The sequence below is a fragment of the Paraburkholderia domus genome, from assembly GCF_905220705.1.
GTDB classification, from domain to species: domain Bacteria; phylum Pseudomonadota; class Gammaproteobacteria; order Burkholderiales; family Burkholderiaceae; genus Paraburkholderia; species Paraburkholderia domus.
The window spans coordinates 1-57,671 of record NZ_CAJNAT010000012.1 but is presented as its reverse complement, the minus strand read 5'-3'; the positions used below and the strand labels follow the sequence as shown (position 1 = coordinate 57,671).

Sequence of the window (57,671 nt, the reverse complement as noted above, 5' to 3'; positions counted from 1 at the left end):
ACCAGACCTGTTCTACTGGAGGACCACCGTATGCGTCGTGCATGTTCGAGGCATGTGCCTGTTCGTTTGCGTCTAGTCGAAGCCCTTTCGTCCGCGCTCGGAATAGCGCTCCTTCTGCCATGCGAGTCTGCGTTCGCCGCCTGTGACAACACTGCGCCGATCAGCGGCCAGACGGTCACGTGCAGCAACAGTGCCCCCAACCCGTCCACTACGCCGGTCATCGCAGTGACCGGCAGCACCAACGTCGCGGCGAACGTGCAGGCAGGCGCGGAACTCGACGTGGGCGGCAACAATGGCATTCTCGTGTACGACCGCAGCACGGTCACCAACCTCGGGACAATCCGCGTCACGGGCGACAGCTTCTACGGCATCTCGGCCCAAGGAACGGGCGCCGGCCAAAACGGGCTGACCAACCGCGGTTTGATCGTAACGACCGGCGCAGGGTCGGACGGCATGTTCAACAGCGCGGCCGCGGTCACGATGCTCAACGACACGACCGGCGTTATCCAGACGAGCGGCACCAATGCCGCCGCGATGCACGACGTCTCCGGCGCCGGCGGCGGCACGCTCACCAACAACGGCCAGCTTTCGACTACCGGGGACAGCTCTGCCGGCATATCCGCGCAGACAGCTACCGACACGGTCGTCAACAACGGCACGATCACAACAACGGGTGCCAGCGCGCCTGGCATCTATACGTACAGCACCTCCATCACGAACACAGGCACGATCAGCACCTCGGGCTCAGGCTCGCACGGCATCATTTCAGAGGCTGCGTCACCGAGCGTCATTACCAACACCGGAAAGATCACCACCAACGGTCTCGGCGCCTACATTACGGGCAGCGTCACGTTCAACAACGAAGCCGGCGCAAGCATCGTCACCAAGGGGAGCAACGGCATCGATGCGAATGACGGTGGCACGTTCAACAATGCCGGCGTCATCTCCGCGACCAACGTCACGCTCTCGATTTCCAATGCCGATGCCACTATCAACAATACCGGCACGCTCGAATCCGCCACCACGGAGGTCGTTGCATCATTCGGCTCGTTCGACATCACCATCAACAACACGGGCAACATGCTGGGCAGCAACGGCCGCGGGATCTATACCGATACCGGCAACGACACGCTCAACTGGAGTGCCGGCACGATCACCGGTTTTATCCGGCTCGGCACGGGTCACGATACCGCCACGCTGACCGGCCTGACCGACACCAATCTCGCCGGTGTGCCGCTGTTTGCAGGCGGCAACGTCTCGAGTGTTCTCAACTTCAACAACACTCAGGCGAGCGGTCTGAGCCGCTTCACGAACTGGTCGACCATCAACGCGACGAACGGCAGCCAGCTCACGCTCGACAACAACGGTTTAAGCCTCGGTAATAGCGGCACGCTGACGGGCACGCTGAATGTCGATTCGAGCAGTACAGTGTTTGCGGGCGGCTTTGGCGGCACGGCGACGATCGCACCAGCGCTCGCCGGTCAGCTCGTGAACGTCAACAATGCGGGCACCATCGATCTGACCAACGGGGCGACGGCTACGGGCAATACGCTGGCGATCAACGGCAACTACACGGGGCTCAACGGCCGCTTGCTGTTGCAGACGGTGCTGGGCGGAGACGGCTCGCCGAGCGACAAGCTGGCGATCGCGCAAGGTGTCGGCTCGGGCAATACTTCGCTCGGCGTCACCAACGTCGGCGGCTCAGGCGGCGCCACGCTCACGGACGGAATCCTCGTGGTGCAGGCGAGCAACGGCGCGACGACGACATCGAGCGCATTCACGCTGCCGAAACCGCTGACCGCGGGCGCCTATACGTACTACCTGTTCAAGGGCGGTGTGAGTGCGGGAACGGCGGACAACTGGTATTTGCGCTCGAGTCTGGCTGCGGCGCCTGCACCTGCACCTGCACCTGCACCTGCACCGACACCTGCACCTGCACCCGCACCGACACCGACACCTGCACCCGCACCGACACCGACACCTACGCCTACGCCTACGCCAACACCTACGCCCGCACAAACGGGGCCCATTGCCGCCGCCGGCACCCCTTCCTTACCCGCCCCACCACCAGCAGGCTCGGCGCCGACGCCGCTCTACCGGATAGAGGTGCCCGTCTACGCCGAGGTCCCGGTTCTCACGCGCGAACTCGGTATCGCGCAGATCGGAACCTTCCATGACCGCCAGGGCGAGCAGGCATTGCTGGACGAAAGCGGCCCGCTAGCCGCCGCGTGGTCGCGGGTCTGGGGCGAGCACACCTCGCAGAGCAACAGCGGCGCCGCCAATCCCGAATTCAGCGGCACGATGGCCGGCGTGCAAGTGGGTCACGATATCTACGCGGATCGCAGCCCAAGCGGCCAGCGCAATCACTACGGATTCTTCATCGGCTTTGCCCGCGCCCAAGGCGACGTGAACGGTTTCGCGCTCGGTTTCCCCGATCTGTCGGCCGGGCGGCTGTCGATCAATGCCTACAGCGCAGGCGTCTACTGGACGCACATCGGCCCGGGAGGCTGGTACACCGATGCAGTCGCGATGGGCAGCTCGCTGACGCTCGATCCGTCGTCGAATCAGGGCATTGGTGCGAGCACGCATGGACATGCCGTGACGACCTCGCTGGAAGCCGGCTTGCCGATTCCGCTGCGCGCCAATCTCAGTCTCGAACCGCAAGCACAACTGATCTGGCAGCATGCATCGATCAACGATCTCAACGACGGCATTTCGAACGTATCGTTTCACGCGGCAAACGGTCTGGTGGGCCGGCTCGGCCTGCGCCTTGAAGGCAGCTTCGAAGGCGCGGGCGCTCAGTGGCAGCCGTATTTGCGCGCGAATCTGTGGCGCTATTTCAATGGCACCGATAGCACGACCTTCGCCGGCACGACCGTGATTCCCAGCGATGTCGCCGCCACGGCCGCCCAGTTCGGCATCGGCATGGTCGCGCATCTGAGCGCTCGCGGCAGCGTGTTCGCTACCGCGAGTTACACCACGAACGTGAACGGCGAGCACCGCAGCACCGTGGAAGGCAATCTGGGCGCGCGCTGGAGTTGGTAAGCGCTCAGAACTGATGCCGCACGCCGGCCATCAGGCCGATCTGGCTCCCCTTCTGCGCGAGCCCGACGCCGTTGACGCCCTGCAACTGCGCGCCGATCAGGTCGCCCCGGTACAGCGAGTAATCGCCTTCCAGGTAGACGTCGGTGCGCCTCGACAGGTTGTAGTCGGCGACCAGTTGATATTGCCATGCCGAACCGTCCTGCGCGGCGGTCTTGCCGTCCTGCAGCGTGCGCCAGACATTCGCGGCGAAATGCCACGTGGTGCCGACCTGCTGCGTGATGCCGCCCATGATCATGCGACGCCGCGAAAAATCCGTGTACTTGAGCGCGGCCAACGCAGGCGCGGTGAACGGCCCGTTGGCGAAATTCGAGAAGCCGGCGTCATTCTGATCGACGATATAGCCGACGGAGAACCGGGTCATGTTCCACGTGTACGACCCGCCGAAAGTCCACGCTTTCGCGGCTGCGCCGTTGAGTGAATCTTTCGACTCCTGATACGCGCCGCCGAAGGTGAACGGGCCGCCCGGTGCGTAAGCGAGCGCCGCGCCGATCTGGCTGCCGTACGAATTGCCCGCATTGCCGCCAAACGCGTAGCCGGCAGCAAGATGGAAACCGTTATATTTCGCCTGATACTGCACCTGGTTGCTGGTCCAGATACCGCCGGTCATCGTCACTTCCGGCTGAAAACTGAAGTCGTACGGAATCCAGATATTGCTGCCGTAGCCGCCGATGGTAATGCCCTCGATCATCACGTTGTACTGACGGCCGAGGATCACCTGCCCATAGGAATCCGAGCGCACACCCACTTGCGCTTCATTGAAGAACGGCAAGGTGGGATCGCTTTGGCCGCTATTCATGTAGAAGCGATTTTCGAGCTTGAAGAACGTCGACCAGCCGCCGCCCAGATCCTCGACACCCCTTATCCCCCAGCGGCTTTCCGTCATGCCGCCGTTGCCGAGCCCGATTGACGAATCGCCGGCCTGGTTTGCGTGGGTCAGATACCGCACGCTTTCGTCGATCACACCGTAGAGCGTCACGCTCGATTGCGCGTGCGCCATTTGACACGCCAGCGCTGCGGGCACAACTGCCATCGCCCACTTGCTTACGTTCTTCATATCGTCTCCTCGTACGGATTCCCGCTTTTCGCGGATATTTCGATACGGCCACGCCTGACCCAAGTACCGGCACGCCGCTCATCTGGGAGCGCGCAAATCGGCAGATGCAATGCAGGGCTCGCATCGGAACCTTGCATGGCGGCCAATTCAGGCTGTTTGAATGAGCTGACGAAATGCTTGTGGGTGAACCTTAGCGCGAAACCAGGGCAGCAAGAAAATAGACTGAAGTAAGTGTTGTTATGTCATCGAAGGGCTTGCAGCTTGTAAGAGGCACGCGTAGGCGGTGGGGTCATCGCATGGCGGAGTGGACGGTTTTGATATCGTATGACCCATTTTCGCCACTCCGCACGCCATGAGCGCTACCGCACTGCCCGCGCGCCGCGCCCTAGGTAGCTTCGCCCCTTCGGCGTGTTGTTACTCGGCGAGTCGTTCAGCCTGCGCTTCCTGATGGCTGCGGCGCTGGTATTGACCGGCATTGCGCTGGTCAATGCGCCGACGAAGCGGCTTGCTGCCTAAGGAGTGGGGCGTTTCACGCGCGCTGCAGGGCGCAGCGCGCTTCGTTCAAGACCGCGCAACGCAACTCAGGCGTCGTCAGTCTCCGTTTCCGCGGCCGCGGCGCCGCGTGACGGCGAAGCCGCTACGATCTGCGCCACACGCACGTATTCGGCCACCGGCACATCTTCGGCGCGGCGTTGCAAATCGAAGCCCAGTGCGTCGAAATCCACCGAGTCACGAAACGCAGCCAGGGTGTTGCGCAGCATCTTGCGCCGCTGCGAGAAGGCCGCCGTCACCACTTCGCCGAGTACGCGCTCGTCCACGGCCGGCAGTTCATGCAGCTCGTACGGGATCATCCGCACGATCGCCGAATCGACCTTCGGCGGCGGCTGGAACGCTTCAGGCGGCACATCGAGTTGCTTGTCGATCACGTAGCGGTATTGCAGCATCACCGAGAGGCGGCTGAACGCCTTGGTGCCCGGCTCCGCCACCATGCGGTCGACTACTTCGTTTTGCAGCATGAAATGCTGATCGATCACGCGATCCGCGAACGCGGTCAGATGAAACAGCAACGGGCTCGAAATGTTGTACGGCAGATTGCCGACAATGCGCAGCGACGCCTTCTCACCCAGCGCTGCCAAAGTGCCGAAATCGAACGCGAGGGCATCGCCCGCATGGAGCTCGAGCAGGTCGCCGAATTTTTTCTTGAGGCGGCCGATCAGATCGCGATCCAGCTCGACGGCGTGCAACGGCGCTTCGGGCGTCGCCAGACGCTCGATCAGCGGCGCAGTGAGCGCGCCGAGCCCCGGCCCGATCTCGACCATGCGCTCGCCGCGCTGCGGCCGGATCACATCGACGATCGAATCGATCACGCCCATATCGACCAGAAAATTCTGCCCGAAACGCTTGCGCGCGATATGGCCTTGGTGCCGGCCCGGTTGCTGTTTGCTGGTGGACATCGAAGAAACGCTTTGAAAGAGAACTGCTTAAGAATAGGAACAACCCGGGACCAACCCAGGAACACGCGCGACGACCGCGACAACGGCAAGCGGCAGGAAACGCGTACGGCCCTTCTCTGCGCGACTGCTGGATCAGCCCGCGCGGCGGTGCTGCGCCATCGAAACCGCCGTGTCGATCGCGGCAATCAGACTGCCGGCATCAGCACGGCCAGTGCCCGCAAGATCGAGCGCAGTGCCGTGGTCAACCGAGGTACGGATGATCGGTAAGCCGAGCGTGATATTGATGCCTTCGCCGAACGTTGCGTACTTCAACACCGGCAGACCCTGATCGTGGAACATCGCCAGCACGCAGTCGGCCTGTTCCAGATAACGTGGCTGGAACAAGGTGTCCGCCGGATAGGGGCCAGGTGCGTCGATACCTTGCTCGTTCGCGAGCTTCAGTGCTGGGGAAATCACCTCGATTTCCTCGCGGCCCAGATAACCGTTTTCGCCCGCATGCGGGTTCAAACCCGTCACGAGGATACGCGGCGCAGGCAAACCAAAGTGGTGGCGAAGATCGTGATCGATGATGCGCAGCGTCTCCACGATGCCTTCGATCGTCAACGCGGCGGAGACGTCTTTGAGCGGCAGATGCGTGGTAGCGAGTGCGACGCGCAACGGGCGCTTGCCGGTACCGGCCAGCATCATCACCACACGCGGCGTGTGCGTGCGCTCGGCAAGATATTCGGTGTGGCCGGTGAACGGCACACCGGCATCGTTGATGGTGCTTTTCTGCAGCGGCGCGGTAACGATCGCGTCGAACGTGCCGGCCACGGCGCCGTCAATCGCGGTGTCGAGCAGATCGAGCACGTAGCGGCCGTTCGCGGCGTCCAGCTTGCCGGCCAGCGAGGGCGCGCCGAGCGGCCGGTGCTGCACCCGCACGCGCTTGCCGCCCGCCACCAGTAGAGCCCAATCGACGCCTACCGCCCGCGCGCGGTCAGCCAGCAAATCCGCATCGCCCAGCACGGTGAACTGTGCGCCCGGCCAATGCGCCGCCGCGCCCGCCAGCGCCTGCGCGGTCAACTCGGGGCCGACGCCGGCAGGCTCGCCGGTCGTGATCGCGATCTGCAACGGAAGGCTGGTGGACTGCGCGGCGGTAGTCATGATGATTATTGCAGGCTTGCCTGGACGGGTTTCACTTCGACGTAGGCCGTATCGCGCAATTCGCGCAGCCAGTCGGCGTAAGCCTGTTCCGCCTTGCGCTGACCGATTGCCTGACGCGCCAGATCCATCTGCTGCGAAACGGAGCCTTCCGATTCGCGGCGGCCCAGCACCTGAATCAGGTGATAGCCATATTCGCTGCGCACCGGGTCGCTGATCTGACCGTCCTGCAGGCTGTTCATGGCGCGCTCGAATTCCGGCACCGTCTCGCCCGGGCTGATCCAGCCCAGGTCACCGCCTTGCGACGACGAACCGTCTTGCGAGTAGGTGTGGGCAAACTTCGCGAAGTCACCGCCTGCGGCGATCTGGTTCTTGATTTCGAGCAGCTTCTGACGCGCTTGCGGCTCGGACATGCCGTCGCCGACGCGCAGCAGAATGTGGCGAACGTGCGTCTGCACGAGCTTCGGCGCATCGGAGCTGGTGCCCTGGCCCGCGCGACGATCGACGAGGCGCACGATTTCAAAGCCGTCGTTGGTACGGATCAGATCCGGATTGATCTCGCCCGGACGCAGCGCCGAGGCGGCCTTGACGAACTCAGGCGGCAGCTTGGACGGCGGCAGGAAACCCGTATCGCCACCTTTCGACGCATCCGGCGCTTGCGAATTCGACTTCGCCAGCTTTTCGAAGTTGGCGCCGCCCTTGGCTTCGGTCAGCAGGGCCTGGGCCTTTTTCTGCGCGGCTTCGATGTCGGTTTCCGATGCGTTCAACGGGGCCTTCACGAAGATGTGCTGAAGGTGCAAATCGCTCGTCAGGCCGGAGTTCGGGCCGCGCTGGCTGGCGATGTAGTTCGCGACCTCGGCGTCCGACACCGTGACCTTGCTGTCCACTTCCTTCTCACGCAGACGCGAGAGCGTGAGCTCGGTGCGTGCGTCGCTCGTGAAGGTGGTCCAGGGCACGCCTTGCGCCTCGATACGCGAGCGATACATGTCGAGCGACATGTTGTTCGCCTGCGCGAGCCGCTCGAGCGTTTTTTGAACAGCGGCGTCGTCAATGTTGATGCCGTCTTCTTTCGCCTTTTGCAGCTGGATGCGTTCCAGCACCATCTGGTTGAGCACCTGCTGGCGCAACTGGTCCATCGGCGGGACCGGCGCGTTCTGCTGGTTCAGCCGGTGGGTGATCAGGCCGATGCGCTCGTCGAGCTCGCGCCGCGTGATGACACCGTTGTTGACCACGGCGGCAATGGTATCGACTGTCTGGCCGTTATTGCCGGACGACAGCGCCTGCGCCTGAACCGGCGCAACCGACAGGAAAGACGCTACGGCGGCAAGACCGGCCGCAAGCGTTGCCAAGCGAAGCTTTTTCATGATTGCCACAGATACTCCAATGATGTCGGGCGCGCCTGGCCCGTCTTTTCGCATTCTATAAATGACCGTTACCGGCAAGCGTCATTCGTAATTGGTGAAACGCGCTTCCGGCGGCGGCGGCGGCGGCAACGGCGTATAGCCCGCCACGCTGGTGCGGAATGCGGAAATCAGCCCGTTGTCGACGCTCGACAACCCCTTGAAAGTCAACTGCGCGAGGAACCGCGTGCTCGATTGCTGCTGCGACGATGTGTTAAGACCGTTCGCATAGCGCTGGATCCCTGCGCCAAGCGTCCAGCAGTCGGCGTCGTATTGCAGGCCGATCAGACCGTCGACGATCTTATGCCCGTCCAGGTCGTAATTGAAACGGCCCACCCCGTACACACGGTGTGTCAACGGCCACTGGCCCGAGATCAGCACCTGATTGATCGGTTGGTTATCCAGCGTGGAGTTCGCGCGGGTGTAGCGATACGCGACGTTGATCACCTTGCCGGAGGCCGGGCTGAACCCAAAGCCGACGCTCGTCTTCGTCAACTGGTTGTTGTCGGCATTATATTGGAACGCCGTTTCCGAAGCGAAACCGGCGCCGAGCTTGAGCGACGCACCCGCGATCAGATCCGAATGCGTGGCCTGCGTACTCGTCTGAGTAGGCTGCAGCGTGACGCGCTGATCCTGGAAGTAATACTGCTGCGCGATCACAAAGCGCGCGCGTTCATCACCCGTGGCCGGGTTAATGAAGCGCGTGGTAATGGCCGCGGTCAGACGGTTCGCGTCGGCGATCCGGTCGTTACCGACGAACGTGTTCGGCGTGAAGATTTCCGCCAGCCCGAAGTCGGACTCGGCCGTATCGAACAGCGGCGCGGAATTCTGGTTGCGGTACGGCGTGTAGACGTAGTAAAGCCGCGGCTCCAGCGTCTGGATGTAATCCTCGCCGAAGATCCGCACCGAACGGTCGAAAATCAGCCCGGTGTCGAAACTTAGCGTCGGGATCGATTCGGTGAAATTTTTCGGTGTGCCGATCGGCACGTCGTCGCCGATATTGCCCAGGTTGTACGACGCAAAGTGCCATTGCACCTTCGGCGTCACGAAGTAACCCGGCCCGACCACCGAATACGACAGGTACGGGTTGAACATCACCCGCTGACCTTGGGTCAAGTCCCCGGTAGTGATGCGGAAATTCGAGTAGTCAGCTTCTGCACCGTAGTCGAAGCCGCCGACGTTGTACTTCGCGTACTTCACGTTCAACTGCGGCTCGCGGCCGTACGGCGCCACTGACGGCTGCAGCGTCTGCCAGTGCTGCTCGCGCGCAAGCACCGACCACGGGCCGTTGTTATAGGTCAACCCTGCTTCCTGTTGATACAGGAGCTGGGTGCCGTTCATGAACTGATTGACCGACGACGACAGGTCTTCCGGATACGTGTTGTCCGAAACCTTGTTGTAGTAGACGTAACCGCCAAACCCGTTGCCGAAGTTCTGGTTGTGCTGGATGTACAGCGCGTAGCGGTTCGTATGGGTCAGGTGGTCGTCCGGCAGGAATTCACCGGTGATCGAGCCCGAATAGGTGGGCGACAGATAACGGAAGCTCGACTGCAACTGAACGCCGCGCTTCGAGATCAGACGCGGCGTGACCGTCAGGTCGCGATTCGGTGCGATGTTGAAGTAGTACGGCACCGACAGTTCGAAGCCGTTCGACGAACTCAGCGAAAACGTGGGCGGCAGAATACCGCTGCGCCGGTCGCCCGACAGCGGGAACGACAGCCACGGCGAAGCGAATACCGGCACGCCCTGAAAGAACAGCACGCTGTTGTACGCGACGCCTTCATCCGCGCCGGTGTCGAAATCGAACTCGCTGCCTTTGATGTACCAGGCCGGGTTGTCCGTGCACGAACAGGCTGTGTACGTACCCTTCGTGAACACCGAGCGCTCGTTGTCGAGCAGGTCGACGCGCTCCGCGCTGCCCGAGCCGCCGGTCACGGTGAAGTGGTACTTCGGCGCCGACATGTAGCCTTCGCTCGAGTCCACCCGCATATGCGCTTCCGGGCCAGCAAACGTGGCGCCGTTATTGTTCAGGTGAACCCGGCCATATGCGTCGGCCATGTCCGTGTCCTGATCGTAGTGCAGCGCGTCGGCCTTGATCACGAAGGTATTGCGGCGCACCTCGGCCGAGCCTTTGGCGGCCATGTCCTGGTCGGTGGTTCCGCTGGTCGTGTCGCCGAGTACGAAGGTGGCCGGTTTCTGGCCTGCCTGCAACGGATGCTCTTCGAGCTGTGGGGCGAGTTGCATGCCCCAAGGCGCGTCAATAGGTTGCGGCTGCGCGGCCTCCCCCACCAACTGGGCGTGCGCAAGCGCGGGCATCAGGCCCGGAGCGGCGATCAACGCCGCGACGAGCCGCCTTTTGCGCGGCACTACAGCACAAGAGGGAGTCGTTTGGGAAAGCTGTCTAGGCGGCATGTATCGTTTGGCGAATCGGCCCGTCCATCAGCTTCTGCAGTCACGATCCACCGCCTGCACACCCCGACCGTGACAGTCGGCTGCACATCAATATTTACAATCTGTCGAACGATGAGGCGGGCGGTAAAGCGGAACACGCGAAAGCTGGCGTGAGTCGCGTCAAAAAAGTCGTGGGGTATTATATGGCAAGACGTTGCCCCTCAGAATTTGCCGCCGGTTTTCATGACCCTGCCCCCTTCCAAAGACGCCATCCAAGATTCCTCCGACAGCCGCCTCGAACTGCTCAAGGCCTGGCTGAACGCCCACGCAGTGGGCTATGCGCTCGAACTCGACACGCTTGCCCCGGCTTCGTCCGACGCCAGTTTTCGCCGCTATTTCCGACTCGCCGGTAAGGCGGCGGAAGGTGAAAGCACCGGCACACTGATTGCCGTCGATGCCCCGCCGCCCGAAAAGTGCCGCGAATTTGTGCAGGTGGCGCAGTTGCTCGGCGCTGCCGACGTGCATGTGCCGCGCGTGCTCGAGGTCGATTTCGACGCCGGCTTCATGCTCGTCACCGATCTGGGCACCGACTCGTACCTCGGCGCGTTGACCGAGGCGCAAAGCGGGGATGACCCACGCCGCGCACGCACGCTGATGCGCGACGCGCTCGATGCGCTGATCCGCTGGCAGCTCACATCGCGCGAAGACGTGCTGCCGCCGTTCGACGAAGCCTTCCTGCGCCGCGAGATGGAGTTGCTGCCGGAGTGGTTCATCGGCCGCCATCTGGGCCGCGAGGTCGACGACAAGACCCGCGGGCTGCTCGATCGCACCTTCTCGCTGCTCATCGCAAGCGCCCGGGCGCAGCCGCAAGTGTTCATGCTGCGCGATTTCATGCCGCGCAATCTGATGATCGCCACCGCGCCCAACCCCGTGAATCCCGGCGTGCTGGACTTCCAGGACGCGGTGTATGGCCCAATCACCTACGACGTCGCTTCGTTGCTGCGCGATGCATTCATCAGCTGGGACGAAGAGTTCGAGCTGGATTGCTTCGTGTACTACTGGGAACGCGCGAAAAAGGCCGGCCTGCCCGTCGATCCGGATTTCGGCGAGTTCTACCGCCAGCTCGAATGGATGGGGCTGCAACGGCACATCAAGGTGCTGGGCCTGTTCTGCCGGATCAACTACCGCGACAGCAAACCGCATTACATGAAAGATCTGCCGCGTTTCATCGGCTATGCCCGCAAGGTCGCGGAACGCTATGCGCCGCTGCGTCCGTTCGCGAAGCTGCTCGACGATCTCGAAGGCCGCGCGAATGAAGTCGGCTACACGTTCTGACCCATGACGATGTCCCTGAAGAAAGCGATGATTTTCGCCGCGGGCCGCGGCGAACGCATGCGTCCGTTGACCGACACGTGCCCGAAGCCTTTGCTCGAAGTGGGCGGCAAGCCGTTGATCGTCTGGCAGATCGAACGCCTCGCGCGCGCCGGCTTTCAAACCATTGTGATCAACCATGCCTGGCTCGGTCAGCGGATCGAAGCCGCGCTCGGCGACGGTTCGCGCTGGGGCGTGCAACTGCGCTACTCGGCCGAGCAGGAAGCGTTGGAGACGGCGGGCGGGATCGTGCAGGCGTTGCCGTTGCTGGAAGATGAGGGCACGAGCGAAGTGTTCGTCGCGGTCAGCGGTGACGTCTATGCGGATTTCGATTATGCGACGCTGAATACGTGCGCCGAAGCGCTGAAGGCGTCAACTGAGCCCGCCATGCACCTGGTGATGGTGCCGAACCCGGCGTTTCATCCGAACGGCGACTTCGGGTTGGTCGACGGAACGCTGTCGCTCGATGCGCAACCACGCTTCACGTTCGGCAATATCGGTCTGTACGACACGCGCATGTTTCGCGATCTGCCGCGCGGCACGCGGCGCGCGCTCACGCCTTACTATCGCGAGACGATTGCGAGCGGTCTCGCGAGCGGCGAGTTGTATGAAGGCTTGTGGGAAAACGTCGGCACACCGGCGCAACTGCAGGCTTTGGATCGGCGTTTGAACGAACGCTGATTGCGGCAAGGCGTTGAGCGGCACCGTGCGATAACGCGCCGCTCAACGTGCAACGACCAAGGCCAAGGGGTCTGCGCCGGATGCCAGGCGCTCAGCAGCGAGCACGCTCCACCCGGACAAGCAAACGCGGCGCATCCCACCACCGCGTACTCACCGTCCGCCATCCCCCGCGCCCACGGTTTCGGCCGACTCCGGCGCCTCTGCAGCACGCTGCTGCTGCAACGCCCACATCTGGGCAAAGAGACCGTTGGCGCTCAGCAACTCGGCGTGCGTCCCACGCTCGACGATGCGCCCCTTGTCCATCACGATGATCTGGTGCGCGTGCACCACTGTCGAAAGCCGGTGGGCAATGATCAGCGTCGTACGCTCGCGGGCAATGTGATCGAGTTCATGCTGGATAGCGCGCTCGGAGCGCGAATCGAGTGCCGACGTAGCCTCATCGAACAGCAGGATCGGCGGGTTCTTGAGGATGGTCCGCGCAATCGCGACGCGCTGCTTTTCTCCGCCGGACAACTTCAGGCCACGCTCGCCGACCGGCGTCTCATACCCCTTCGGCAGCCCTTCGATGAAGTCGTGGATGTGCGCCGCGCGCGCCGCCGCGATCACTTCCTCACGCGTGGCCGACGGACGGCCGTAAGCGATGTTGTAGTAGATCGAATCGTTGAACAGCACGGTATCCTGCGGCACGATGCCGATCGAAGCACGCAACGAATCCTGCGTGACGTCGCGAATATCCTGACCGTCAATGGTGATCGCACCGCCCGTCGCGCGGTCCAGATCATAGAAGCGGAACATCAGCCGCGCGAGCGTCGATTTGCCCGAGCCGCTATGGCCGACCACCGCCGTGGTACTGCCCGCCGGAATCGTGAAGCTCACACCGTGCAAAATCTGCCGCGCCGGCTCATAGGAGAAGTTCACGTGCTCGAAGCGCACCTGCGCACCGCTCACCTGCAACTCGGGCGCGTCCGGCACATCGGGCACTTCCTGAGCCGCGCCGAGCAACGTGAACATGCGGTCCATATCGGTGAGGCTTTGCTTCAGTTCCCGATACACGACGCCGAGAAAATTCAGCGGAATATAAAGCTGCAACATGAAGGTGTTGATCAGCACCAGGTCGCCGAGCGTGAGGCGCCCGGCCATCACGCCTTGTGTCGCACGCCACAGAATGAACACCAGCCCCGTACCGATGATCGCCTGTTGCCCGAAGTTCAGCGCCGACAAAGAACGCTGCGATTTGATCGCGGCAGTGCGATAGCGTTTGAGGTTTTCGTCGTAACGGTGCGCTTCCCACTCTTCATTGCCGAAGTACTTCACTGTCTCGTAGTTGAGCAGCGAATCGATCGCGCGCGAGTTCGCCTTTGAATCGAGATCGTTCATCGTACGGCGAAAATGCGTACGCCATTCCGTGACTTTCACGGTGAACGTGATGTACACCGCGAGCGCAATGAACGTGACGATCGCGTAATACGCCTCGTATTTGACGACGAAAAAACCCAGCACGAGACCGACTTCGACCAGCGTCGGCAGGATGCTGTACAGCGAATACGAAATCAGTTGCGTAATGCCACGTGTGCCGCGTTCGATATCGCGCGACATGCCGCCCGTCTGCCGATCGAGATGAAACCTCAACGACAGCGCATGCAAATGGCGGAACACTTTCAACGCGAGCTGGCGCACCGCGCTTTCGGTCACCTTCGAAAACAGGATTTCGCGCAGCTCGGTAAAGAGCGAGGTGGACAGCCGTACCACCGCATAGGCGACCACCAGCAAGCCGACACCGCCCAGCAGCACGATGGCAGGCGAATCGTGCGCGCGGCCAAGCGCGGTGAGATGTTGAACCGACGCGAGGCTGTCGACGATCCGTTTCATCACGATCGGCACGCCCAGATTGGCGACCTTCGCGCCGATCAGGCAGCTCAGCGCAAAGCCTACGCGCCATTTATAGGTGGCGAGGTAAGGCAGCAGCGACAGGATCGTTTGCCAGTCGTTGCGCGGCTGGGTCGAGATCGGGGAAGGTTCGGACGAGGGCGTACGGCGCATGGGATCGGCTGGGGAGAGTATGGAAGCGACGGAACCGCCATATACAGGTCCGACGCGCTCCAGCGAAGTCCGCGGCGCCCGCCTTCACTGCGGATGGCTTAAGCGCCTTGTGATTCCGAATCAGTCTACCGTATTCCCAGACCGTCTGGCTTTTGCCGATCGAGGTCTTGTCGTATCAGTTGCGGAATAACGTCCGGAAGGCCCTCGGCCCGGCCACCGGCAGCATGACTTCGTCCCCAAAACCGTTTTCTCGCCCCGTCAGCTACCTTGCGGAACAAACTTGTACTTTGCCGTCTCCATAGCTTTATAGTCGTACGTGAGGGGACCGCCCCTGCTCCCCTTGGACGTTGCGCTTTTCAATGCGCCTTTCTCATAAAGCACACTGACAGAAACGTGTCCCCGCGCATCTTTTCGAATCAACGCAACGCCTGTTCCTATCGACGGTATTTTTTGATCGGACTCAAAATAGTTCTGAACATGCGTTCCTTCCGACCACCCCCATTCCGGCCGGTTAATACGCGTATCGTCCTGCGGCCGCGCCTTATTGTATTTTCCATTATAGACGATCACGGAAAATGGATAATCATTCCCCATGTCGATAAAATCGTTATTGCCGGGTTGCTCGAGTGTCTTTTTTTGGACATCTGGTTTTAAATGTTCGTGCGCCTCGCGCAGGCTACTCACGCCTTCCCGAGCGGTTTTCCATTTAGCCGCCGGAGTCGACGTCCCGGTATGATAAGCATAAAAACTCTGGTTATCCGCTGCGAACATCGCAGTACACCCGCTAAGCGCCCCTGTTGTCACCAGAACAGATCCCTTGGGCGGTATATCTGCAAAGGATACTCGGACAGCACCCACGCCTTCGTTACCGTTTTGGAGTTCGATCACATCGATCTTCTCACTCAGACTGAGATTATCCCGCCCCCACCGACCGAAATAACTCCCCGAGGTTCGGGAAAGAGAAGTGACGTCCTGCCCATTTCCCATTCGCAAAACTCCTTGCTCCGCGGCGGGCGTGATAGTCGACGAATTAGCGGGCTCGGACATTTTCACGTCCTTATCGGAACGATAAAAACTGAACCCCGTTTGGGTCTTACCGGTCGTCTTGAGGTAAATAGCGCCTTTCCCTTCAAGAGGCGCAATATCGCCTTTCCTGACCCGGTTGGCAGCGCTATAAAACGCCCCCGGGAATTTTGATCTGATGGATGAGGAAGGTCGCCCTTCGTGACTGGTGCCGGGCCGCGGCTCGGCTGCGCCGGCTCTCGGCGCATCAGGCCGCGGAGTACTTTTTGGCCGCGCCCCCTGGCTATGGTCGGAAGGCGCCTCGGCCGTACCACGTTCCGGCGCATCAGGCCGCGGAGTACTTTTGGGCCGCGCCCCTTGGCTATCGCCGGAAGGCGCCTCGGCCGCACCACGTTCCGGCGCACCGGGCCGGGGAGGACTTCCTGACCGTGCCCCGGGGCCACTTCCGTTTGGCCCCGGGGTCTCACCAGGTAATTTGGGGGGCTTGGTCGGACTTAGCGTATAGCCTGTACGGCCGTCCGGTAGTCGCTTGGGAGGATTGAAACCCGGACGGTTCAATGGCGGATTCGCTGCCGCGCTTTCCTCTCGCCTGACGGGTATTGCGACGCTATCTCCGGAAGGCAAATCGTTAATACTGAAGACCAGATCGTGCACCTGGTCCAGCGTCAATGGCTTGTCTTTCGACATGGCGTTTAGCACGTCGGCGGAAACAGTGATGACATTCATCGCGCCGCCGGCAGGCGTCATCCCACGAATAGCCACCAGAACGGAATCGATCTGAGCGGTATCTTCCGCAATCTCTTTCCTTTCCTGTGCTGTGATATTCCTGCCATGCGTTATGACGTGGTGCATGTCGCTAACACTCGCGGCAAAAGCGCCAATAGGGTGTTTAAGCGCATCTTTAACTGTGCCCAGCACCTCTTCCAACGTGTAATCGCTTCTGACGCGAATGCCCCCCACATATCGGACCTCATCCGGGCCGTTGCTGCGCGGCTCGTTCTTTGGCGGCGCAGGTATCGGGTCGTCTTGAGGTATAGCGCGCTTCACGCGTGAGCCACCGGAGTCGGCGCTTTGTTCGTCGCGGGCGAGGGCCATACTATTCGGCTCGGGCTCCTGCCAATGGGAAGTTGCAAGACTGCTGTTGATTCTCATGGATTATCTCGCGCCATCGAATTTCGAGACGAGCGCACCCCTCGTTTTGTCTGGCTCGAAACCGCAATCCGCGGCAGCGCCTTGGATTTCCGGAACAAGGCAGTCCGCCCAGGAGTCGCCATCGTGCGCCGATGTTTTTACGGAGGGCGTTACCCCGGTACTTCGTAACGACATTTCGTGTCGGGATTCTCGAAACAGAACCGCGCGCCGCCAATTCCAGGCGGATCAGGTGTTATCGGCGGTACGCGCACCCGCAGCGAACCAACCGCGCCCACTGCTTTCCGGTACGCGCCCTGGCTGGGCCCTTTCCCGTACAATTCCTGATCTTTTACTGTCACAGAAGCCGGCTGGCGCCGTTTTTCACGAGATGGTCGGCCGTAGTTTCATCTGGGCCGTGCGGCTGTGCTGCGCAGTCGTGCAGTCTTCGTGAAATCCCCCGCCTGCTGGTCGAGCTGACCGAGCCATTACGAATCTCAAGGGTGCCCCGATGACCGATCTCCTTCAACTTCCACAAAAATCGTGCGCGCTGCGCGTCGTGCCGCAACCGTCTGATGCGAATGTCCACGGGGACGTGTTCGGCGGCTGGATCATGGCGCAAGTGGATATCGCCGGTTCGATTCCGGCAAGCCGCCGTGCCAATGGGCGGGTGGCGACCATCGCGGTCAATTCGTTCGTCTTCAAGCAGCCGGTGTTCGTCGGCGATCTGCTGAGCTTTTACGCGGATATTGTCAAGACGGGCAACACGTCGGTAACGGTGGAGGTCGAGGTCTACGCACAGCGCATGAGCCTGACCGAAGACCTCGTGAAGGTAACCGAAGCGACCCTGACCTATGTCGCGACTGATGGCGACCGGCGACCGCGCGCGCTGCCGGTGCTGGATTGAGCGGCGGATGTTGAATGAAAACGAGGCGCCTGAGCGCCTCGTTTAGCTTCATACCTTGTACTTGCCGGGTTGGACTTACCACACTGCACTTGCCAGGATCGCCCGGCGTAAGCACATCAGCGCCGGGCACCTTCCGTCCGGCTCGCAGCCGCTTACTGGCTCGCCGCCGCGCCCGCCGCTGCCTTCTTCTGCGCGTTCTGGAGATCCGTCGGATAGTTCGGATCGTTGCGCGACGGGTTATACCCGTTACTCTCCAGTTGCTTCAACTCGGCGTTCTTCTTTGCCCGCGCCTGCTTGCGGGCAGCCTTGTGTTGCGCCTTGGCGGCTGCCTTGGATGCGGCCTCCGGATTGGCGGCAGTGGCGGCATTGGCTTGATCGCCCGCGGGAGCACTACCGCCGCTTTGCGCGAACGCCGGTGCAACCGAAGCCACACTCAGTACAACCGATGCGAACAGCACAGCCCATTTCTTTGCAGGTGAAGACGTCATTTTTCTCTCCAGTCGGATTGGCAATTATTCGACGGCGAAACGCCCATGACAGAGTGCGAGCAGCGAAAGGCGGGCGCAACGCCACGTGAATCGATGCTTCGTGGTTCCCGGTGAAGTCTGAGATGGGAATCCCGAATATATACGACTGACCCTCGCGCGCAAACGGGTATCCCCCGCGAGCGGCAGCCTGCGCGCGCCAATCGACACGGAATCTCACATGCCACTACGCAAATAGGCGTCGACCTGCGCGTCGATCCACTGCGCGAAATGCACCTGTTTCGCGTTCAGGATCTCGCGTTGCTGCCACACCAGCCAGTATGGATAGCGATACGGCACGCGGATGTCCGTGATCTGCACCAGTTCGCCCCGCGCCAGCGCATGCGCGACGAGGCTGCGCCGTTCGAGCGCGACGCCCTGCCCGAGCAGCACGGCACCGATCACGATGTTCGAATCGTTCGCCGACAACACTAGGGCTTCAGCGGCCGGCTCGGCCACCCGCGCCGCCTGGCACCAGTCGCTCCAAGGTGCGTCGGGGCTCGAAATCAGCGGACACGCGATGACCTCCTCGGCCGTGCGCGGAAAACGGCCGTGCGGCCCGAGCGCGAAATGCGGCGCCGCGACCACGAGCATGTCGTCGTCGAACAGTTTCTGTTGCGCGACGTCGGGCCAGTGTCCCTGCCCCATGCGAATACCCATGTCGCTCGTGCTCTGGCGAAAATCCTCGATCTGCAGATTCGTCAGGAGGCGCACGCGATAGTACGGATGCGCCTCGCGAAAGCTCGCGAGGCGCGGCACGAGCCAGTGCTGCGCGAACGACGGCAACGTCGCGATCACCAGTTCGCTTTCGTGCGGGCGCGCCTGTGCGCGGCGCGTCGCCTGCGTGATGTCGCGCAACGCCGAGCGTATTTCGAGCGCGTAGAGCCGGCCGTCGTCGGTAAGCCGCAGGCCACGCGCTTCGCGCACGAACAGCGCCACGCCCATCGACTCTTCCAGCACCTTGATCTGCTGACTGACCGCCGAATGCGTGACGTGCAACTCCCGCGCTGCCGGCGTGACGCCGCCAAGCCGGGCGACGGCTTCGAAGCAGCGCAGAGCGGTAAGCGGTGGAATGGGCTTCATGTAAGAAATTCTGACGTAAACCGTCGAATAATGTCGCTTTTTTTGCCGTGGCAAGACGGTTAATGTATTGTTTTAATGCTTCGTAAGCACCGCCTGACGGTCAAGCAACCATATCCTCGCCCGCACGGGCCAGCCATATAGATCTTCTAACGGAAACGAGATGAAACTGATTGGAATGCTGGATTCGCCCTACGTGCGTCGCGTCGCTATCTGCCTGAAATTGCTGAAACTCAACTTCGAGCATCAGTCGATTTCCGTGTTCAGCACGTATGACGCGTTCGCGAAGATCAACCCGGTCGTGAAAGCGCCGACGCTGATCCTCGACAACGGCCAGAGCGTGATGGACTCGACCGTGATCCTGCAGTACGTCGCCACGCTCGCCGCGCCGGATAACCGGATCTTCCCGTCGCAACCGGAGCAGTGTCTGCGCGCCGCGCGCCTCACGGGTCTTGCGCTGGCCGCTTGTGAAAAGAGCGTGCAGATCGTCTACGAACGCAATCTGCGCCCGGCGGACAAACAGCATGAGCCGTGGGTCGATCGCGTGACCGAGCAATTGCGGGCCGCTTACCGCGAACTCGAAGCAGAACTCGTGTCGGCGGCGCTGCCGGTCGAGCCGAACCATTTCGGCGCGGTGGACGTAACGGTGGCCGTCGCATGGAATTTCACGCAGATGTTCTTGCCGGAGATCGTCACCAAGGCGGCACACCCACGTTTGCAGGCATTTTCGGAGGTAACCGAACAACTACCTGTTTTCCTCGACACGCCTGCCGTCTGAGAAACCCGCAGCCGGGAGCGGGGAGCCGAACTACACCGGCACCGCTTCCCGCGCCAACCCGCCCTGAAACAATGCTGAAATCGCGTCTGTCGACATCGGCTTCGCGAAGTAGAAGCCCTGCATCTCGTCGCATGCACGCTCTTTCAGAAAGTCGAGTTGCGCCGACGTCTCCACACCTTCCGCGATCACCTGCAATTTCAGCGAATGCGCGAGCGCGATGATCGCCGAGGTGATCGTTTCGTCGTCGCCCGACACGCCGATATCCGACACGAACGAGCGGTCGATCTTCAGGCGGTCCACCGGGAAGCGTTTCAGATAGCTAAGGCTCGAATAGCCGGTGCCGAAATCGTCAATGGCAAGGCCAATGCCGAGCGCGTGCAGCTCGTTGAGCATCGACACGGCCTCTTCTGCATTGCGCATGATGGTGCTTTCGGTCAGTTCGAGTTCGAGATACTGCGGCTCGAGACCCGTCTCCGCCAGCACCTGCATGACGAGCTTTGCGATATCGCGCTGCTGGAACACCCGCGCTGACAGATTCACCGACACCCGCGCCGGCGGCAAACCTTCGTCCTGCCACGCCTTGTTCTGGCGGCACGCCTCGCGCAATACCCATTCCGACAGCGGCCCGATCAAACCGCTCTCTTCGGCTACCGGGATGAACAGCGACGGCAACACCAACCCGACTTCCGGATCACGCCAACGCACCAGCGCCTCGGTGCCGACGATCTGCCCGCTGCCAATATCCACCTGCGGCTGGTAGTGCAACAGGAACTCGTTGTCGCGCAAGGCGCGGCGCAAACGACGTTCGAGATTCAGGCGCGCGCCCGCGCTCGCATTCATCTCCGGCTGGTAGAACTGGAACGTATTGCGGCCCATGTCCTTCGCGCGATACATCGCCAGGTCGGCTTTTTTCATCAGCGTTTCCGCATCTTCGCCGTCCTGCGGGAAGAGGCTCGCGCCCATGCTGCAGCCGACATACAACTCGGTGCCGTCGAGCCACACCGGCTCGGAAATCGACGCGCGCACCCGCTCCATCCACGCGATCAGCGACTGCTCGTCGACGGTATCGGTCATCACGATCACGAACTCGTCGCCGCCGTGCCGCGCGACCGTGTCGCTGGTTCGCGTGCAACGGGCGAGCCGCTCGGCCACCACGCTCAGCAAGCGATCGCCAACGCTATGGCCGAGGCTGTCGTTGACGTTCTTGAAACCATCCAGATCGATGAACACGACCGCGACGCCCTTGTGATGCCGCTGCGCGACAATCAGGGCATGCTGCAGGCGATCGCGCAGCAGGTTGCGATTGGGCAGCCGCGTGAGACTGTCATAGTTGGCCTGATACTCGAGCTGTTCCTGATAGCGGATCAGATCCGTCACATCGTTGATCACGCCGATGTGATGCGTGATCACGCCCTCCGCGTCCGGTACCGGCGCGATGAACAGCTGATTCCAGAACAACGCACCGTCCTTGCGATAGTTGCGCACCACGGCGCTGACCTCGCGGTTCGCGGCAAGCGCCTGGCGGATCAACGCGACGCCTTCCTGGTCGCGGTCGTCGCGCTGCAGCACACGGCAATCGTGACCGATCACTTCGGCAGGGTCGTACCCGGTGATACGCATGAACGCGGGGTTCACGTATTCGATCAGATTGCCCGTCGGTGATGGCGCGGTAATCAGAATCGCGTTGACGCTGGCGTCGAGCGCGCGGCTTTGCAGACGCAAAGCCAGATCGGAGCGCTTGCGCTCGGTGATGTCCGTGTAGGAACCGAGCACGCCGATTACACGGCCGTCGCTGTCGGTGAACGGCAGCTTGCTCGTGACCGTGGTGCGATGCACGCCGTCGATCACCATATCCACCTCGAAGTTCATCTTCGGCACGCCGGTGGTCACCACCTCGCTATCGTGATCGTTCAGCAGTTCGGCGAAGGCACGCCACGGCATGTCGCTGTCGCTCTTGCCCACCACCTGCTCGGGGTAGGCGAGCCCGGCATCGCGTGCGAACGCCATGTTGCAGCCGAGGTAGCGCGACTCCTGATCCTTCCAGAAAATGCGCTGAGGGATGTTGTCCATCACCGTTTCGAGCATCTGGTTCGAACGCTGCGCCTCGGCTTCGGCGTTGATCTGTTCGGTGACGTCGTCGGCCAGCACGAAGAAGGCGGCGCGGCCCATGAAGTTGAGCGCGTGATACGAAATGTCCGCGCTAATCGTTGAGCCGTCCTTGCGCCGGTGATGCCAGACGCCCGCCATCGTGCGGCCATGCAGCAGGACGTCGCTGCGCTGCAGGTGTGATTCGAGGCGCGAGACTTCGGAATTGGGCCGGATCGCGCGAATCGTCATACCGAGAAATTCGCTTTCCGAGTAGCCGTATTGCTGGATCGCGGCCGCGTTGACGGCGAGAAAGCGCAACGTCTCGCGCTCGAAGATGTACATCGGCACTGGATGATCGTCGAACAGGCTGCGAAAACGTTCGTCGTTGCGGCCGAGCGCGCGGACGGTGCGCAGTTTCTCGCGCGCGCTGCTTTCGCGGGCACCGAATGTGAAGATCAGAAGCGCGCTGCCGGCCAGCATCGTCACGATCAGCACGAACATGGCGCGCTGGGTTTCACTTGTGGAAGTCGCAAGCGACGCCTGCAGCGCCTGATTCTCCTGCTTGCGTAACGCCGCCAGACCGGCTTCCACCCGGTCGAGACCCAGCCCGAGATGGGTATAGGCCGACGCCGCCCACGCGCGCGATTCGTTCGGCGTGGCGTTGGCGCTCTTCAATAGGGCATCGTCGATGTCGTGTTGCAGTGCGTGACTGTCCGCGCTCAGCCTGGCGAGCGTGTCGAGCATGGCCGGTTCGTCGGCGAGCTCTTTACGCAATTCGCGCTCCAAACCAGCCAGCGTGCTCGCCATGCCGGCGGCCTCGCTGACAGGCACGGCCTCACCCGAGGCTTCGAAACGGCCGAGCGCGGCCAGTCCGCCGTCAAGCGCCGTACGGTAGGCGTCGAGATTCTGACGCACGTTCGTCGAACGCAGCATGCGCACGTCGGCGTCGCGCTGGCCGCAAATCTGCGTATAGGCGACGAACGCGTTCGCGCCGACCGCGGCTGCGACGACTGCCAGATTGATCAGCAGCCGCTTCGATAAAAAAGGAGTCATGGGTTCCGAACGTCAATCGTTCTGAGGGCGGGAGCGCGGGGGTCGCTTTCGGTGCGTCGGGCCGCATCGAGTCGAGTTTTTTTACGCGCCAACCCATGGATAACGGCAGGGTTCGGAATAGATTGAGGGGACGTAGCGAAATAATTCGTGGATGTGGCTGGGGGATGGCTAGCTGGGGGGCGGCTAGCTGGGGGGGCGGCTAGCTGGGGGGGCGGCTAGCTGGGGGATGGCCAGCTGGGGGATGGCCAGCTGGGGGCGCTAGCTGGGGGGGTGGCCAGCTGGGGGTGGCTAGCCGGCGGCGGCTAGCTGCGGGCGCTAGCCGGGGGCGGCTAACCGGCTAGCGTCTACCCGGCAAGCGTGGGCAGCCGCGTCTAGCGGAACGTAGCTGGCCGGCTGTACGTGGCCGGCCGCACCTAGCCGGCCGCACCAAATTCCTTCATCGCGGGGATGAAGTCGTGGTTCGCTTCCGCCTTGCGCGACAATTTGGCGAGTACATAGCGCTTGAACGGCGCGAGTTCGGCCCACTGAGCGACGCCAGGCGCAGGCAGGCCGGCGAGTCCCGCCTGATGCGCGACACCATCCGGCACGGCATCGGCACGACGCCAGGCGGGCGCGTCCTCGGGCGTGAACCACTCGGGCTCGACGTTTGCGTGCGTGCGCAGCATTTCGAACAATGCGTGATCGAAATTCGGCTCGATTTCCGCGTCTTCTTCGACCGGAAAACGCGCTAGCAGCTTGCGATCCTCGAGTGGCAGCAATTGCCACTGTTCGAGCGTGATGCGCAGCCCGAAGCGATCGAGATTGAAGCGCACCGACATCGGGATGTAGGTGAAATTCTCCGAAGACGCGACTTCGAAGTTGAACAGAAGCGGTGCTTCGTTGAGTCCCATGACAGTATTCCTCTTGAGTGACGGGCAACGCGCAAGCCCAGCTTGAGGTATTTTAGAACCTTATTCGCGCGATAGCGGCGCGGTCTGGCACCGCTTCGCGCCGCCGGACAAGGCGGCAAGCCGCTCAACCGCGCGCAGCATGAAAGGAGCGAAGTAGCTTGAACGAACTGGAAACAGCCGGGCAGCCGGGCGCCGTGGAACGACCGGTGCACCGGCATCGCGGCGCAGCGGTCGAAACCGTCACCGATCACGTCGGTCAGGAGTGGCCGGTGGCGCTAGTCTTCAACGGCATCTCGCACGCGGTGATGATGTGCACGCCGCGCGATCTCGAAGCGTTCGCAGTCGGTTTTGCGATTTCGGAAGGGATCGTGGAACGGGGCAGCGACATTCAGGACATCGAGGTCGAGCTCCACGACGATGAAGAATTGCCGCATGCCGAAGTGCAATTGAAGGTGGTCCAGCAGGCTTTCGTTGCGCTGAAAGAAAAGCGCCGCGCGCTCGCCGGACGCACCGGCTGCGGCGTATGTGGGATCGAAAGCATTGATCTGCTGGATCTGAAGCCGGAACGTGTGCCGGACACCGGCTTTCTGCAACGTCTCGCGCCGGATGCGATCGCTCGCGCCGCTCGCGAATTGCCGGAACACCAGGCATTGACGCGCCTTACCGGCGGTCTGCACGCCGCCGCATGGTGCGACGCGGCAGGTGCGATCCGCTACGCGTTCGAAGACGTCGGCCGTCACAATGCGCTAGACAAGCTGATCGGCCAACTGGTGCTCGATCGCGCGGACACCCGGGAAGGTTTTGTGTTTCTGTCGAGCCGCGCCAGCTACGAGCTGGTACGCAAGGCGGCGCGTGTCGACGTGCCGATGGTCGCCACGATTTCGGCGCCCTCGTCGCTGGCGATTACGATTGCCCGCAAGGCGGGCGTGCGGCTTGTCAGCTTCTGCCGGGAAACCAGCTACGTCGACTACGACACCTTGCAGCCGACGCAACCCGGCCCGAGTCTGGCACCTAAGTGACCTTGGTTCGACATGAGGGCGTTGCCGAACCCTGGGCACGACCGAGGCCTCCGCCACCTTTTGTGCTTAGCGTAGCTAGCGCGCCGAACACAGCGAAGACCACCAACGGAATCACCGGCCCGACTCGCCAGGTCTGGGCGTACAGCAACGCTGCTAAAGCCAATACAGGAACGCCATACCCGTTGCATGACGCAACAACTTGACCGACACGATGCGCGGGTTGCGTCGTAATCAGTTGCTTGCGCAAGCTGATACGGAACATTCCAAAGCCTATGCCTGAAATGAAGAAGCATGCCGCCAGCGGAAACAATGCGTAGGGGAACAACAACAGCGCGACAAACGGCAAGGGAACCAGAAAGGCCATCCCGACCATGAGAAGCTTATACGCACTACCGCGCAAACTTATCAACCGCTCATACGCAATGCCGATAAAGCCCATGCCTAAGCCAATAGCTGCATCGAGTATCGCCGCATGTTCGACTGTGCCATTCCCCTGACTGTTCGCGACCAGCGGGACAACCATATTAACTAAGGCCAGGCACGGCCAGACCAACGCCAACGTTGCTAGCGTCGACCACGCGATCGGCCCGGTAGAGCGCGAAATTTCCGACTCTTGCTGGTCGATGGATTCAATCGGACTAACCGGACGCTGAGCGCAGCGACGCAACGGTGACACCATGAAGCACAAAATTGTCACGATGTACAACATTGCCGCCGCGATAAACGGCATCGCCTCCCCTCCTGCACGGGTCAGTATTCCTATAGGTAGCCCGCCTAACATTAAACCTGCTTGCGTTGCCGCGCTCTGCCGCGCATTGAGCTTGTCACCTTCTACGCCTGGCAGCGTTTTGGCGATCGACGCCAGCAAACCGTCCCAGGCGCCTTCCAGGAGAAAGAAAATCGCGAGGACAAAGAAATTGATCACCAGGATACCAACGTACCAACGCTGAACAAATGCGAAGGCCAACGCCGCTGCGAATAGACCTGCAACTCCATAGATCGTCATCTTTCGCATATCCATATGCGCGAGCAACCGGCGTGCAAACGGAGCGACCAGTACCGCAGGCAAGAAGCCCGCTATTGCCGACAACGCCAACGGCATTGCGCCTCCTCCGTTCGATCGCACAAGATTCCATGCAACCGCGAGAAAAAGCAGGCCATTAGCGAAGCGATAAACAAATGTTGTGACCAGAAACATGCTCATCAGAATTCCCTAGCTGGAGCAAAACGCTCGTCCTGCCGCGTCAGGCCCGAACGCGCGCCCGAATCATGCCGCCGATATGCTTTCCGTAAAGGCCGATGGCGAGACCCAGCACAATGAAGCCCGTCGCGAGGATTTTCGACAACCCGATATGCTCGCCGAAAATGAGCATCGAGCCGAACATTCCGAAAATTGGGACCAGGAGAGAAAGCGGCGCCACCGCCGACACTGGATACTTTTTCAACAGCATGTTCCAGATCCAATAACCGAATAGCGTCGTGGGATACACCTGGAAAAGAATGGAGAAAATCGCCATCCAATTGAACCGGGAAAACGTTGCGACGTAACCCAATACACCATGCTGCAGGAACGCCATGGCGAATAGCGGAATCGGCGAAAAAAGGCTCGACCAGATGAGAAAGGCCAGCACATCCTTTGTACCGGATTTCTTAATGATGATATTCGCAGTGCTCCACGACAATGCGCCAACGATCACGAGCACGACGCCCAACAGCGTCGCGGACCCATCGGTAATCGTGATGATGGACGCCAGCCCGAACAGTGCCACGACGATCCCAATGTACTGATACTTCGAAATCGATTCCTTGAATACGACCGAACCGAGCAGGATAGTGAAGAAGGCACTGAACTGCAGAACCAGCGATGCGATGCCCGCAGACAATCCGGCCTGAATCCCGAGATTAACTACCCCCCAGAGCCCTACTCCGAACAGTAGGCCGTAGCTCGCCAGATATCCGACGCTCACATTTGGCCGACGAACGAACAACACCGCGGGAAAAGCACACAATGTAAAGCGTAAGCCCGCGAGAATGAACGGATCAACCGAGGTTAGGCCGAGCTTGATGACGGAAAAATTGGCACCCCATATGGCTGTCACCAGGATGGCCAGAAAAAGATCTTTTGCTCTCACGATACTCCTAGCCTGTAGTCGGAAGCGGTTTGATGCGTGATTGGTTTAGCGTCTTGCGCTGCCTTGAAATACGGTGAGCTTGCGCGAGCGGCGGAAAAGAATCCTCGCAGCCACGCTTGCGTGGCCGCTGCGGTGGGAAAAGCGACAATGCCCGCCAACGGCGCCTCACCCGCCGAATAGGTCACCTTGCGTTGCAGGGCATGGCCTCGCGGTAATTCCACCCATCGAACGACGCCCGGATCCCGTCGGTACGCGTCGATACCCTCGATACCTTGATAGACGAGTTCGGTGCTCGCATGTCCGGGGAAAACAAACCAGCCATGCCACGCACCGGTAGATTGCGTCGGCGGCAATTCCCGCGTCGGCTCGCCGCCGATCAGGATGTGCAACTCTTCCGATGGCAGATGCACGCCTGTTGCCAGTTCGAAGGTCGCCACCACATCAGCCCCGCCGACCCGGTTGCCAACCTCGAGAAATACAAGACCTTCCTGTGCTTCAATCGCTTCCAGATGGAAGCTGCCGTTTCGCGTGGCGACCGCGGCCAGCACATCGGCCACCCAGTGGCGCGTAGTCGTGGACACAGGGAAGTGGAATGACCCGAGTGGCTCGCCGCTCGCAAACCCGAGACACGTCCCAACGTAGCGACTGGCTGTGATGGTCAATACTTGACCGTTTGCGACGAGTCCGTCGAAATGCAAGACGTCTCCTGAGATGAATTCCTCCACTTGATACAGGTCAAGCGCTGGCGTGCCCTCATCTAGCCTCGGAATGCCGGTTGACCTGGTAGTCACCGCCATCAGGGCATCAACCAGCGACGCAAATACCACAACGTCCTCGCTGGATGCGCCGCTATGGGGCTTCAGCACTGTCTGCCCGGTCCACTGCACCGTCTCTTCTTTTTCAAGCAGTGCGCGCAAGCGGGCAAAGCGTGGGATGCGGATCCCCGCGGTTCCGACGGCATGCTTCATCAAGACCTTGTCACGCACCAACTGCACGTCTTGTAGCGATGGTCCTTGTATCCCCAGCAATTCGCGCAGTTTCGCCGCGTCAAGCAACTCATACTCCGAAAGCGAAATGACCCGATCAAACTGGCTATGCCGCAGGTCACACCAGTCCAGCGCCTCTTCAAATGCGCTGCGCATACCCGGGCGGGCCACCGCCTGATGGCGCAGGCCAGACGGCAACGTGGCCAAAGCTTCCTTCGTACCCAGATAGGTGACGTCATTTACGTCGTGATCGATGCCACGCTCGTACTGAATGCGTCCATAGGGAACGCGATGAAGGATCAGGATTTTCATCTGGACATTCCTTTCAGGCAACCTGATCGCAGTAGCGATCGTCACGAGCCGCCGCGCGTTCAGTCTCTTCACCCAGCGCTGCTATCCACGATTGCCGCAGTGCCTGCACGAGGCGGCGCATATCGCTGCAGCCTCCGTCGATCGCAATGCAAACCTGTGCAGCGAAATCGGAATTCTCTTTAGGGATGACCGGAATCGAGCGCGCATCAGTAGCCAGCCACGTGTACTCCAGCACGTCGATCACGTCGGCCGCAATGCCGCAGATCGCCGCCGCATGCGAAATGGCCTTGCGTAGTAACGCTTCGGCCTTGTCGTGGCCGGGAGGCGCATAGCGGCGGTCCACCGGTACGCCAAGCATCACCGTAGCCGCCTCGGTAGAGGTCTCGACGACAGCAACGTGACGTTTTTCACCCAATGCCGCGTCAACCCAGAGGCCATAGAAGTTGATGCCGAAGACCGCTTGCGCGAGCGTCCAGATTTTCATGCCAGCGGGCCTGCGATTCGGCTCAACCACCGCCGCCTGACGGCCATCGTCGCTCAGCTTGATCTCGTTATGGAATGGACCCTCGCGCTGGCCAACAATCATATTGGCCAATCGGCCGGCGCGGGTCAGCGTAGTCCGCTCCGTCACGGTGAGGCGCGCGGGCAGGATTTGCGCAACCTCTACCGGGTACGGGCCGTCGGCATTGACCTTCTCCGTGATGAATTCTGTTTCACCGATTCCATCGAACGAAAACTCGCGGCGAAAGGGAATCAGCTGCTCGCAAACCGCTCCGTTTGCTAGGTAAGGTTCGACCATCGCAAAGGCAGTCTCCAGGCTATCGCCCTTACGTACAACGATAACGCCCCTGTTATTTCCTTCGCACGACGGCTTCACGACAAAGCCCGCCGGATGGTCTTCAGCGAACGCCCGAAGATCGTCGACGGTCACCACACTTGAACAGTGCGGAACCATGATCGACTGAGCCTCCATCAGATCTCGAATCCGGACTTCCATCTCGCGATACACGCGTTTGCTGAACGCCCCTGCAGCGAGTGCGGCGGAGTCAGTAGGCAAGTTCAGACGCTCGAGCAACTCCGCGCCTCGCTGAACCGCGTTGTCGGAGAAGACTACGCCCGCGCGAATTCGCTCCCGAAACGGAGCAAGACGGTTCAGCGCTGTCTCGACAAAATTTTGTGCCAGCGGATCCAGGTCAATGGCGTAATCGCAAATCTCCAGATCACGAGCCCCGGGCTGTGCGCGGATGAGCATCGCCTGGGTGTCGTATTGCTGTCTTGCGTATCGGGCGATGTTTGCGACGTCGGAAACGCGTGTCAGGTTGTAATCGACTATCAGAAGGATGGGGGCTTGTCCGCTCATGCTCTACTGTCCTTTCGGGGTTCAGCGGCCTGATAGCGCACCGCGATGGCCGTCGCGGACGACGCCAGCAAGCGCGTCAGATCGCGGTCGCGTTGCTCACGCGGCATGTGCCAGAGAATCTGTCCGATAAAGACCTCCCGTGCCGCCGGTTCAATTTCGTCTCCCTCCTTCAACAGCACCTGCGTGAGTACGGGAGCCGGTTCAGTAGGTTCGACCTGGATACTTTCGATTCGCCCTGGTGATGCAAAATAGACCCGGAAAAAGGTCGCCTCGTCGGTCGGCGCCACCCCCTCTTTCGAGTACGACAACTCGGCGACAGCGCGGATGTAATCCGGCGATGGCTTGCCGTCCGACTGAAAAACCAATTGATCGAGCCACAAATCGAGCAGGCTGGCGGTCCCGTTGAGCGCCAGGACACTACGCGAAATAAGACTGCCACCGACCCGCGGATTGACCTCGATCAACCCCCAACGGTACCCGTCGAACCGTGCTTCGATGTGAAAGCATCCCCAATCCAGCTTGAGGCAGGTCAGCACCGAAGCGATCCACGACAACCCCGCGGCGATCTGATCGCCCGTCAGCGATGAAGGTGGACTTGTACAGCTGTTCTCCAGCACGGTCCCGTCACCTTCCGTTAGTTGACATTTTTCATGAATGCCCACGACGAACGGCGTGCCGGCCACCGCCAGAACCTCGAAACTGAACTCCGTGCCAGAGATGTATTCTTCCGCCATGAACGTGAGCTGTGTTCCGAGGACAGAGGTGTACACCGTGTCCTTTTGAGCCTGACTGGCAACTGCTTCGAGAGCCGACCAGGTCGTCTCCTGAGTCAGCCGGAAGGCTCCATAAGAGGCAATGCCGCGAACGGGCTTGACGAAGTACGCCCCACGGTCGTGTTTGAGCGCTTCGAGCACCGCAGGCGTGAGAGTTTGAGCACTCACGTTCGTGAGTCCGGCGTCCTTCAGCGTAAGACGCACGTGGAGCTTGTCGCGTAGTTGCTCCACTCGATCCCACGGAAGGTCGGCAACGCCCTGTAGCGCGTTGCCGTATGCCATCAGCGCACGATAGCCTTCCCAGACGCTGATACACCCCTTGATACAAAAGCCGCGGCCACGCAACGAAGCAATGGCGTTCTCGACGTCGCGTGTGCTCAATTCATGAGCATCAGTCACAAACAGTTCTTCGACCATGCCCTGCAGAGCAGCGAGCCTGCTCGCACCGTGCTCCGGCAGTGGTTTGGATGTCAATATCCATGCATCCAGACCTCTTGCGTGGCAGGCTGCAACAAGATCTTCCGCGAACGAGAATCCGCAGTGACTAAGGATGAGAACGCCATCGGACTTCATTGTGTCTCCCCGTTAGCATCAGGCCGCAGCTTCGAGCGCCGAGCCGATCTTGTCTTCGTAGAGCTCTTTGAAGTACATCGCCAACACAGTCTGGTGTTCGGCAAGGTAGCGCTTCAATTCATCAATGTCCGCCTCGCTGCGAATCAGGTGACGAATGGCAGCCCAGACTTCGCCGGGATGATCGTCGTTGATGTCTGTGTGCGAGTGCGAGATCTGCTCACCAATGCTCCGCTCACCGACCGATTCCTTGAGCGCCTCAAGCTTGCGAGGCTCCAGCTTCACATTGACGTATTCCACCAGATAGGAATAGGCGACGACGCCGAGTGGCCCTTCGTGGTCGAGGAGATAGGAGAAATAGCCCGTCAGCAACTTGGTTGACAGATACGGCTCGGTTGCGAGGAATGCTTCTCGGGACACACCGGCTCGTTCGAGATCCTGAATGAAGAGCTCGTCATGGAGCATTTCCTCGCGCTCGTAGTTCGCCCAGATCTGGGCTGCTTCGGGGCTGCGCTTCGCGATTTCCACAAGCGCCTTCGCTTCGGAAACGCGCAACAGGCGGATACGCCACGCCGTCTCGATCAGGTGGCGCTGATAGTAAGTCGAGTCGACCGTCTTGCCTTCCAGATGGGCCGCGTACGGCACGGTTTTGTACCACTGATCGATTTGACCATCGATAATTGAGTCGATCTGCGCGCGCAACTCCGCAGAGCGAGCCGCGTTGATGAACGGAATCCGATTTTCATAACCGACATTTTTGACCCGATTCTTCATGACTTTTTCCTTCCTGTTGAATCTATTGAATTTTCATTCGTGCAGCGAGGACACTGCCCGGATTCTCACTGCGCCGTTCAGGTGACATTGGCAGGCGAGCCGGAATGTCTCCCTCGAATAGCCGAGCGTCTCAAGGAAGCGCTGCTCATCGCACCCCTTGATGCCCAGGTTCGCCAGTCCTTCGACGACCTCAACCACGCAAGCGCCGCAGGCTCCCACCTTGCAGCCAAATGAAACCGACTCCTGGTCGTACAGTTCGAACTCGAGTTCGGTAAGGCAACTGCCAGGCAACAGCCGTGCTTCAAGGCCTTGGGGATCGATTACGACTTTAAACACACGCCCTCCGTCCGGTCATATCAACCCCTGCTTTATCTTCACCGGAATCCGGATTCGACCCAAAAGTCCCTGCAACAAAAATACACAAATCATCCGGAACGGAAACTTAATAGCCGCCCACTATTTCATTAAAATCGTTATCTGAAAAATAAGACACGCGAACCCATGTTGGCGATCTTTAATTTTCCGGAGCCAGACGAATTCTTTACTAGCAACAACAATTCGCTACGCTTTCTCAGCAGGGAGGTCGCAATCATTTGATGCCTCACGATTTATCCGGGCAAATAAAGTGAAAAGCGTCGATGGCCATAACGTGCGACCACATAGACAGTCAAACAAAATCACCCCCCTCCATTCACAAGAATTTATTGATAAAAATTAAGAACCTGCATTTATAAATGTAGGCATCCGAAAAAATTCAGTTTCAACGAATGGCGTCGTGACAACTTTCACGTCAAACTGCACCCACAAACTCATTGTCTTTTCAACAACACAGCCGAATGGCTTTTTAAATGACCACCGCAGCGGCGATCGAATTACATCTTTGCGCAAAAAATCGCTCAATGGAATAAACACTTCAACCGTGTCACCAGAAAGTGTATATTGCGATGCGGTGAACACTTTTGGACAATGCATTCCATGAAAATCGTGCTTGATGCTTCAAAAGGCGTTTCACTCGCGGAGCAGCTGACCTGCCAACTAGAAGAAATGATTCGCTCACGGCAAGTGCAGGTTGGCGCCAAATTACCTTCCATCCGGCAACTTGCAGCATCGCATCAGATCAGCCGCTTCCCGATCATGGAGGCCTACGATCGGCTGGTTTCAAAAGGGCTGATCCAGCCGAAGCACGGCTCCGGGTTTTACGTGACCGGACGCGTCGATACTCACGATCACTGGTTCAGAGGAGCCAATCCGTGCGTCGCCAGAGCAGCGTCGGGCAATATCCTGCAGCAATTCACTTCCGCTGGCGATGCTCTCCCCCTGTCGAGCGGATTCATCCCCGAGGCGTGGCGTGACGTGGAAGGCATCGCGCAAGCGATGCGGCAGATCTCGCGCAAGGACACTGCGAGTCTGGTTGACTATGCCGCCCCGCAGGGCGACGCCACGCTCCGGGAGCAGATCTCCCGGCGACTCCTCCTACTGGAAATCGAGACACGCCCGCAGCATATTCTCGTCACGCACAGTGCGAGCCATGCGCTCGACCTCGTCGCCCGAACGATGCTCAGGCCAGGCGACACCGTGTTCGTCGAAGATCCGGGCTATTTCAATCTCTTCGGACTACTCAGACTCCAAGGCATCCGGCTGATAGGCGTTCCGCGCTCTCGCACCGGTCCCGACCTCAGCGTCATCGAAGATCTGCTAACGGTTCACCGGCCGAAGCTCTTCTTTGTCAATACGGTGTTCCAGAATCCGACGGCGACTAACATCGCCCCGCAAGTCGCATTCCGGCTGCTACAACTCGCGCAGCTACATGATTTTTCGATCGTCGAGGACGATATCTATGCGGATTTGCAGGCGGTGCCGTCGCAGCGGCTCGCCGCGCTGGATCAACTGAATCGCGTCATTTATGTCGGCGGCTTCTCGAAGACGCTGTCGTCTTCCCTCCGGCTCGGATACATCGCAGCGCATCCCGAGCTGATTGGCAATCTCATGAGCGTCAAGACGCTAACCAGTATGGGCGGCACCAAACTTGCCGAAAGCATCGTTGCGACGCTGCTGGAACGGGGGATTTACAGAAAGCACATGGAAAAGCTGCGCTACCGGGTGGACGACGCGCTGGCGTACGCAGTCGAGCAATTGCAGCGTTCGGGCTGGGAAGTTTTCGAGCAACCGTGCGGCGGGATGTTCGTCTGGTCCAGAGTGCCAAACGTCGACGACTCTGCCGTGCTGGTTGCCGAAGCTCAAAAATTCGGCATCACAATTGCACCTGGCGCGAATTATCGGCCGAACAACGAGACGTCTCCGTGGTTGCGGTTCAACGCTGCTTACATGCGAGACAATCGGACGTTGACTTTCCTTGCCAGCACATCGCGCCTGTAGGAGCCGCGCTTCAATCGCCGAACTGAGCGGCTCCCGGCGTCGTAGATAATTCTGGATGGGTGATGGACGGCGCGAGTGGCGCGAGCGCCACGACACGCCGGGAGGCAATAAAGGCCGACAAAGCCCTACGGGAAGGAACGGAAGTCCGGCTTGCGCTTCTCGAAGAACGCCGTGAACGCCTCGCGCGCTTCCGGCGCAAGCAGCATCTTGGCGAAGTGCACCGCTTCCTCGGTCATCTGCGTTTGCAGTTCATGCTGGCTGGCGCGCTTCATCAGGCTCTTCGTCACCCGCAGCGACGACGCCGGCAGTGCTGCCAGCTTCGCCGCTTGCGCGACTGCGAATGCTTCGACTTCAGCCGCGGGCAGCACGCGATTCACGAAGCCCATGCGTTGCGCTTCGGCGCCGTTGAATGCTTCGCCTAGCAACAGCTTTTCCGCTGCGGCCTGATAACCGGCCACGCGCTGCAAAAGCAAACTCGACGCTGCTTCCGGACACAGTCCAAGTTGCGCGAACGGCAACGAAAAGCTCGCCGTATCCGCCGCATAGACCAGATCGCAATGCAGCAGGAGCGTCGTACCGATGCCGACCGCCGGCCCCGCCACGGACGCCACCACCGGCTTTTCCGCCGAACTGATCGCACGCAGGAACTGGAATACCGGCGAGTTTTCGCCGCCTGGCGGCTTCTTCATGAAGTCGTCGAGATCGTTGCCGGCGCTGAAAATGCCGGCGCTGCCGCGAATCAGAATCGCCCGAATCGACGCATCGCCTTGCGCTTCAACCAATGCGTCGGCCATCGTCTGATACATCGCGGCCGTGATCGCGTTTTTCTTGTCGGGCCGGTTGAAGGCAATCGTCAGCACGCCGTCGGCGCGCTCGACCAGAATATCCATTGTCATCTCCTCGTACTCCTTGCTGAATGGAAAAAACGGTTCGCAAGCCAGGTGGCCTGCGAACCGTTTCCGCGGTCCCTAGGGGATCGCTGCGGCGATCACCGCGGGGACCATGGCGAACACGATTACAGACGTTCGATGATGCCCGCCGCGCCCATGCCGGTACCGACACACATCGTCACCATGCCGTATTTGAAGTTACGGCGGCGCAGGCCGTGCACAACCGTCGACGCACGAATCGCGCCCGTCGCACCCAACGGGTGGCCAAGAGCGATCGCGCCGCCGAGCGGGTTGATCTTCGACGGATCGAGACCGAGGTCCTGAATCACCGCCAGCGATTGCGCGGCGAACGCTTCGTTCAGTTCGATCCAGTCCATGTCTTCGATCTTCAGGCCGGCGGCCTTCAGTGCCGCCGGAATCGCTTCCTTCGGACCGATACCCATGATTTCCGGCGGCACGCCGCGCACGGCGAAGCTGACGAAACGGGCGAGCGGCGTCAGGTTGAATTCCTTCAACATCTTTTCCGACACGACGATCAGTGCACCCGCGCCGTCCGACGTCTGCGAGCTGTTGCCCGCCGTGACCGAACCCTTGTTCGCGAACACCGCGCGCAGTTTAGCCAGACCTTCCAGCGACGTTTCCGCACGCGGGCCTTCGTCGAGTGCGACTTCACGCGTCTTGATACGCACTTCGCCGGTAGCGAGGTCGGGGAAACGCTCGGTAATGGTGTACGCGGCGATTTCGTCGTTAAACTCGCCGGCTTGCTGCGCGGCGATCGCACGGCGGTGCGATTCGACCGAGAACGCGTCTTGCGCTTCGCGGCTGATTTTCCAGCGCTCGGCGACCTTCTCCGCGGTGAGGCCCATTCCGTAGGCGATGCCGATATCTTCGTTGCGATCGAAGATATGCGGCGACATCGACGGCTTGTTGCCCATCATCGGCACCATGCTCATCGATTCGCAGCCGCCTGCGATCATCGCGTCCGATTCGCCGACGCGGATGCGGTCAGCCGCCATCGCCAACGCGGTGAGACCCGAAGCGCAGAAGCGGTTCACTGTGACGCCGCCCACCGTATTCGGCAGGCCCGCCAGCAATGCGCCCATGCGCGCGACGTTCAGGCCTTGTTCCGCTTCCGGAATCGCACAGCCGATGATCGCGTCTTCGATCACCTTGGTGTCGAGGCCGGGCACTTGCGCCACGGCCGATTTGATCGCGTGCACCAGCAGTTCGTCCGGGCGCGTGTTCCTGAACATCCCGCGCGGCGCCTTGCCGATCGGCGTGCGGCTCGCGGCGACGATGTATGCGTCTTGCAATTGCTTTGCCATTTAAAGCTCCTCGCTTAATTACGCACCGGCTTGCCGGTCTGCAGCATGCCCATGATCCGTTCCTGCGTCTTTTGCGTGCCGAGCAGATCGACGAACGCTTGACGCTCGAGTTTGAGCAGCCATTCTTCGTCGACGAGGCTGCCGGCTTCCACGTCACCGCCGCACACCGCTTCCGCGATGCGGCTGGCGATCAGGAAATCGTGTTCGCTGATGAACCGGCCGTCGCGCATGTTGACGAGCGATGCCTTGATGGTCGCAATCGCCGAGCGGCCCGCCACCGGCACTTGCGTGACACGCAGCGGCGGACGGTAGCCCGCGGCGGACAGCGCACGCGCTTCCTTCTTCGAGATGTCGAGCAGTTCGAACACGTTGAAGACGATCGTGTCGGACGGCTTCAGGTAACCCATTGCGCGGGCGTCGAGTGCCGAGGCCGAAACCTTCGCCATTGCCGCGTTTTCGAACGACTTCTGCACGAACTTCAGCAGGTCGTTGGTCGCGCCGGCTGCCGTCGCGGCTTCCGCTGCGCGCAGTGCCGCTTCCTTCAGGCCGCCGCCGGCGGGCACGAGGCCCACGCCGACTTCGACCAGACCGATGTAGCTTTCGATGTGTGCGACACGCTTCGCGCTATGCAGCGCCAGCTCGCAGCCGCCGCCAAGCGCGATGCCCGACACGGCCGAGATGACCGGCACACTCGCGTATTTCACGCGCAGCATGCCTTGCTGGAACTTCTTCACGAACGGCTCGATGCCTTTTGCGCCGCCCATCATGAACGCAGGCATGGCTTCTTCGAGGTTCGCACCTGCGGAGAACGCGCCGCCCGGCGTGCCGAGTTTCAGCGAGGTCGGCTGCCACACGACCAGACCCTTGTAGTCCTTTTCGGCCAGTTCGATAGCCTGCGTCAGACCGTCGATCACCGACGGTCCGATCGTGTTCATCTTGCTTTTGAACGACACGATCAGGACGTCGTTCTCGCCAGCACGGTCGTCGACCCACGCGCGCACGGCATCGGTTTCGAACAGCGTCTTGCCGTAGGTCTTCGGATCCGCCAAAGTTTCGCCGACCAGCGGAGCGCGGAACACCTGCTTGTCGTAGACCGACAGCGACGAGCGCGGCACAAACGTTTTCGAAGCCGGCGACCACGAACCTTCGTTCGTATGCACGCCGCCCTTTTCGGCAACCGGACCTTCCAGCACCCACGACGGCAGCGGCACGTTCGACAGCGCCTTGCCTGCCGCGATGTCTTCCTGCACCCATTCCGCGACCTGCTTCCAGCCGGCCGTCTGCCAGCCTTCGAACGGACCTTCGTTCCAGCCGAAGCCCCAGCGGATGGCCAGATCGACGTCACGTGCGTTGTCAGCGATCGATTCGAGATGCACGCCGATGTAGTGATACACGTCGCGGAAAATCGCCCACAGGAATTGCGCTTGCGGATGCTCCGACTCGCGCAGGAGTTTCAGACGCTCTGCTGGCGGACGCTTAAGAATGCGGCCGACCAGTTCGTCCGCTTTCGCGCCGCCGTCGACATACTCGCCCGTCTTCGGGTCGAGCACCTTGATCGCCTTACCTTCTTTCTTGTAGAAACCGCCGCCGCTCTTCTGACCGAGCGCGCCCTTCTTCACCAGTTCAGCGAGCACAGCCGGCGTTTCATAGACCGGGAAGAACGGATCGTCCTTCAGCGTGTCCTGCATCGTCTTGATGACGTGCGCCATGGTGTCGAGGCCGACCACGTCGGCGGTGCGGAACGTTGCCGACTTCGCTCGGCCCAGACGCGAACCCGTCAGGTCGTCCACTTCGTCGAAACGCAGGCCGAACTTTGCGGCTTCGGTCACCACTGCGAGGATCGAGAAAATACCGACGCGGTTGGCGATGAAGTTCGGCGTGTCTTTCGCCCGCACAACACCCTTGCCGACCACGCTCGTCAGGAACGATTCGAGTTGGTCGAGGATTTCCGGACGGGTCGTCGCGGTCGGGATCAACTCGACCAGATGCATGTAGCGCGGCGGATTGAAGAAGTGCACGCCGCAGAAGCGCGCCTTCAGCTCATCCGAGAAACCGTTCGAGAGTTCGGTGATCGACAGACCCGACGTGTTGGTCGCGAAGATCGCATTCGGTGCGATGTGCGGCGACACCTTCTTGTACAGGTCGTGCTTCCAGTCCATGCGTTCGGCGATCGCCTCGATCACGAGGTCGCACTCGGCGAGCTTTTCGATGTCGTCGTCGTAATTGGCGGGCTGGATGTATTGCGCGTCGTCCTTCACGCCGAACGGCGCGGGCGACAGCTTCTTCAGATTCTCGATCGCCTTCAGGGCGATCGCGTTCTTCGGGCCTTCTTTTGCAGGCAGGTCGAACAGCAGCACGGGCACCTTGGCGTTGATCAGGTGCGCTGCGATCTGCGCGCCCATCACGCCGGCGCCGAGCACGGCTACCTTGCGAATGATCAGATTGCTCACGTCGTTCCTCCGGGGAGTTATGCAGTGTCGCGAATGTGTCTCGCACGTTTCGCGATGTGTGGCTTGTGACGGTGGAAGGCGCCACGCCTCTTGAGAGCGTGGCGCTTGCCGTAAAGGTATGTGCCTTAGAACAGCGACTCTTCGACGTCCATCATCGACTTCGAACCCGCGCGAGCCTGACGGATCGTCATCGCCGTTTCCGGCAGCAGCTTCGCGAAGTAGAAGCGTGCGGTAGCGAGCTTCGCCTTGTAGAACGGATCGCCCGATGCTTCGTTGTTCAGCGCGATACGTGCCATGCGCGCCCAGAAGTACGAGAACACCAGGTGGCCGACGGTGCGCAGATACGGCACGGCGGCAGCGCCGACTTCGTCCGGGTTCTGCATCGCCTTCATGCCGATTTCCATCGTCAGCTTCTGCACCTTGTCGCCGATGTCGGCGAGCGGGTTGATGAACTCCTGCATTTCCGGCTTCACGCCTTCGGCTTCAACAAAGTCCGACACCAGCTTGCCGAACTTCTTCATCTTCGCGCCCATATCGCCAAGAATCTTGCGGCCCAGCAGGTCGAGCGCCTGAATCGCGTTGGTGCCTTCGTAGATCATGTTGATACGCGCGTCGCGCACGTATTGCTCCATGCCCCACTCGGTGATGAAGCCGTGGCCGCCGTAGATCTGCATGGCGTGGTTGGTGCTCTCGAACGCGTTGTCCGAGAGGAATGCCTTCAGGATCGGCGTGAGCAGCGCGACCAGATCCTCAGCTTCTTTACGCACCGATTCGTCGGCGTGCGACAGTTCCTTGTCGATGTGCAGCGCGGACCAGTACGAGAACGCGCGCGCGCCTTCGGCGTAGGCCTTCTGCGTGAGCAGCATGCGGCGCACGTCCGGGTGGACGATGATCGGGTCAGCGGCTTTTTCCGGCGCCTTCGGGCCGGTCAGCGAACGCATTTGCAGACGCTCTTTCGCGTACGTCAACGAATTCTGATAACCGATTTCGGTCAGGCCCAGGCTCTGCATGCCGACGCCCAGACGCGCGGCGTTCATCATCACGAACATCGCGTTCAAGCCCTTGTTCGGCTCACCGACCAACCAGCCCTTCGCGTTGTCCAGATTTATCACCGCGGTCGCGTTGCCGTGAATACCCATCTTGTGTTCGATGGAGCCGCACTTCACGCCGTTGCGCTCGCCCGGCTCGCCCGCCTCGTTCGGCACGAACTTCGGCACGATGAAAAGCGAAATACCCTTGGTACCCTTGGGTGCGTCCGGCAGACGTGCGAGCACCAGGTGAACGATGTTCTCCGCGAGATCGTGTTCGCCGCTGGAGATGAAAATCTTGGTGCCGCTGATCGCGTACGAGCCGTCGCCGTTCGGTTCGGCCTTGGTACGCAGGATGCCGAGGTCGGTGCCGCAATGCGGCTCGGTCAGACACATCGTGCCGGTCCAGACGCCTGCGACCAGCTTCGGCAGATAGCGCTGCTGCAGTTCCGGCGTGCCGTGCGCGTGCAGACATTCGTACGCGCCATGCGACAGACCCGGGTACATCGTCCACGCCTGATTTGCCGAGTTCAGCATTTCGTACAGCGCGTTGTTGACGAACGCGGGCAAGCCCTGGCCGCCGTATTCCGGATCGCAGCCAAGTGCCGGCCAGCCGGCTTCCACATATTGCTTATAGGCTTCCTTGAAGCCCTTCGGCGTGGTCACCACGCCGTCGCCGACGTACGTGCAGCCTTCCTGGTCGCCGCTGTGATTGAGCGGGAACAGCACTTCGGAACAGAACTTGCCGGCCTCTTCGAGCACGGCGTTGATCGTGTCCGCATCGAGATCCGCGTGCTTCGGCATCTGCTTGATCTCGGCTTCGACGTTAAGCAGCTCGTGCAACACGAATTGCATGTCGCGCAGCGGCGCGGCGTACTGTCCCATGACTCTCTCTCCCAAGTTTGACAAGGAGCCAGGCCGTTAGCTGAGTCCGTGGATCGGATCTTTCAGCGCCGCTGAATCTGCTTGATTTCGGCGGCTCTGCTAACGGCTTTCGCTCTGATACGAAACAATTAATTTTTCCAGCGCGGCCCACGTAAGACGCACCGCATCCGGCAAGTGCAGGAAGCGCGCGTCGTGATGCAGGCCGAGCGTGACGCTGTAAAGTTCGAACAGCATCAGCTGCGGATCGGTATCGGCGCGCAGATGCCCTTCTTCCATCGCCTGCGAAATCGCACGAGTGAGCGCCGCACGCCAGATCGTCACGCTCGACACCAGTTGCTCACGCACCGGGTTGTCTCCGCGGTCGTCGTACTCGACGGCGCCGCTGATGTAGATGCACCCTGTGGTGACTTCCTGAATGCGTTTCTCGATCCAGCGGGAAATCATCGCGCGCAAGCGCGGCAATCCACGAGGCTCACGCAAACTCGGGAAAAACACCTCGTCTTCGAAACGACGGTGATATTCGCGCACGACTTCGACCTGCAAATCCTCGCGCGACCCGAAATGCGCGAACACACCGCTTTTGCTCATCTGCATGCGCTCGGCCAGCAGCCCAATCGTCAGACCTTCCAGTCCGTCGCGGCTTGCCAGATCAAGTGCTGCTTCGAGAATCGCGACTCGTGTTTGTTCGCCTTTTCGCATAGCTTTTTTACCGTTCTAATGTGACCGAAAGAAAATCGAACGGCCGTACTATTATTGAGTGCAGCCGCCCGCGAAACAAGGACTTTATTAGAAACCGGTTTCTAACCCGGTTTCAATTCTGCGGCATCCGTCAATCAGAGGAAGGAGATTTTTTAGAGGCGTTTGCCTTCTTTTGCTTCCTTTCATTGACACCGCGCCCTTGCGCTTACGTGAGTGTGGAGGAAGCGCTAGTCATAGCCACCCACCGTCAACAGCTTCATCGCCGCCCGGTAAGCGGTGTAGGCCAGCCAGTTGAGCAGCCGCTCGCCGGCCGGACGGGCCTCGTAGCGCGCCTCGTCGATCCGGCGCGAATCCTTGAACGCGACGAGGATCGCTTCGCGCAACGCACCAATCGACGGGTCGTTCACCAGCACCACGTTAGCTTCATTGTTGAGCATCAGGCTCAGCGCGTCGAGGTTCGACGACCCGACTGTCCCCCAGTTCGAATCCACCACCGCGACCTTGCCGTGCAGCAGGGTTTTCTCGTACTCGGCGATCTGCACGCCGGCTTTGAGCAGCGCACGATACAGGAACGGCACCGCGTAATCGAGCGCTTTGAACTCCTTGCGCCCGATGATGAGCTTCACGTCGACGCCGCGTCGCGCCGCGAATACCAGCGCGCGCCGCAGCTTGCGGCCCGGCATGAAATACGGATTGGCCAGCAGCACTTCGCTGCGCGCCTGGCCGATGGCGGTCAGATATGCCTTTTCAATGGCGCGGCGGTTGATCAGGTTGTCACGCGCGACGAAGGCCACGCAAGGCTGGCCGCCGGCCCATAGCGCCTCGTTACGATTGCGGCGGCGGCGGCGCAAGGTGCCGAGGGACGCCATGGTCTTCGGCCCGAAATCAGGCTCAAGCGACTCCAGCGGCCGATGCCCAAGGTGAATGCGCCGCCATTGCACCTCGAACGCCTGGCGGATATCGGCGACCACCGGCCCGTGCAGTTCTACCGCGAAGTCCCAGCGCCGGTAGGGCAGCTTCTCACCATTGTTCTCGTAGTCGTCGACGATGTTGATGCCGCCGCAATAGCCGAACCGATCGTCCACCACCGCGATCTTGCGATGCGTACGCGAGAAGCCGAAGCGGCCGAACAGATGCGGGTTGTAAATGCGATGGTCGATGCCGGCGAGCGGCCACTCATTGAACATCGGCAGGCGCGCAGTCCCGATGCCGTCGGTGATCACGCGCACCTTCACGCCGCGGGCCGCCGCGCGAACCAGCGCGGCGCTCACGTCCTGGCCAGCGTTGTCGTCGCAGAAGATATAGGTTTCCAGGACAACGTCGCTCTGCGCCGCGTCGATGCGTTCTATCAGCGCCGCGAAAAACTCGTCGCCGGAACGCAGCAGCTTGACGTCATTGCCGCTGGTAAAGCGGTAGCGCTGCCAGTAGCGGCGGCCGAGCAGCGATTGCCGGAGTCGCGCGAAACGGCGCGCGCCGCCGACGCTCACCGGGCACGCTCCTCGGGCCGGCCATTCAGGCGCCCAGCGAGCCGCTTCGGCAATTGCAGGATCGCGTCGGCATTTGACGACGAAAAGCAGCGTGAGGCCGCCTCTTCATAGGGCAGCCACAGGAATGCGGTGTGCTCGCGCGGCGCGAGCGCCACTTCCAACTGCTCGGGCACTTCCAGGCTGAACCAGTGCTCGGTGTTGTGGATCACGCCCTCGGCGTAGCGATGCCGGAACTGAGGGTAGATCTCATATTCGATCGAGTACTGCCAGTCGAATAGCGCGCTTTGCGGCACCAGCTTGCTGCCGACCACAATGCCAGTTTCCTCGGCCACTTCGCGCGCCGCCGTCTCGATGAAGCGTTCGTCGAACTGGTCTTTCGAACCGGTCACCGATTGCCAGAAATCCGCGTGATCGGCACGCCGAATCAACAGCACGTCGAGCGAGGGCGTATGAATGACGACAAGTACGGATTGCGGGATTTTCGGCGGTTTCGGCATGGCGTAAAAACTGGGCGCAACGCTTGCGCGGTACATGTCGGCGAGTGGTCCAATGAGCGGTCGAGACCGGTTGCTTCGACTGTAACGCAAAAAACGAAAAAGGCGCATCACGCGCCTTTTCGTTTCGCTTTTTCGTCACCTCTGCTGTCGTTTTCAGACAGCTTCAGTTTGATCCCGCTTAGACCTTCGGTTCCGGCTGGCGCAGGCGGATGTGCAACTCGCGCAACTGGCGCTCGTCCACTTCGCTCGGCGCCTGCGTGAGCAGACACTGCGCGCGTTGCGTCTTCGGGAACGCGATCACGTCGCGGATCGAATCGGCGCCGGCCATCATCGTGATGATGCGGTCCAGACCGAATGCGATACCGCCGTGCGGCGGCGCGCCATATTGCAGCGCGTCGAGCAGGAAGCCGAACTTGGCTTGTGCTTCTTCCGCGTTGATCTTCAGCGCGCGGAACACCTTGCTCTGCACTTCTTCACGATGGATACGCACCGAACCGCCGCCGATTTCCCAGCCGTTCAACACCATGTCGTAGGCCTTGGCGAGGCAGCGCGCCGGATCCGTTTCCAGATACTCGAGGTGCTCGTCCTTCGGACTCGTGAACGGGTGATGCGCGGCGACGTAGCGGTTGTCTTCTTCGTCGTACTCGAACATCGGGAAGTCGACCACCCACAGCGGCTTCCAGCCGGATTCGACCAGACCGTTGGCCTTGCCGAATTCCGAATGGCCGATCTTCAGGCGCAGCGCGCCCAGGCTGTCGTTCACCACCTTCGCGCGATCCGCCGCGAAGAAAATGATGTCGCCGTCTTGCGCGCCGGTGCGCTCGATGATCGCCTTGACCGCTTCGTCGTGCAGGTTCTTGACGATCGGGCTTTGCAGACCGTCACGGCCCTTCGCCACTTCGTTGACCTTGATCCATGCCAGACCCTTCGCGCCGTAGATGCGCACGAATTCCGTGTAGCTGTCGATATCGCCACGCGAAAGCTCGCCGCCCTTCGGCACGCGGATTGCCGCAACGCGGCCGTCTTTCGTGTTGGCCGGCGTGCTGAACACCTTGAAGTCGACGTCCTTGACGGCATCCGTCAGGTCCGTGAATTCGAGCTTGACGCGCAGGTCCGGCTTGTCCGAACCGAAGCGGCGCATCGCTTCCGAGTACTCCATGACCGGGAATTTCTCGGCCAGTTCGACGCCGATCGTTTCCTTGAACACGTGACGGATCATCGCTTCGAACAGATCGCGGATTTCCTGTTCCGACAGGAACGAGGTTTCGCAGTCGATCTGCGTGAATTCCGGCTGACGGTCGGCGCGCAGGTCTTCGTCGCGGAAGCACTTGACGATCTGGTAGTAGCGATCGAAGTTCGCGACCATCAACAGCTGCTTGAACAGCTGCGGCGATTGCGGCAGCGCGAAGAACTGACCCGGGTTGGTACGCGACGGCACGAGGTAATCGCGCGCGCCTTCCGGCGTGCTCTTCGTGAGCATCGGCGTTTCGATGTCGATGAAACCCAGCGAGTCGAGGTACTTGCGCACTTCGATCGCGACGCGGTAGCGCAGACGCAGATTGTGCTGCATCTGCGGACGGCGCAGATCGAGCACGCGGTGCGTGAGGCGCGTGGTTTCCGACAGGTTGTCGTCGTCGAGCTGGAACGGCGGCGTGATCGACGGGTTCAGCACGATCAGCTCGTGGCACAGCACTTCGATCTTGCCGCTCTTCAGCGAGGCGTTCGTCGTGCCTTCCGGGCGGGCGCGAACCACACCCTTGATCTGCAGGCAGAACTCGTTGCGCACGCCTTCGGCCGTCTTGAACATCTCCGCGCGATCCGGATCGCAGACGACCTGAACGAGGCCTTCGCGGTCGCGCAGGTCGATGAAGATGACGCCGCCATGGTCGCGGCGGCGGCTTACCCAGCCACACAGCGAGACAGTTTGGCCCAGCAGTTCTTCGGTCACCAGACCGCAGTATTCAGATCTCATCGACATGATGTTTGTCTTTCGTTTTGCATTAGTTGAACGGCGCGCAGCAATCAAACTCTGCGCACCGGCATTACAGCGGAGGCTCGACTGTCGTGCGGCGCACCACCGGCGCCGGCGGCGCGGACGGCGCCACGACGCCCATCGAGACGATGTACTTGAGCGCAGCGTCGACCGTCATGTCGAGTTCGATCACTTCGCTCTTGGGCACCATCAGGAAGAAGCCGGACGTTGGGTTCGGCGTAGTCGGCACATACACGCTGACGTGATCTTCTTTCAGGTGGTTGACCACGTCGCCGCCCGGAATGCCGGTCAGAAACGCAATCGTATAGGAACCGCGGCGCGGGTACTCGATCAGGAGCGCCTTGCGAAACGCATTGCCGCTGCTCGACAACAAGGTGTCCGACACCTGTTTGACGCTGGTGTAGATCGGGCCGACCACCGGAATGTGAGCAACCACGACTTCCCACCACTTCACGAGCTTCTGCCCGATGAAGTTTTGCGTCAACAACCCGACGACAAAGATGAACGCCAGCGTCAGCACCGCGCCGAGGCCCGGCAAACGGAAACCGAGCGCGCGCTCCGGCTGCCATGAGGTCGGCAGCAGCAACAGCGTCTGGTCCATCGTGCCGATGATCAGGCCGAGCACCCACAGTGTGATAGCCAAAGGCACCAGCACCAGCAGGCCAGTCAGGAACACCGATTTGAGCGTCGTTTTTTTCGTCGTCATGTGTACCGCCAGAAAGCCGCGCGAGCCGATACCCGACGCGCGGCATGTGCGCCGCCCCTGAGGGCGGCAGTCCCACTAGGCGCCGCCAGAACCGCTCGAACTCGCCGATGCGGCTGGTGCGGCAGCGGGCGCGGCAGGCGTTGCGGCTGCGCCCGATGAAGCGGCGGCGGCTGTGCCGTTGGCCGAAGCCGTGTCGGATTTCGCTGCGCCGTCATTCCCGGCTGTAGCGTTTTCGCCCGAATTCGCATTCGAGGCGCCATTCGCGTCGGGCTTGGCCGGCGCGCCCGCGCCGCTGTTACCGCCGCGGAAATCGGTTACATACCAGCCGGAACCCTTCAACTGGAAACCTGCTGCAGTCACCTGCTTGCGAAAGGTGTCTTTCCCGCACTCGGGACACTGCGTCAACTGGGGGTCGCTCATCTTCTGAAGCACGTCCTTCCCGAAGCCGCATGACTCGCAACGATAAGCGTAGATCGGCATGAACTTTTCCCTACTGAAATCTTGTAAACGCTTGCAAAGCCTTGAATTATAGCCGCAAACGACACCCCTCCCCCGGAATTTGGGGACAAGCGCCATGCGCAACCGCCGTCCGATTAGATGGGGGCGGCCGCGATTGAATCAAGTACGGTCCGAGCCAGCGTCACGCGCGACGGCGCCTTCAGGCGCGGCGGCGCCAGGTCATCCAGCGCTCGCGTCCGGCAAAGACGGCGATCGAATCGTGCACGGCTTCGTCTTCGATCAGATCGAAGTTCGGTGTAAGCAACGCTTCGAGTTCGGCGCGCTCGATACCGAACGGCGGCCCTTTCGGCGTCGCGCCGAGGAAAAAGAAGCCCGCCAGCAACGCACCGTCGGGCAACAATTCGGCCATCTGTCGCGCGTAGTCTGCGCGGCGCTCCAACGGCAGCGCACACAGGAACGCACGTTCGTAGACCCATGCCGGCGCGAACGGCGGCTCGTAAGCGAAAAAATCAGCCTGCTCGACCAGCTGCGCATGCTGCGCGCCCAACTGTTCGCGTGCCGCGGCGACGGCGGCCGGCGAAAAATCGATCGCCCGGACTGGATTACCTTGCTGCGCCAGCCATAGTGCTTCGTAGGCACTGCCGCAACCCGGAATCAATACCGCAGCGTCGCGATGCCTTTCGGCAAATGACTGGAACGCCGCCGGCACGCCCGCCTGATCCCACGGAGTGAAATGGCGTTCGAAGCGCTCGTCCCAGAACTCAGGCGAGTTGGGATCGCGGGTCGCGAAATCGGGCGCGGAAGGCGGGTTCGGGTCGCTCATGGGATACCTCGCATGGATCTGGATCAACCGCCGTTAGCGAACGCCAGAAACGCCCGCGCCAGCACAGCGCCGACACCGACTGCCACGCCGAACAGCAGCAATCCTTGCAACAACCGGTTGGTGCGCTTCTGTTCGAGCAGAATCTGGTGAATCATGTCGTCATTTGCGCCGCGCGTATTGTCGTGGCGCGCGGCCAGCACGTGGTGAATCAGGCGCGGCAACTGCGGTAGCGTCTTGCTCCACTGCGGCGCCTCGATCTTCAGCCGCTCGTACCACCCGCGCAGACCGATCTGCTCGTTCATCCAGCGTTCGAGATAGGGCTTGGCCGTCTTCCACAGATCCAGTTCAGGATCGAGCGAGCGGCCCAGCCCTTCCACGTTCAGCATGGTTTTTTGCAGCAGCACCAGTTGCGGCTGAATTTCCACGTTGAAGCGGCGCGAGGTCGAGAACAGGCGCATCAGCACCTGGCCGAGCGATATATCCTTCAACGCGCGGTCGAAATAGGGTTCGCAAACCGCGCGGATCGCGCTTTCCAGTTCTTCGACCCGAGTCGTAGGCGGCACCCAGCCGGACTCCAGATGCAGCGTGGCGACGCGGTGATAGTCGCGCTTGAAAAAAGCGAGAAAGTTCTGGGCGAGGTAGTTCTTATCGAAGTCCGACAGCGCACCGATGATGCCGAAGTCGAGCGCGATATAACGGCCAAAGTGCGCCGGATCGAGGCTCACCTGGATGTTGCCCGGGTGCATGTCGGCGTGAAAAAAGCCATCGCGGAACACCTGGGTGAAGAAAATCTCGACGCCTTCGCGCGCCAGCTTCGGAATGTCGACACCCGCCGCGCGCAGCGTCTCCACCTGGCTGATCGGCACGCCGACCATGCGCTCCATCACCAGCACCGTGGGCGTGCAGAATTCCCAGTACATTTCCGGCACGAGCAGCAGATCGAGCCCGGCGAAGTTGCGGCGCAACTGGCTGCCGTTCGCCGCTTCGCGCATCAGATCGAGTTCGTCGTGCAGATACTTGTCGAATTCGGCAACCACCTCGCGCGGCTTGAGGCGCTTGCCGTCTGCCCACAGGCGCTCAGCCCACACGGCGATGTCGCGCAGCAATGCCAGGTCAGAGTCGATCACCGGCAACATGTTCGGTCGCAACACCTTTACGGCGACCGCCTTGCCCGCGTGCTGCCCTGCTTTCACCTTCGCAAAGTGAACCTGCGCAATCGACGCACTCGCCACCGGCACCCGCTCGAAATCGTCGAACAGCACGTCGACCGGGGCGCCAAGCGACTTCTCGACCAATCCGATCGCCACCGCCGAGTCGAACGGCGGCACCTGATCCTGCAGCTTCGCCAGTTCGTTCGCGATATCGACCGGCAGCAAATCGCGCCGCGTGGATAGCACCTGCCCGAACTTGACGAAGATCGGCCCGAGGCTTTCGAGTGCGAGCCGCAAGCGCACGCCCGGCGGCGCGTCGAACTTGCGGCCGATCGTGGTGATACGCAACAGCAGACGCACACGCCGGTCGTTGACACGGCTGAGCATCATCTCATCGAGACCGAAGCGGATGACCGTAAAGAAAATCTTGAGGAAACGCAGAAAACGCATAGTTGTGCCCGATGACTAGCGCGTGCCGCGCAACGTAGCGGCGCCGCCCGGCGCATTGGCGCCGTGGGCTTCGACCTTCTGTTCAAGACGCTCGATGCGCTTTTCCACGCGCGCCAAAGCATCGCGGGCGCGGGCCAGTTCGACGTTGAAGTCCTCCAGCGCGGCACGCCGCACCAGTTGCGGATTTTCGTCGAGCAGATATTCGGCAGCCGTGTCGAGCAGATTGCGGCCGGTGCGCCGCGCGTGTTCGCCGACCGTGCGCACGACCGACGCCACCCGCCACGCCGGACCGTCGCCGATCAGCTTCGCCAGATCCTCTTCCGGCTCCCAGCGCAGATGCTCGGCGAGCCTGGCGATCACGGTCGCAAACTCTGCGTCGCCTTCGATCTTGACGTGCTTCATCACGGCGGCCTGGCCGCCTTGAACAAAGGCCGGCAACGCATCGGACGGCACCGAGATGGTCACATCGAATTGTTGCGCATCGATTTCGTCGACCGCGCCCAGATAGCCGTCCGGCTGCACCAGCAGCATCAGCACGACTGGCGGACAGGACAGTCTGGCGGTCTTGCCCGCGTACGGGGCGAGGCGCTCTCGAGCCCACGATTCGCGGGCGAGCAGGTGATTGACGGCAGCAGCGAAGGGCTTGGCGGCGAGGGTCATTGAAAGTGGCAAGAAAAAACCCGCGCAGGCGAGGTGCCCGCGCGGGTTCCTATTGTAACGTCCGTTCGCTTCGCGGCCTGCTATGCCGAACGGCCGATGCTTTGTGCGAAGTCAGGGCGAGCAGTGCTGTCTCGGCTCTGTCTCGCTGGTGCTTCAGTGCTGCGCCACCTGCTGAATGCCGGCCAGCAGCCAGCCTTCGCCAGGCCGGTTCGATTTCGTCAGGTTCCAGACCTCGACGAACGGCTCAGCCGCCGCACCTGCCGATTCGCGGATCAGGCCGGAGAAGCGCACGCTGGCGAAGTATTCGGTCGCGCGTTCTTCAACGCCCAGCAATTCTGCGTTCAGCTGCACCACGTCCGTCTGATTGGACTCGGCACCGCGCGACGACAGATCGACCCTCACTTCAGCGAACATTTCCGGCGTGGTGAATTCGCGGATGTCTTCCACGTTGCCGACGTCCCACGCGGCTTGCAGGCGCACGAAGTACACCTTGGCGTTGCGCACGAATGCTTCCGAATCGAAACCGGCCGGCACGACCGGGGCCGTGTTGATGGACGGTGTGCTCAGCGGGTTGCCTTGCGGTTCGAGGTACGAGCCGGTGGGCGGAGCGGTGTAACGCGGTTCCTGCGAGTAACCGGTACCGCCTGCGTTCAGCGATGGCGAGCTGCCGGCGTACGCCGGTTGCGCCGTATTGCGCTTGCGGCCCATGAAGCGGCGGATCAGCCAAATGCCGATCATCGCGATGACCGCGATCACGATGATATTAGCCATGGCGCCGGCGAACGCGCCGCCTAGGCCAAAGTGCGACAACAACGCGGCAATACCCAGACCGGCCGCGAGACCGGCGATCGGCCCGAGCCAGCGCGAGCGGTTAGGCGCGGCGGCAGGAGTCGGCGCGGGCGCCGGAGCCGGCTGTGCGCGCTGCTGCGTGGCCTGATTGCTTGGGGATGGTTGCGACGGGGTCGACTGTTGCTGAACCGTGTTCGACTGACGGCCAATGCTACGGCCGCCGCCCATGCGGCGGGCTTCCGCATCGAGCGAGGCGAGAGAGCCGGCCATGATCAGACCGACCATCGCGATCAGTCCGATTCTTCTCACCAACGACCGCCAAACCTTACGGGGAGATAACACGCCTGAATCGGACATTTTCGTACTTTCCTTTAAAAAACGATGGGTTAGGAACCCTAGTATTTGGTCCCCACATGTAAAGCTACCACGCCAGCTGACAAATTGTAATATTTGACGCCGTCCAGGCCCGCTTGTTCCATCATTGTTTTTAAAGTTTCCTGATCCGGATGCATCCGGATCGATTCCGCCAGGTAGCGGTAGCTTTCGGCGTCCTTCGCAAAGCGGTCGCCAAGCCACGGCAACACCTTGAACGAATAGACGTCATAGACCTTTTTAAGCGGATCCCACACCTTCGAAAACTCCAGCACCAGCAGACGGCCTGCCGGCTTCAACACGCGACGCATCTCGGCCAGCGCCACATCCTTGTGCGTCATGTTGCGCAAGCCGAATGCTACGGTCACCACGTCGAAGTAATTGTCCGGAAAGGGGATCTTTTCAGCGTCGCAGAGCAGCGCCGGCGTGATCACCCCCTTGTCCAGCAGGCGGTCGCGGCCCACGCGCAGCATCGATTCGTTGATGTCGGTGTGCCAGACTTCGCCGGTTTCGCCCGCCTGTTTGGCGAACGCCTTCGACAGATCGCCCGTGCCGCCCGCGATGTCGAGCACCTTGAAGCCCGGCCGGACGTTGGCCTGGGCGATCGTGAACATCTTCCACGCCCGGTGCAACCCGCCCGACATCAGGTCGTTCATCAAGTCGTAGTTGGAGGCGACCGAGTGGAACACGCCCGCCACCTTCTGCGCTTTTTCCTGTTCGTCGACCGATTGAAAGCCGAAGTGGGTTTTGCTCATCGCGCTCGTCCTTTCGCGTATTCTGAAATGTTGCGCCGCATCAGTGCGGCGGTCAGGGCGAATCGTATCAGTGACAGTGCCCGTGTGCAGCACCGGCTGGCGCCATCGGTGCATCGCGGTCGACGCCGGCCGCCTGAAGTTTGGCGAGATAATCGCGCCAGAGTTCATCCTGACGGACGGCCATGTCGTGCAGCAGGTCCCAGGAATAGATGCCGGTGGCGTGTCCGTCGGAGAAAGTCGGCTGCAGCGCGTAGTTGCCGACGCCTTCGATCATCGTGATCGTGACGTCGCGCTTACCGGTTTGCAAAGTTTCCTGGCCGGGCCCGTGGCCCATCACTTCTGCTGACGGCGAATACACGCGCAGCAGTTCGAACGGCAGGCGATACGTTTCGCCGTTTGCGTATTGCAATTCGAGTACGCGCGATTTGGAATGCACGACCACGCCGGTCGGCACCGGGGTATCGGGAGTCAGTCCACTCATGTTGACCTCATTAAGTGAGCGCCGGGCCTAAGAAAACGCCGGGCAGTCCCAAGTTTTCTTTTCCCCCCTCGGGGGGCCTGGCGCGAAGCGACAGGTCTGGGGGCATTCATCGTAACGCCGGGTAGCCCCAAGTTTTCTTTCCCCCCTCGGAAGACCTGGCGCAAAGCGACAGGTCTGGGGACGCTCAACCAAGAGCTTGTTCGATTTCTTGCCGCACCGCTTCGCGCAGCAGGGTAGCTTGCGCGCGGCGCGACGACAGCATGGCTTCGGACACCGTGCGTTGGCGCGGCGCCCAGATTGGCAGTGGAAAATGAGCGTCGTTCGAAAAACGCGGAATCACATGCCAATGCACGTGCGGCACCTGGTTGCCAAGGCTGGCCAGGTTGACTTTCACCGGCTGAAGAATGCGCCGGATCGCGCGCTCGACCGCATACACGGCCTGCATCACGCGATCGCGGTCGGCTTCGGCGAGATCGGAAAACTCAGCGACATGCTTGCCCCAGATCACCCGGCAAAAGCCCGGGTAATCGTGTTCGTCGGCGAGGACGACACGCAAGGTGTCGTCCTGCCACAGCACATCGCCGCCATCTTCACGGCAAAAAACGCATTCCATCGTCGTCCTCAGGCAAAAATCGTCAGTCGTGCCATTAAACCAGCACGCGCTCGATTCCGCCATTGTTCGCCCGCTGGACGTAGTCCGCCATCCAGTCTTCACCCAGCACGTGACGCGCCATCTCGACGACGATGTAGTCCGCTTCAGTGCCCGCGTCTTCGTTGTAGCGCGACAGGCCTTGCAGGCAGGACGGGCAACTCGTCAGGATCTTCACTTCGGTGGCGCCATTCGGTTGCGGCCCGTCACCCGCCTTGAGCACGGAGCCGTTCGGCGCACCCGCCGCGCCGGCCGACGCATTGGCCGTATTAATCGCGTTCGCTCCAGCTTCGCCAACTAACGGAATGCCACGCAGCTTCGCCGCGCCCTTGCGCATTTCCTCTTCCTTGCGGAAACGGACTTGCGTCGAAATGTCCGGGCGCGTCACCGCGAGTGTGCCGGATTCGCCACAGCAGCGATCGTTCTTCTCGATCTTGTAGCCGTCGTTCTCCGCCCCCATCAGCTGGTTGACGAGCTTGACCGGGTCCATCGTCTTGATCGGCGAGTGGCACGGATCGTGATACATGTAGCGCACGCCGCTCACGCCTTCGAGCTTGATCCCTTTCTCCAGCAGAAACTCGTGGATGTCGATGATCCGGCAGCCCGGGAAGATCTTCTCGAATTCGTAGCCGGCGAGCTGGTCGTAACACGTACCGCACGACACCACCACCGTCTTGATGTCGAGATAGTTCAGCGTGTTCGCGACGCGGTGGAACAGCACACGGTTGTCCGTGACGATCTGCTCGGCCTTGTCGAACTGGCCCGAGCCGCGCTGCGGATAGCCACAGCACAGATAGCCCGGCGGCAGCACGGTTTGCACGCCCGCTTCCCACAGCATGGCTTGCGTCGCCAGGCCGACCTGCGAGAACAGCCGTTCGGAGCCGCAGCCGGGGAAGTAGAACACCGCTTCCGTATCGGCAGTGGTCGTCTTCGGATTGCGGATGATCGGGACGATCTTGTTGTCCTCGATATCCAGCAACGCGCGAGCGGTTTTCTTCGGCAGATTGCCCGGCATCTTCTTGTTCATGAAGTGGATCACCTGCTGCGTGACCGGCGGCTTGCCGACGGTTGCCGGCGGGTGCGCCGTCTGCTTCTTCGTGAACTTCTTCAGCACGTCGTTGCCGAAGCGCTGCGCCTTGTAGCCAATGCCCATCATCGCGGTGCGCGCGAGATTGATGGTCTGCGGATTGGTAGCGTTCAGGAAGAACATGCCGGCTGCGTTGCCCGGATTGAACTTCTTCTTGCCCATCTTGCGCAGCAGGTTGCGCATGTTCATCGTCACATCGCCGAAGTCGATCTTCACCGGACACGGCGTCACGCACTTGTGACAGACGGTGCAGTGATCGGCGACATCGTTGAACTCGTCCCAGTGCTTGATCGACACGCCGCGGCGGGTCTGCTCCTCGTACAGGAACGCCTCGACCAGCAAGGAGGTGGCGAGAATCTTGTTGCGCGGGCTGTACAGCAGGTTCGCACGCGGCACGTGGGTCGCACACACCGGCTTGCACTTGCCGCAACGCAAACAGTCTTTGATCGACTCGGAAATCGCGCCGATATCGGACTGCTGCATGATCAGCGATTCGTAACCCATCAGGCCGAAGCTCGGCGTGTACGCGTTACGCAGATCGGCGCCTTCGAGCAGCTTGCCCGCGTTGAAGCGGCCATGCGGATCGACGCGTTGCTTGTACGCGCGGAATTCACCGATCTCGTCGTCGGTCAGGAACTCGAGCTTCGTAATGCCGATGCCGTGCTCGCCGGAAATCACGCCGTCGAGCGAACGCGCCAGCTTCATGATGCGCGCGACCGCCGTATGGGCGTCTTGCAGCATCTCGTAGTTGTCGGAGTTGACCGGCAGGTTCGTGTGAACATTACCGTCGCCCGCGTGCATATGCAGCGCGACGAACACACGCCCACGCAATACCTTCTTGTGGATCGCCTGGGCTTCCTCCAGGATCGGCTTGAATTCGCCGCCATTGAAGATCTGACGCAGTTCGGCGCGGATCTCCGCCTTCCACGACACGCGCACCGTACGGTCTTGCGTGATATGGAACACGGTCGCATCCGGCTGCGCGTCGACGCGATCGGCGAACTTCTCCGCCAGCCCCTCGTAGCCAAGGCCGACCAGATAATGCTGCGCCTCGCGCAAGGACAGATCGAGCTTGTCGCGCAGGAACTCCCAGCGCGCACGCACTTTCTTCAGCAGATCAAGCGCCTGTTGCACGCGATCTTCGAGCAACTCCGCGCTCGGGATTTCGTTGGCGTCGTCGCTCTTGCCGAGCGGCAGCTTGCCGCCCTTGAAGAACGCTTCCAGCGCGTCGACCAGTTGCAGCTTGTTCTTGATCGACAGCTCGATGTTGATGCGTTCGATGCCGTCGGTGTACTCGCCCATGCGGTCGAGCGGGATCACCACGTCTTCGTTGATCTTGAACGCGTTGGTATGCTTGGCAATCGCCGCGGTACGGCTGCGGTCGAGCCAGAAACGCTTGCGCGCTTCCGCGTTGACCGCGACAAAGCCTTCGCCGCTCTTGCCGTTAGCCATGCGCACGACTTCCGAGGTGGCTTGCGCCACCGCATCCGCATCGTCGCCGACGATGTCGCCAATCAGCACCATCTTCGGAAACGCGTTGCGCTTGCTCTTGGTCGCATAACCGACCGCGCGCAGATAGCGCTCGTCCAGATGCTCGAGACCGGCGAGAATCGCGCCGCCCTGCTTCGACGTTTCGAACAGATAATCTTTGATCTCGACGATGCTCGGAATCGCTTCACGGGCCTGGCCGAAGAATTCGAGGCAAACCGTACGCGTATGGGCGGGCATCTTGTGCAGCACCCAGCGCGCCGACGTGATCAGGCCATCGCAACCTTCCTTCTGCACACCCGGCAAGCCGGCCAGGAATTTGTCGGTCACGTCCTTGCCAAGACCTTCCTTACGGAACACGCGGCCCTTGATATCGAGCGCTTCCGTGCGCAGCAGCTTTTCGCCCGGCGCGTAGCTACCGTCGAACCACTTCAGTTCGAAACGCGCGACTTCGATGTCGTGAATCTTGCCGAGGTTGTGGTCCAGACGCGTGACTTCGAGCCAGTTCCCTTCCGGGTCGACCATGCGCCACCAGGCGAGGTTGTCGAGCGCCGTGCCCCACAACACCGCTTTCTTGCCGCCCGCGTTCATCGCGACGTTGCCGCCGACGCAGGAAGCATCCAGCGAGGTCGGATCGACCGCGAACACGAAGCCGGCTTGTTCGGCCGCTTCGGTCACGCGGCGAGTAACCACGCCCGCGCCGGAGAAAATCGTCGCGACTTTACGGTCGACGCCCGGCAGTTCGGTCATCTCGACCGCGCCAAGCTGTTCAAGCTTTTCCGTGTTGATGACAGCCGAGAACGGCGTAAGCGGCACCGCGCCGCCTGTGTAGCCCGTGCCGCCGCCGCGCGGGATCACCGTCAGACCGAGTTCGAAACACGCCTTGATCATGCCGGCGATCTCGGCTTCGGTATCCGGCGTCAACACGACGAACGGGTACTCGACGCGCCAGTCGGTTGCGTCGGTCACGTGCGAGACGCGGGACAAGCCGTCGAACTTGATGTTGTCTTTTTCCGTGACCTTACCCAGCACCTTGTTCGCGCGACGGCGCAGATCGAAGGTTTTCTGGAATTCGCTCTCGAAATCATCGACGGCGCGGCGCGCAGCCGCCACCAGCGTTTCAACACGAGCGGCCCGATCGACACCCGCTTCATCGCCGTGCTCAACCAGATCGGCGCGACGGCGCTTCTCGATCTCGGTCAGACGGTGATGCAACGCCTCGATCAGCAGCGCGCGGCGCTTCGGATTGTCGAGCAGGTCGTCTTGCAGGTAAGGATTGCGGCGCACGACCCAGATGTCGCCGAGCACTTCGTACAGCATCCGCGCCGAGCGGCCGGTGCGGCGTTCCGCGCGCAGTTCGGCCAAAGCCGCCCAGGCTTCGTCGCCTAGCAGGCGGATGACGATTTCGCGGTCGGAAAACGACGTGTAGTTATAGGGAATTTCGCGCAAACGCGCTTCGGGATCGGCGGCCACCGCAATGGCGGCCCCGTGCGGATCGAAAACTTGAGGTGCGTTCATGTTCGGACGACTCGGTGGGTCAACCGGGCGCGCTCATTGGTGAGGCGTCGGCGGACGGTGCGCGTGGGCGCAATGCTGGAAATCTTCTTGGGGAGCGAAGCGCAACCGACGGCCTACCCACATCAGTCGCTTCACGGCGCTCAGAGACAGCTACACGATCGTGCCTGACGGACGTGACGCTCCGCCGCGGGGCAAGACTCACGCGGGACGGGCATCAAATGGGCGATCCGAGGCTGCCAGTGCATCTTCCGATCCTTATTCCAAAATGGAATTCTACCCCATGATCCAGCCACGCGTTGACGCCTGAAATCGGAGCTGTGGCGGGACTTTGAGCGTTTTTGCGCAGAACGGCGCCTGCAGGCGCACGCGAACAATTCTCCAACCGAACGGTCGGGTGGGCCTTGGCGGACGGCTCCCGCCGATACGCTGAAGGCCAGAGCGCGCACCGTTGGCGCTATCATTGACCCTTTCCTGTCTCGCAAAGCGCACCGCGCCACCCGCATGGCTTCCCACGACTACCTGAAGAAAACCCTGACCGCGCGCGTCTACGACGTGGCCCGCGAGACCGAACTCGAACGCGCGCCGAATCTGTCGGCACGCCTTTCCAATCCGGTTTATCT

The 57,671-nt window shown here is 61.2% G+C and carries 43 protein-coding genes and 1 pseudogene; 8 read left to right on the top strand and 36 right to left on the bottom strand.

The window, feature by feature from the left end; all coding sequences use genetic code 11:
• The first annotated feature begins 30 nt into the window (after positions 1–30).
• Positions 31–3,045: an autotransporter family protein gene (locus tag KHO31_RS20800; RefSeq protein WP_211624084.1), complete on the top strand. Its 3,015-nt coding sequence runs from the start codon at positions 31–33 to the stop codon at positions 3,043–3,045.
• A gap of 4 nt (positions 3,046–3,049) precedes the next feature.
• Here the strand turns inward: KHO31_RS20800 and KHO31_RS20795 are convergent, their stop codons facing one another.
• The gene (locus tag KHO31_RS20795) at positions 3,050–4,159 is read right to left on the bottom strand and encodes a porin (RefSeq protein WP_201082910.1); all 1,110 of its coding nucleotides are present in this window, start codon (positions 4,157–4,159) and stop codon (positions 3,050–3,052) included.
• 402 nt (positions 4,160–4,561) lie between these two features.
• On the opposite strand from KHO31_RS20795, the pseudogene KHO31_RS20790 reads away from it, so the two are divergent.
• Positions 4,562–4,675: pseudogene (locus tag KHO31_RS20790) on the top strand (DMT family transporter); the annotation flags it as partial.
• Between the two features lie 65 nt (positions 4,676–4,740).
• Here the strand turns inward: KHO31_RS20790 and rsmA are convergent.
• The 4 genes from rsmA to KHO31_RS20770 form a co-directional block, all read right to left on the bottom strand.
• Complete coding sequence (rsmA, locus tag KHO31_RS20785) at positions 4,741–5,613, bottom strand: 16S rRNA (adenine(1518)-N(6)/adenine(1519)-N(6))-dimethyltransferase RsmA (protein ID WP_211624082.1); 873 nt, start codon at positions 5,611–5,613, stop codon at positions 4,741–4,743.
• A gap of 132 nt (positions 5,614–5,745) precedes the next feature.
• The gene (gene pdxA / locus KHO31_RS20780) at positions 5,746–6,756 is read right to left on the bottom strand and encodes a 4-hydroxythreonine-4-phosphate dehydrogenase PdxA (protein ID WP_201086646.1); all 1,011 of its coding nucleotides are present in this window, start codon (positions 6,754–6,756) and stop codon (positions 5,746–5,748) included.
• Between the two features lie 5 nt (positions 6,757–6,761).
• Entirely contained in the window at positions 6,762–8,126 is a 1,365-nt protein-coding gene (locus KHO31_RS20775) for a peptidylprolyl isomerase (RefSeq protein ID WP_201082904.1), read from the bottom strand.
• 72 nt (positions 8,127–8,198) lie between these two features.
• Positions 8,199–10,565: an LPS-assembly protein LptD gene (locus KHO31_RS20770; protein WP_211624080.1), complete on the bottom strand. Its 2,367-nt coding sequence runs from the start codon at positions 10,563–10,565 to the stop codon at positions 8,199–8,201.
• A gap of 222 nt (positions 10,566–10,787) precedes the next feature.
• Here KHO31_RS20770 and KHO31_RS20765 point away from each other — a divergent pair, with 222 nt between their 5' ends.
• Both KHO31_RS20765 and murU read left to right on the top strand, forming a co-directional pair.
• Positions 10,788–11,879, top strand: a complete 1,092-nt coding sequence (locus tag KHO31_RS20765; RefSeq protein WP_211624078.1) for an aminoglycoside phosphotransferase family protein — start codon at positions 10,788–10,790, stop codon at positions 11,877–11,879.
• A gap of 3 nt (positions 11,880–11,882) precedes the next feature.
• On the top strand, positions 11,883–12,596 hold the full coding sequence (gene murU, locus KHO31_RS20760) for an N-acetylmuramate alpha-1-phosphate uridylyltransferase MurU (RefSeq protein WP_201082896.1): 714 nt from the start codon (positions 11,883–11,885) through the stop codon (positions 12,594–12,596).
• A gap of 150 nt (positions 12,597–12,746) precedes the next feature.
• Here the strand turns inward: murU and KHO31_RS20755 are convergent, their stop codons facing one another.
• Positions 12,747–14,636 (bottom strand): ABCB family ABC transporter ATP-binding protein/permease, encoded by a 1,890-nt coding sequence (locus KHO31_RS20755; protein WP_201082894.1) that lies wholly within the window; start codon positions 14,634–14,636, stop codon positions 12,747–12,749.
• A 258-nt stretch (positions 14,637–14,894) separates the two neighbouring features.
• Positions 14,895–16,811 carry a cytotoxic necrotizing factor Rho-activating domain-containing protein gene (locus KHO31_RS20750; protein WP_211624075.1) on the bottom strand — a complete coding sequence of 639 codons (1,917 nt, stop codon included), beginning with the start codon at positions 16,809–16,811 and terminating at the stop codon, positions 14,895–14,897.
• A gap of 487 nt (positions 16,812–17,298) precedes the next feature.
• Between KHO31_RS20750 and KHO31_RS20745 the strand changes: the two genes are divergently transcribed.
• Positions 17,299–17,694: an acyl-CoA thioesterase gene (locus KHO31_RS20745; protein WP_201082891.1), complete on the top strand. Its 396-nt coding sequence runs from the start codon at positions 17,299–17,301 to the stop codon at positions 17,692–17,694.
• Between the two features lie 152 nt (positions 17,695–17,846).
• On the opposite strand, the gene KHO31_RS20740 is transcribed toward KHO31_RS20745, so the two are convergent.
• A complete protein-coding gene (locus tag KHO31_RS20740; protein ID WP_201082889.1) occupies positions 17,847–18,182 on the bottom strand; it encodes a DUF4148 domain-containing protein in 336 nt (111 codons plus the stop codon).
• Between the two features lie 213 nt (positions 18,183–18,395).
• The gene (locus KHO31_RS20735) at positions 18,396–19,301 is read right to left on the bottom strand and encodes a LysR substrate-binding domain-containing protein (protein WP_211624073.1); all 906 of its coding nucleotides are present in this window, start codon (positions 19,299–19,301) and stop codon (positions 18,396–18,398) included.
• A gap of 160 nt (positions 19,302–19,461) precedes the next feature.
• Here KHO31_RS20735 and KHO31_RS20730 point away from each other — a divergent pair, with 160 nt between their 5' ends.
• On the top strand, positions 19,462–20,076 hold the full coding sequence (locus KHO31_RS20730; protein WP_201082886.1) for a glutathione S-transferase: 615 nt from the start codon (positions 19,462–19,464) through the stop codon (positions 20,074–20,076).
• Between the two features lie 30 nt (positions 20,077–20,106).
• Here KHO31_RS20730 and KHO31_RS20725 read toward each other — a convergent pair whose 3' ends face one another.
• Entirely contained in the window at positions 20,107–23,217 is a 3,111-nt protein-coding gene (locus KHO31_RS20725; RefSeq protein WP_201139508.1) for a sensor domain-containing protein, read from the bottom strand.
• A gap of 413 nt (positions 23,218–23,630) precedes the next feature.
• Positions 23,631–24,107 carry a nitrate reductase associated protein gene (locus KHO31_RS20720; protein ID WP_201082882.1) on the bottom strand — a complete coding sequence of 159 codons (477 nt, stop codon included), beginning with the start codon at positions 24,105–24,107 and terminating at the stop codon, positions 23,631–23,633.
• 158 nt (positions 24,108–24,265) lie between these two features.
• Between KHO31_RS20720 and fdhD the strand changes: the two genes are divergently transcribed.
• Positions 24,266–25,126 (top strand): formate dehydrogenase accessory sulfurtransferase FdhD, encoded by an 861-nt coding sequence (gene fdhD / locus KHO31_RS20715; RefSeq protein ID WP_201082880.1) that lies wholly within the window; start codon positions 24,266–24,268, stop codon positions 25,124–25,126.
• Here fdhD and KHO31_RS20710 read toward each other — a convergent pair.
• From KHO31_RS20710 to KHO31_RS20680, 7 genes are all read right to left on the bottom strand, one after another.
• A complete protein-coding gene (locus KHO31_RS20710) occupies positions 25,119–26,330 on the bottom strand; it encodes an MFS transporter (protein ID WP_201082878.1) in 1,212 nt (403 codons plus the stop codon). The genes fdhD and KHO31_RS20710 overlap by 8 nt on opposite strands.
• Before the next feature lie 40 nt (positions 26,331–26,370).
• On the bottom strand, positions 26,371–27,258 hold the full coding sequence (locus KHO31_RS20705; protein WP_201082876.1) for an EamA family transporter: 888 nt from the start codon (positions 27,256–27,258) through the stop codon (positions 26,371–26,373).
• On the bottom strand, positions 27,255–28,556 hold the full coding sequence (locus tag KHO31_RS20700) for an ATP-grasp domain-containing protein (protein WP_211624071.1): 1,302 nt from the start codon (positions 28,554–28,556) through the stop codon (positions 27,255–27,257). Before KHO31_RS20700 ends, KHO31_RS20705 begins: the two co-directional genes overlap by 4 nt.
• Positions 28,557–28,569: 13 nt before the next feature.
• Positions 28,570–29,565 carry an ATP-grasp domain-containing protein gene (locus tag KHO31_RS20695; RefSeq protein WP_236071373.1) on the bottom strand — a complete coding sequence of 332 codons (996 nt, stop codon included), beginning with the start codon at positions 29,563–29,565 and terminating at the stop codon, positions 28,570–28,572.
• 347 nt (positions 29,566–29,912) lie between these two features.
• On the bottom strand, positions 29,913–31,163 hold the full coding sequence (locus KHO31_RS20690) for an ATP-grasp domain-containing protein (protein ID WP_236071370.1): 1,251 nt from the start codon (positions 31,161–31,163) through the stop codon (positions 29,913–29,915).
• A gap of 117 nt (positions 31,164–31,280) precedes the next feature.
• A complete protein-coding gene (locus KHO31_RS20685; protein ID WP_211624066.1) occupies positions 31,281–32,033 on the bottom strand; it encodes a hypothetical protein in 753 nt (250 codons plus the stop codon).
• Positions 32,034–32,066: 33 nt separating this feature from the next.
• A complete protein-coding gene (locus KHO31_RS20680) occupies positions 32,067–32,369 on the bottom strand; it encodes a 2Fe-2S iron-sulfur cluster-binding protein (protein ID WP_211624064.1) in 303 nt (100 codons plus the stop codon).
• A 630-nt stretch (positions 32,370–32,999) separates the two neighbouring features.
• Between KHO31_RS20680 and KHO31_RS20675 the strand changes: the two genes are divergently transcribed.
• A complete protein-coding gene (locus tag KHO31_RS20675; protein ID WP_201082951.1) occupies positions 33,000–34,409 on the top strand; it encodes an aminotransferase-like domain-containing protein in 1,410 nt (469 codons plus the stop codon).
• A 125-nt stretch (positions 34,410–34,534) separates the two neighbouring features.
• Here KHO31_RS20675 and KHO31_RS20670 read toward each other — a convergent pair whose 3' ends face one another.
• The 18 genes from KHO31_RS20670 to KHO31_RS20585 all read right to left on the bottom strand — a co-directional run bounded on the left by KHO31_RS20670 (position 34,535) and on the right by KHO31_RS20585 (position 57,051).
• Complete coding sequence (locus KHO31_RS20670) at positions 34,535–35,305, bottom strand: enoyl-CoA hydratase (protein ID WP_211624062.1); 771 nt, start codon at positions 35,303–35,305, stop codon at positions 34,535–34,537.
• A 119-nt stretch (positions 35,306–35,424) separates the two neighbouring features.
• Positions 35,425–36,624, bottom strand: coding sequence for an acetyl-CoA C-acyltransferase (locus KHO31_RS20665; protein ID WP_201082863.1), 1,200 nt, complete (start codon positions 36,622–36,624; stop codon positions 35,425–35,427).
• 14 nt (positions 36,625–36,638) lie between these two features.
• Positions 36,639–39,074 (bottom strand): 3-hydroxyacyl-CoA dehydrogenase/enoyl-CoA hydratase family protein, encoded by a 2,436-nt coding sequence (locus KHO31_RS20660; RefSeq protein ID WP_211624060.1) that lies wholly within the window; start codon positions 39,072–39,074, stop codon positions 36,639–36,641.
• Positions 39,075–39,199: 125 nt separating this feature from the next.
• On the bottom strand, positions 39,200–40,987 hold the full coding sequence (locus KHO31_RS20655; protein ID WP_201082858.1) for an acyl-CoA dehydrogenase C-terminal domain-containing protein: 1,788 nt from the start codon (positions 40,985–40,987) through the stop codon (positions 39,200–39,202).
• 99 nt (positions 40,988–41,086) lie between these two features.
• The gene (locus tag KHO31_RS20650) at positions 41,087–41,686 is read right to left on the bottom strand and encodes a TetR/AcrR family transcriptional regulator (protein WP_169490252.1); all 600 of its coding nucleotides are present in this window, start codon (positions 41,684–41,686) and stop codon (positions 41,087–41,089) included.
• A 227-nt stretch (positions 41,687–41,913) separates the two neighbouring features.
• On the bottom strand, positions 41,914–43,173 hold the full coding sequence (gene clsB, locus KHO31_RS20645; protein ID WP_201141727.1) for a cardiolipin synthase ClsB: 1,260 nt from the start codon (positions 43,171–43,173) through the stop codon (positions 41,914–41,916).
• Entirely contained in the window at positions 43,170–43,670 is a 501-nt protein-coding gene (nudB, locus tag KHO31_RS20640; protein ID WP_201086655.1) for a dihydroneopterin triphosphate diphosphatase, read from the bottom strand. The genes clsB and nudB overlap by 4 nt, the downstream gene beginning before the upstream one ends.
• A gap of 178 nt (positions 43,671–43,848) precedes the next feature.
• On the bottom strand, positions 43,849–45,648 hold the full coding sequence (aspS, locus tag KHO31_RS20635) for an aspartate--tRNA ligase (protein WP_201082854.1): 1,800 nt from the start codon (positions 45,646–45,648) through the stop codon (positions 43,849–43,851).
• A 64-nt stretch (positions 45,649–45,712) separates the two neighbouring features.
• Complete coding sequence (locus KHO31_RS20630; RefSeq protein WP_074285450.1) at positions 45,713–46,369, bottom strand: DUF502 domain-containing protein; 657 nt, start codon at positions 46,367–46,369, stop codon at positions 45,713–45,715.
• Between the two features lie 75 nt (positions 46,370–46,444).
• Positions 46,445–46,849 (bottom strand): FmdB family zinc ribbon protein, encoded by a 405-nt coding sequence (locus tag KHO31_RS20625; RefSeq protein WP_201082852.1) that lies wholly within the window; start codon positions 46,847–46,849, stop codon positions 46,445–46,447.
• Positions 46,850–47,027: 178 nt separating this feature from the next.
• Entirely contained in the window at positions 47,028–47,651 is a 624-nt protein-coding gene (locus KHO31_RS20620) for a methyltransferase domain-containing protein (protein WP_201082850.1), read from the bottom strand.
• A 23-nt stretch (positions 47,652–47,674) separates the two neighbouring features.
• A complete protein-coding gene (gene ubiB, locus KHO31_RS20615) occupies positions 47,675–49,252 on the bottom strand; it encodes a ubiquinone biosynthesis regulatory protein kinase UbiB (RefSeq protein ID WP_201082848.1) in 1,578 nt (525 codons plus the stop codon).
• 15 nt (positions 49,253–49,267) lie between these two features.
• Positions 49,268–49,912: a ubiquinone biosynthesis accessory factor UbiJ gene (locus KHO31_RS20610; RefSeq protein WP_201082837.1), complete on the bottom strand. Its 645-nt coding sequence runs from the start codon at positions 49,910–49,912 to the stop codon at positions 49,268–49,270.
• A 153-nt stretch (positions 49,913–50,065) separates the two neighbouring features.
• Positions 50,066–51,058 carry a Tim44 domain-containing protein gene (locus tag KHO31_RS20605; RefSeq protein WP_201141721.1) on the bottom strand — a complete coding sequence of 331 codons (993 nt, stop codon included), beginning with the start codon at positions 51,056–51,058 and terminating at the stop codon, positions 50,066–50,068.
• 38 nt (positions 51,059–51,096) lie between these two features.
• A complete protein-coding gene (gene ubiE, locus KHO31_RS20600; protein WP_153137354.1) occupies positions 51,097–51,828 on the bottom strand; it encodes a bifunctional demethylmenaquinone methyltransferase/2-methoxy-6-polyprenyl-1,4-benzoquinol methylase UbiE in 732 nt (243 codons plus the stop codon).
• A 67-nt stretch (positions 51,829–51,895) separates the two neighbouring features.
• A complete protein-coding gene (locus KHO31_RS20595) occupies positions 51,896–52,309 on the bottom strand; it encodes a gamma-butyrobetaine hydroxylase-like domain-containing protein (protein WP_211624057.1) in 414 nt (137 codons plus the stop codon).
• Positions 52,310–52,493: 184 nt separating this feature from the next.
• The gene (locus KHO31_RS20590; RefSeq protein WP_201082826.1) at positions 52,494–52,922 is read right to left on the bottom strand and encodes an HIT family protein; all 429 of its coding nucleotides are present in this window, start codon (positions 52,920–52,922) and stop codon (positions 52,494–52,496) included.
• A gap of 34 nt (positions 52,923–52,956) precedes the next feature.
• Entirely contained in the window at positions 52,957–57,051 is a 4,095-nt protein-coding gene (locus KHO31_RS20585; protein ID WP_211624054.1) for a DUF3683 domain-containing protein, read from the bottom strand.
• Positions 57,052–57,671 lie beyond the last annotated feature (620 nt).

Coding starts and splice junctions, on each gene's coding strand:
- KHO31_RS20800 (WP_211624084.1), top strand. CDS start 31: ATGCGTCGTGCATGTTCGAGGCATGTGCCTGTTCGTTTGCGTCTAGTC.
- KHO31_RS20795 (WP_201082910.1), bottom strand. CDS start 4,159: ATGAAGAACGTAAGCAAGTGGGCGATGGCAGTTGTGCCCGCAGCGCTG.
- rsmA (WP_211624082.1), bottom strand. CDS start 5,613: ATGTCCACCAGCAAACAGCAACCGGGCCGGCACCAAGGCCATATCGCG.
- pdxA (WP_201086646.1), bottom strand. CDS start 6,756: ATGACTACCGCCGCGCAGTCCACCAGCCTTCCGTTGCAGATCGCGATC.
- KHO31_RS20770 (WP_211624080.1), bottom strand. CDS start 10,565: ATGCCGCCTAGACAGCTTTCCCAAACGACTCCCTCTTGTGCTGTAGTG.
- KHO31_RS20765 (WP_211624078.1), top strand. CDS start 10,788: ATGACCCTGCCCCCTTCCAAAGACGCCATCCAAGATTCCTCCGACAGC.
- murU (WP_201082896.1), top strand. CDS start 11,883: ATGACGATGTCCCTGAAGAAAGCGATGATTTTCGCCGCGGGCCGCGGC.
- KHO31_RS20755 (WP_201082894.1), bottom strand. CDS start 14,636: ATGCGCCGTACGCCCTCGTCCGAACCTTCCCCGATCTCGACCCAGCCG.
- KHO31_RS20750 (WP_211624075.1), bottom strand. CDS start 16,811: ATGAGAATCAACAGCAGTCTTGCAACTTCCCATTGGCAGGAGCCCGAG.
- KHO31_RS20745 (WP_201082891.1), top strand. CDS start 17,299: ATGACCGATCTCCTTCAACTTCCACAAAAATCGTGCGCGCTGCGCGTC.
- KHO31_RS20740 (WP_201082889.1), bottom strand. CDS start 18,182: ATGACGTCTTCACCTGCAAAGAAATGGGCTGTGCTGTTCGCATCGGTT.
- KHO31_RS20735 (WP_211624073.1), bottom strand. CDS start 19,301: ATGAAGCCCATTCCACCGCTTACCGCTCTGCGCTGCTTCGAAGCCGTC.
- KHO31_RS20730 (WP_201082886.1), top strand. CDS start 19,462: ATGAAACTGATTGGAATGCTGGATTCGCCCTACGTGCGTCGCGTCGCT.
- KHO31_RS20725 (WP_201139508.1), bottom strand. CDS start 23,217: ATGACTCCTTTTTTATCGAAGCGGCTGCTGATCAATCTGGCAGTCGTC.
- KHO31_RS20720 (WP_201082882.1), bottom strand. CDS start 24,107: ATGGGACTCAACGAAGCACCGCTTCTGTTCAACTTCGAAGTCGCGTCT.
- KHO31_RS20710 (WP_201082878.1), bottom strand. CDS start 26,330: ATGAGCATGTTTCTGGTCACAACATTTGTTTATCGCTTCGCTAATGGC.
- KHO31_RS20700 (WP_211624071.1), bottom strand. CDS start 28,556: ATGAAAATCCTGATCCTTCATCGCGTTCCCTATGGACGCATTCAGTAC.
- KHO31_RS20685 (WP_211624066.1), bottom strand. CDS start 32,033: ATGAAGAATCGGGTCAAAAATGTCGGTTATGAAAATCGGATTCCGTTC.
- KHO31_RS20675 (WP_201082951.1), top strand. CDS start 33,000: ATGCATTCCATGAAAATCGTGCTTGATGCTTCAAAAGGCGTTTCACTC.
- KHO31_RS20670 (WP_211624062.1), bottom strand. CDS start 35,305: ATGACAATGGATATTCTGGTCGAGCGCGCCGACGGCGTGCTGACGATT.
- KHO31_RS20665 (WP_201082863.1), bottom strand. CDS start 36,624: ATGGCAAAGCAATTGCAAGACGCATACATCGTCGCCGCGAGCCGCACG.
- KHO31_RS20655 (WP_201082858.1), bottom strand. CDS start 40,987: ATGGGACAGTACGCCGCGCCGCTGCGCGACATGCAATTCGTGTTGCAC.
- KHO31_RS20650 (WP_169490252.1), bottom strand. CDS start 41,686: ATGCGAAAAGGCGAACAAACACGAGTCGCGATTCTCGAAGCAGCACTT.
- nudB (WP_201086655.1), bottom strand. CDS start 43,670: ATGCCGAAACCGCCGAAAATCCCGCAATCCGTACTTGTCGTCATTCAT.
- aspS (WP_201082854.1), bottom strand. CDS start 45,648: ATGTCGATGAGATCTGAATACTGCGGTCTGGTGACCGAAGAACTGCTG.
- KHO31_RS20630 (WP_074285450.1), bottom strand. CDS start 46,369: ATGACGACGAAAAAAACGACGCTCAAATCGGTGTTCCTGACTGGCCTG.
- KHO31_RS20625 (WP_201082852.1), bottom strand. CDS start 46,849: ATGCCGATCTACGCTTATCGTTGCGAGTCATGCGGCTTCGGGAAGGAC.
- KHO31_RS20620 (WP_201082850.1), bottom strand. CDS start 47,651: ATGAGCGACCCGAACCCGCCTTCCGCGCCCGATTTCGCGACCCGCGAT.
- ubiB (WP_201082848.1), bottom strand. CDS start 49,252: ATGCGTTTTCTGCGTTTCCTCAAGATTTTCTTTACGGTCATCCGCTTC.
- KHO31_RS20610 (WP_201082837.1), bottom strand. CDS start 49,912: ATGACCCTCGCCGCCAAGCCCTTCGCTGCTGCCGTCAATCACCTGCTC.
- KHO31_RS20605 (WP_201141721.1), bottom strand. CDS start 51,058: ATGTCCGATTCAGGCGTGTTATCTCCCCGTAAGGTTTGGCGGTCGTTG.
- ubiE (WP_153137354.1), bottom strand. CDS start 51,828: ATGAGCAAAACCCACTTCGGCTTTCAATCGGTCGACGAACAGGAAAAA.
- KHO31_RS20595 (WP_211624057.1), bottom strand. CDS start 52,309: ATGAGTGGACTGACTCCCGATACCCCGGTGCCGACCGGCGTGGTCGTG.
- KHO31_RS20590 (WP_201082826.1), bottom strand. CDS start 52,922: ATGGAATGCGTTTTTTGCCGTGAAGATGGCGGCGATGTGCTGTGGCAG.
- KHO31_RS20585 (WP_211624054.1), bottom strand. CDS start 57,051: ATGAACGCACCTCAAGTTTTCGATCCGCACGGGGCCGCCATTGCGGTG.